Raw genomic sequence first — 53,079 nt, forward strand, 5'->3', positions numbered from 1 at the left:
GCCGTCGCGCGGTTCGTCTGGCCCCGCTGGCTCATCCCCGCTGAGGAGAGCTCGTGCCCGAGGAAGACGTTCTCCGCGACGGAGAGGCCGGGGACCAGGTCGAGCTCCTGGTAGATCGTGGAGATACCGAGGTCCATCGCCGCCTGCGGAGTGGCCAGGGCGACCGGCTCTCCCTGCCAGAGGATCTCGCCCTCATCAGGCTGGTAGCTCGCCGACAGCACCTTGATCAACGTCGACTTCCCCGCACCGTTCTGCCCCAGCAGGCAGTGCACCTCACCGGGACGCACATCGAGGTCGACCCCGCCGAGCGCCAGCACGCCGGGGAACCTCTTCACGACGCCGGTCATCCGCAACAGCGGTTCGGGGGTGCTCATACGACGGCTCCTGCGACAGCGGCCCGACGAGGGACTTGGGTGGGATCGGCGAAGACGGACTCGAGGGAGGCGGTGGCACCGCCGCGGACGGCGGCGCTGAAGCCCAGGGTCGACAGCTCGACCCGGGTGCCGCCCGAGTCGGGGGCAAGGACGCCGGCGCGGAGCTCGCGCTCGACGGCGGAGCGCATGTGGTGCCCGACGGCGGCGTAGTAGCCGGTCAGCACGATGGCCGCCGGATTGAGGGCGTTGGCGAGGATGGCTGCGCCGATCCCGACCCACACGCCGACGTCCTCGAGCGCCTGCAGCGTGCGTGCGTCGCTCAGGTGCGCGCGGCGGTTGATCTCGGCCAGGCGGTCGTCGAGCGCCATCGCCGGGTTGCGGATCGGGTCGTCGGGGTCGGCGGCCATCTCGAGCAGGGCGCGCAGGCCGCTCACGGTCTCCCAGCATCCCTGGCGTCCGCACCCGCACTGCCGCCCGCCGGGCTCGACGATCATGTGGCCGAACTCGCCGGCGTAGCCGTGACTCCCGCGCAGCAGCCGGCCACCACTCACGATGCCACCGCCGACGCCGATCTCGCCGTGCAGCACCAGGATGTCCTGGCGGCCGGGGTCACCGGGGCTCACCTCGGCGGCCGCCGCGAGGTTGCCCTCGTTGTCGACGACGACGGGGAAGGTCCCGCCGAGGTCGCTGCGCAGGATTGTCCCGACCGGTACGTCGTACCACCCGAGGTTGGGCCCGTGGGTCAGCACGTCCCTCGTCTGGTCGTAGAGCCCCGCGACACCGACGGTGAGGCCGACGGTCGAGGCACCGCGCTCGTCGAGGCAGGCCACGGTCTCGCGGACCAGGTCGGCCAGGTGGCCGAGGACCAGCGCGGCGTCGAGGGAGCGGGCGTCGAGAGCGAGCTTGCGCTCCTCCACGACGTCCCCCCGAAGGTCGAGCGCCATCGTCGACACGTGGTTGACGTTGATCTCGGCCCCGATGCCGCACACGCTGCGGCCGTCGAGCTCGACGGCGGTGCTGGGGCGGCCGACAGCGTTCTGCACGAGCGGGCCGTCGGTGAGGAGGCGGCGCTCGATCAGCTCGGAGACGAGCGTCGAGACCGTCGAGCGGGTCATGCCCAGGTCGGCGGCGAGGGTCGCCCGCGACCGAGGTCCGTGGTCGCGCAGGTGGCGGAGGGCGAGGCCGAGGTTCGACCGACGCACGTCGGGGTGGGTGACGCCCTGGTCCGACAGTGTCTGCGTCAGGTTCGTCATGCTCGCTCCTCTCCGCGCTCGGTGCTGCCGGGGGTGGTGGGCGGGCGGGGGGAGGACCGGACCGTTGGCGGCAGGGGCCGACGAATCAGATCAGATCGTAAAAGCCCCGTGGCGCGGTGTGATCGGCGTCACTCTTTGTTGGGGCAACGCCCAAACTAAGGCAGCGCAACCGGAGTCACAAGACGTGATCCGGCATTTCCGATTGGAAATCGTCAGTTGTGACCGTTCAACGCGGACTTCTGACCATCGCCATCGGAAGTTCTCCGCCTGAGGTGGAGAAATCCTGTCCGATCCATGCCGTCATGGCCGCCGAGGCGCTGCCGATGAGGTCGGCGCGGCCGTCCGGGTCGCTCAGGGTGATCTCGAGCCCCTCGGCCAGCGCGTGCGGCGCGACGCGGTAGACGGTGGCCCGCAGGTCGCCCAGGAAGAGCGAGCCCATCGCCGCCACCGGGCCTCCGACGACGACACGTCGGGGGTTGGACTGGGCGACCATGCCTGCGACCACCCGTCCCAGTCGCTGGCCCAGGTCGCGGCCCACCTGGCCGACGACGGGGTCGCCGGCGCGGCCCGCGGTGACCAGGTCACGGAGGTCGAGGGCACCGGCGTGGTCCAGCACCGCTGCGAGCGCGGGCGAGCGCCCCCGTCCCACGAGGCTGGTGGCCTGCGTGACGAGTGCGCTCGCGCTGATGAAGGAGTCCAGGCAACCGGTGAGTCCGCAGCCGCACGCAGGCCCGAACTCCTCCACCCGCAGGTGACCGATCTCCCCGGACCGGCCGTTGGCTCCGAGCCCGAGGTGTCCCCCCACGACGGCGGCCGTGGTGACACTGCCGCCCAGCCGGACGGCCACGAAGTCATCGACACCGGTGGTGCCGCCTGACCGCATCTCCCCCAGCGCCATGGCACGCACGGACGGGAGCACCGCGACAGGCGCGCCGGGACAGGCCTCCGCCAGTCGCTCGGCGAGGGTCACCTCCAGGTCGGTCCCACGGTCGGCGACAGCGATCCCGACAGCGGACGGCGCCTCCGGCCCGAGGAGCCGACGGGCCGCGCGGCGCACCGTGTCCGCGAGCCACTCGGCGTCCGGGTCGCGGTCCTGGAGGTCGATGCTCACCCCGGCCGAGATGGTCAGGTGACCGTCGAGGACGGCAACGCGTGCCGTGTCCTCGCCCAGGGAGACGACGAGGAGACGCCGTCCGCCGGCGATGCGGACGGTGACCGACCGACGGCCTCCTGAGCTCGCCGCGACGGGTCCGTCCTCGACGTGACCGGCAGCAGCCATGCAGCGCAGCGACGCCGTGAGCGTCGTGCGCGGCACGCCCAACGCGGTGGCGAGCTGGTTCTTGGTCTGTGGCCCTCCGTCACGCAGGACCCTCAGCAGCTCACCCTCCAGTCCACTCCTCATCGCCGGTCCGGCTAGCGGCCGACCTCGGACAGGGTCAGTCCGGTGTCGGCGTCGAAGAGGTGGGCGCGGTCCAGGTCCACGGCGACCGACATCCGCTCCCCCGGCGTACCGGTGACGGCGGGACGTGCCTTGACCTTCAGCATCTCCGTGCCGACCTTGACGTCGACGACGGTGCGGTCACCGAGCGGCTCGAGCCCGTAGAGCTCTCCCGACAGCGACGCGTCGCTGCGCTTCTCGACCGACAGGTCCTCGGCACGCAGGCCGAGGAGGAGGGGACGACCGTCCTGCGCGTTGGTCCAGCGCGGGCGCGGGAGCGTCCAGCCCTGCTCCCCCACCAGCTGGTCTCCCTCGGCGTGGCAGGCGAGCAGGCTGATCCGGGGGCTCCCGACGAACCCGGCGACCCACTGGTTGGCGGGTCGCTCGTAGACCTCGGTCGGCGTGCCGACCTGCTGGACCTTGCCCTCCCTCAGCACCGCGACCTGGTCGGCCATGGACAGCGCCTCGACCTGGTCGTTGGTCACGTAGACGAAGGTGCCACCGAGGGTCCGGTGGATGCGGGTGAGCTCCGTGCGCATCTCGACGCGCAGCTTGAGGTCGAGGTTGGTGAGCGGTTCGTCCATCAGGAAGGCGCGCGGACGGCGTACCAACGCTCGAGCCAGGGCGACACGCTGCTGCTCGCCACCCGACATCTGGGCCGGGCGCCGCTGGAGCAGCCGCTCGATGTGGAGCAGCGCCGACACCTGGTCGACGGCCTCCTTGATCTCGCCCGAGGAGGCGCGACGCGCACGCAGGGGCGACGCGATGTTCTCGTACGCAGTGCGCCGCGGATAGAGGGCGTAGCTCTGGAACACCATGGCCAGGTCACGTGCCGCCGGGGTGTCGCGCGTCGCGTCACGGCCGTCGAGGTGGACCGTTCCACCGTCGAGCTTCTCGAGTCCGGCGAGCGCCCGGAGGGTGGTGGTCTTGCCGGCACCGGAGGGCCCCAGGACCACGAAGAACGAGCCGTCCGGGACGTCCAGCGTGACCCCGTCCAGGGCCTGCACCTCACCGAAGGACTTGCGCAGCTCGTGCGCTGCCACGGTTCCCATCAGGCCACCAGCTCTTCCGTGTTCACGTCGTAGACCGGCGGGGTCCCGCCGGCATGGCGGAGCCCGACCGGGGCGTCCGCGGCGAAGCGGACGGTCGGTGGCATCCGGACCCGTACGTCGCGCTCACCGCCGTTGTCGAGGACGTAGATGATCTCGTCGCCGAGCACCTCCGCCGAGATCACGCGGGCCGGGACCGAGCCCTCGGCGCCGGGCACGGTGACCTCGAGCGCCTCGGGCCGTACACCGGCGACCAGCGTGCGGTCGCGCGGCAGGCCTGCCGGTGGGGTGAGCCGGAGGCCGCCGGGGCCGCGCAGCGACCCGTCGTCCACCTCCACCTCGATGAGGTTCATCGGCGGCGAGCCGATGAAGGCGGCGCAGAAGAGGCTCGCGGGCCGGTCGTAGACCTCCAGCGGCGTGCCGACCTGCTCCACACGGCCCTTGTTGAGGATCGCGATCCGGTGGCCGAGCGACATCGCCTCGACCTGGTCGTGCGTGACGTAGACCATCGTCGTGCCCAGCTGGGCCTGCAGGTGCTTGATCTCGGTCCGCATGTCGGCGCGCAGCTCTGCGTCGAGGTTGGTGAGCGGCTCGTCCATGAGGAACGCCCGCGGACGTCGTACGAGTGCGCGGGCCAGAGCGACGCGTTGCTGCTCGCCCCCGGACAACCGCTGGGGTCGCCTGTCCAGCAGGGCGTCGAGCCGCATCATGCGGGACGCCTCGGCGACCCGCTCGCGGACCTCGGACTCGGGCAGCCCCTCGGCCCGCAACGGGAAGGCGAGGTTGTCGCGCGTCTTCAGGTGGGGGTACAGGGCGTAGAACTGGAACACCATGGCGATGTCGCGCTCGGCCGGCGGCAGGTCGTTGACCAGCGTGCTGCCGATGCGGATGTCGCCGGACGTCTGTCGCTCCAGGCCGGCCATCGCTCGCAGGGTGGTGGTCTTGCCACAGCCGGACGGACCGAGCATCACGAAGAGCTCGCCGTCGCCGATCGACAGGTCGACGTGCTCCACCGCGACCGTCCCGTCGGGGTAGCGCTTGTGCAGGGAGGTGACCTCGATGCCCGCCATCAGCGACGCACCGCCCCGAGGGTGACTCCGGCGACGAGGTGCTTGCGCACCAGGAAGGCGAACACGAGCACGGGGATCGCGAACACGACCGCGGACGCGGCCACGAGGCCCCAGTCCACCGTCGTGCCGCCGATGAGGCCGGCGATGGCAGGAGGTGCCGTACGGACCTCCTGGCTGGAGGTGAGGAAGATGGCGAACACGAACTCGTTCCAGGAGAAGATGAGGGCGAAGACCGCCGTTGCGGCGATACCGGGCACGAGCAGCGGCAGGGTGAACTTCCAGAACGCCTGCAGGCGGGTGTAGCCGTCGAGCATGGCGGCGTCCTCGTACTCCGACGGCACCTCGTCGACGAAGCCCTTCATCATCCAGATGGTGAAGGGGACGTTGAAGGCGGCGTAGATGAGGATCAGACCGAGCTTGCTGTCGATGAGCCCGAGCTCGCGGTACATCAGGAAGATCGGGATGACGACCACCACGGGCGGCATGAAGCGCGTGGACAGGATGAAGAACAGCTGGTCCTTCTTGGCCTTGAGGGTGAAGCGCGAGTACGCCCACGCCGCCGGGACCCCCAGCACGGTGGCCAGCACGGTCGACGCGCCGGCCACGATGACGGAGTTGAGGAACGAGACGGACAGGTCGGACCGGCCGCCGTCGGGACTGACGAACACGTCCTTGAAGTGGTCGAGGGTGAAGTCGAAGTTGAAGAACTTCGCCGGCACGGCGTAGACGTCGCGGTTCTCCTTGATGGACGTCTCCAGCATCCACAGCACCGGGAAGAGCATCGCCGCGGCCAGGGCCACGAGCAGCACGACCTCGACCACCCTCCGCGCCCTGCCGCCACGGCGGCGCGCCCGCGGCGCCGCGTGCGGGGCCGGGCCGGGCACGGCCTCGTCGATGGTGATGGCCATCAGCCCTCCTTGAGCTTGTTGAGGTAGCGCAGGTAGAACTGCGCCAGGACGATGACCACCAGGACCATGAGGATCCCGTACGCGGACGCGGTGCCGGTGTTGAACCCGAGGAACGCGACCTTGTAGACGTGGAAGGACAAGGTCTCCGTGGAGACGCCTGGCCCGCCGCTGGTCAGGATGTAGACGAGGTCGAAGAGCCGGAAGGCCTCGATGGCGCGGAACATGACCGCGATGAGCAGGAGCGGCCAGACCATGGGCAGGGTGATGTGCCGGAACCGGAACCACTCCGAGGCGCGGTCGATGGACGCGGCCTCGTAGAGGTAGGACGGGACGGCCGTGAGCCCGGCGAGTGCGATGAGCATGATGAACGGCGTCCACTGCCAGGTGTCGACCACGATGAGGGAGAACAGCGCGGTCCGCTGCCGGGTGAGCCATTCCACCTGCCCGAAGCCGAGCGACCCGAGCATCGAGTTGATCACGCCGAACTGCGCGTCGAGCATGAACTTCCAGAACAGGCCGACCACCACGGGCGAGAGCATCATCGGCACCAGGAACAGGGTCGTCAGCGCACCCCGACCGCGCGTGCGCCGCGAGATCAGGTAGGCGATCGAGAAGCCGAGCACGGTCTGGAGCAGCACCGCCCCGACCACGTAGACCAACGTCGTCAACGCACGCGTGTGCACCTCGGACGAGGTCAGGATGGTGATGTAGTTGTCGAAGCCGACGAAGTTGGCTCCGGTCGCGCGTGTGGCCGAGTAGTCGGTGAAGGAGAGGTAGAGCGCCCACAGCAGTGGGAACACCGACATCCCGAGCAGCAGCAACAACGCCGGGGAGATGAACGCCACGGCCAGGCCGCGGTCGCTGAGACGGGGGGAACCCCCCGGTGCAGGAGGCGTCGGGGACGCCTCCTGCACCGGGCGGTCGGTCGTGGTCGTCATCGGTCAGGTCACAGCCCGCCGCCGCCGCCGTCGAGCACGCCCTGCTGCTGCTCGGCGATGTCGTTCAGCGCGTCCTCAGGACTCTTGGCCCCGTTGAGCGCGGCGTTGACGTTGGTGTTCTCGATGTCGATGAGCTGGGCGTACTCCGGGACGTTCCACATGTCACGCATCCGGGAGACCGAGTCGGCGTAGACCTGGTTGAACGGCCCCGCCTCGAGGAACTCCGGCGACTGGATGGCGTCGGTGCGTGCCGGCACGCCACCGGCGGCGGCCCACTTCTTCTGGATGTCCTCCTGCTCGAACCACTTCATGAAGTTGAGTGCCTCGGCCTGACGATCGTCGGGAGCGTACGCGGAGATGTGCATGCCCATGCCACCGAGCGGTACGAAGTCCGTGTCCTGCGACGGGAGGGTGGCGAAGCCCAGCTTGTCGAGGATCTCGTCCTCGGTCGTGCCGAGCGTCGACTGCGCCGGGTCGACCAGGCCGCCGGCGGCAGCGATCCACTGGAACGCGATGCAGGCCTTGCCCTGGGCGACGGCGGCGTTGACCTCGTCGATGAACCAGTTGCCCGAGCCCTTGGCGGTGAGCGGCTTCATCTCGTTGACCAGGACGTCCATGGCCTTCTGGCCGGCCTCGTCGTTGATGACGCCCTCGATCTTCTTGTCAGCCGACTCCCACAGGTTCCCGCCGTAGACGCCGTTGACCGTGTTGTAGGTGACGGCCGCGGCGTCGGAGCCGTTGGCCTGGTGGAAGGCCAGGCCGCTGACGCCCGGGTTCTCGTCCTGGCACTTCTGGGCGGCGGCGATCATCTCGTCCCAGGTCTCCGGCGGCTCGTCGCCGATGAGGTCCTTGCGGTAGATCATCGTCCAGGTGTCGCCGAGCAGCGGGAGGCCGTAGAGGCTGGCGTCCTCGTCGCGCTGGCCGGTCTCGGCCTGCGGGTACTGGCCGTAGGCGGCCAGCAGGTAGGGGTCGTAGGCGTCGACGTCGATGTTCTCCTCGACGAAGTCGGTGAGGTCGAGGATGTTGCCGTTGGTGACGGCCTCGCCGATGTGCTGGGAGTCCAGGATCGCGATGTCGAAGTCGGTCTGCTGGGCAGCGAACTGGGTGAACATCGCGTCGTGCCAGTTGGCGTTCGGCACGGTGTTGACCTCGATGGTGACGTTCGGCCGCTCCTTGGTGTACTCCGCGTTCGCGAAGTCCTCCAGGGCCTGGGCCGGGGGCCACTCGAACCAGACGAAGCTGAGCGTCTGCGGTTCGTCGCTGAGCTCGGGGATGGTCGCCGGTGCCTTGGTGCCGCCAGCCTCACTGCCGCCGTCACCGTCGTCGCCCCCGCCGCCACAGGCCGCGAGGACCGTGGCCATCACGATGGCCGCTGTGGCCAGCCGGACCGGCCGGCCGGGGAGGGACCTTCGTCCCGCTCGCTGTGCGTACCGCATCTGTCTTCCTGCTTCCTGCATCGGGGCTGTTGCCTGGGGGTGGTGGTCCGAGAAGCTGTCCGAGCTGTGGTTCCGAGCTGTCGTTCCGAGCTGTGGGGTCGCCGCCGTCACCAGGACGTCGCGACGTACTGGGCTTCGAGGAACTCGAGGAGTCCCTCCGTGCTGCCTTCGCGGCCGAGGCCGCTCTGCTTGGTGCCACCGAACGGGGCGGCGGGGTCCGAGACCAGTCCGCGGTTGAGGCCGACCATTCCGCTCTCGATGCCCTCCGCCAGACGCAGACCGCGCGCGAGGTCAGCGGTGTAGAGGTAGCTGACGAGACCGAACTCCGTGTCGTTCACCAGCGCGAGCAGGTCCTCCTCGCGCTCGAAGCCGACCACGGGGGCCACCGGTCCGAAGACCTCCTCGTGCAGGATCCGCGCGTCCAGGGGGACGTCGACCAGCACGGTCGGCGGGTAGAAGTGGCCGGGCCCGTCGGCCGGACTGCCACCGACGACGGCCCGGGCGCCGCGCTCGATCGCGTCCCGCACCAGTCCGTCCACCTTGCGGACCGCTTCGGCGTTGATGAGGGGGCCGCACTGCGAGTCCTCGTCGGGACCGGGACCGACCTTCACCGCGGCCATGCGCGCCACGAGCCCGTCGACGAACGCGTCGTGCACGTCGGCGTGCACGAAGAACCGGTTGGCGGCGGTGCACGCCTGCCCCCCGTTGCGCATCTTGGCGATCATCGCACCCTCGAGCGCTGCCTCGAGGTCGGCATCGGCGAGGACGACGAACGGGGCGTTGCCACCGAGCTCCATGGCGCACTTGAGGACGTTGTCCGCAGCGGTGCGCAGGAGCAGGCGGCCGACCTCGGTGGAACCGGTGAACGAGAGCATGCGCGTACGACGGTCGGCGAGCATCGTGCCCACGACCGGACCGGGGGTGGAGGTGGTGACCACGTTGAGCACGCCCGCAGGCAGGCCGGCCTCCTCGAGGATCGCCGCCACTGCCAGCGCCGTGAGCGGCGTCTCGGCTGCCGGCTTGAGGACCGTCGTGCACCCCGCGGCGAGGGCTGGGGCGATCTTGCGGGTGGCCATCGCGGCCGGGAAGTTCCAGGGCGTGATGAGCACGCTGACCCCCACGGGCTGGTAGCTGACCAGCAGGCGGTTGGCACCGCTCGGCGACATGCCCACCTGACCCCGCAGCCGGACGCCCTCCTCCGCGTACCAGCGGAAGAACTCGGCGGCGTAGGTCACCTCCGAGCGCGCGTCTGCCAGCGACTTGCCGTTCTCCAGGCTGATGAGGAGGGCGAGCTCCTCGCGCCTGTCGTGCATGAGCGCGAACGCCCTCATCAGCAGGTCGGCGCGGATGCGCGGGGCGGTCGCCGCCCAGTCCGGGGCTGCGGCGGCCGCCGCATCGACGGCCGCCGCTGCATCGCTGGAGTCGGCATCTGCGACCGTGGCGAGCACCGTGCCAGTGGCCGGGTCGGAGACCTCCAGTCGACGTCCGGTGCCCGCGGGGCGCCAGGCGCCTCCCACGAGCAGCTCGGTGGGCACCGACATCGCCTCGACGATCGGGTGCAGGGCTGCGTCCAGGACGGTCATCGGGCATCTCCGGTCACGGCCAGGGCGGGGGTGGACCCGGTCCCGACGTCGCGCAGGGCGGCGCGGTCACCGGAGTGGGCGGCACGGACGATGTGCTCGAGGGCGTCCACGTCGAGCGGTCGCGGGTTGTTGGCGACCAGACGCTCGGCCCCCATCGCCTGCTCGGCCGTCCACCGCAGGCGGTCCTGCGGGAGGCCCAGCTCGGCGAGAGTGGACGGGACACCGACCGACGCCAGCAGCGTGGCGACACGGTCGATCGCCTGGTCGGCGAGGTCCTCGGGAGAGGCGTCCGCGGACGCGCCCATCGCCAACGCGATCACTGCCAGCTCCGGGATCCGGGCGGGGCGGTTGAACTCCATGACGTAGGGCAGGAGAGCCCCGACCCCGATGCCGTGCGGGGTGTGGGTGAGGGCTCCGACGGGGTACTGGATCGCGTGCGCCGCAGCGGTCCCGGCAGTTCCGAGGGCGAATCCCCCCGCGGTGGCGCCCAGCATCATCGCCTCCCGGGCTCCCACGTCGTCCGGGGACGACCACGCGCGGTGCAGGCTGCCCGCGATCAACCGGACCCCGAGGAGGGCGAAGGTGTCGGTCAGCTCGTTCTTGCCGACGAACACGCGCTCGGTGGCGAGCTCGGCCGACACCGGTCGGCGCACTGCGGTGAAGGCCTCGATGACGTGCGACAGCGCGTCCGCCCCGGCGCTCGCCGTGAGCCCGGGCGGGCAGCCGAGGGTGAGCTCCGGGTCGCAGATCGCGGCGTGCGGGATGAGGTAGGGGCTCGAGATGCCGACCTTGCTCACCCGCGAGGGATCCGTCAGCACGGCCACGGGGGTGACCTCGGACCCGGTGCCCGCGGTGGTCGGGAGCGCGACGACCGGCAGCACCGGTCCCGGCACCCGGAACTCGCCGTAGTAGTCCGAGGGCTGGCCACCGTGGGTGAGCAGCACGGCGACCGCCTTGGCGAGGTCGAGGCAGCTGCCACCGCCCATGCCGATGACGACCTCGGGAGCCATGCGGGCCGCGAGCTCGGCGCACTCGCTCACCTGGTGCACGGGGACATCGGGCAGCACCTCGGCGTAGGTCGTGACGTGGACCCCCGCCTCCTCGAGCAGGCGGACCAGGCCGGCGAACTCGGCCGTCGCCCCGAAACGGGCATCGGTGCAGATCAGTGCCCGCGAGCCGAGGGCGGCCGTGACGGCCCCGAGCGCGTGCCGCTGTCCGGCCCCGAACAGGACCTGTTGCGGTCCGCGTAGGACGCCGAGCATGCTCATGGGAGCTCCGGGGGTAGACGGGGGTGACAGGATCTGCCCGACGGTGCTCTCACTGACGGATCATTTCCTATACGATCGGAATGGCGAGAGCATGGGGCAGCGGACCAGCTGCTGTCAACAGGTGTGCAGCATGTCGGAGAAAGGACCTCCCCACGTGGACGGCGAAGTGACGATCGAGCAGCACCATCGCGGACCGCGCGGAGAGGACGGCGCCCCGCTCGTCCACCGACCCAGCGGGAGGCTGGCCGACGAGGTGTACGACACCCTCCTCGGGCAGCTGATGTCGCTGCGCATCGTCCCGGACTCACGCGTGACCATCGATGCACTGTCCCGCGAGCTCGGGGTGTCGCAGACACCGATCCGCGACGCGCTCAACCGGATGGAGGCCGACGGGCTCGTCGTACGGGTGCCCAATGCCGGCTACCGGATCCCCCCTCAGATCACCCGCCACCGCTTCGAGGACATGGTGGAGCTCCGCCTGCTCCTGGAGCCCGCCGCAGCACGGCACGCCGCGGAGCGTGCCACGTCCGAGCAGGTCGACGGCCTGCGCCGGATGCTGGAGGACATGGCCGACCTCGCAGAGGGCGACGGCCACCTGGCCTACGGCGCCTTCGGGCTGCGCGACGCAGCGTTCCACGACCTCGTGGCCGCGAGCGCGGGCAACCCGATCGTGCGCGAGGCACTGGCCCGCCTGCACACGCACGTGCACCTGTTCCGCCTCGTCTACGACACCGAGGTGACGTTCCTGGCGATGGGCGAGCACGACGAGGTGCTGGCCGGGATCGCCGCGCGCGACGCCGACGCCGCCGCCTATGCCATGCGCCGGCACATCCTGCTGTCCCGCGACCGGTTCCGCCGCCTGTTCGACGCGGCCGAGCGGGAGCAGGTCTCTCCCTGAGGTCTTGACGCGTGACCCGCGTCACGCCATTCTTGGGCCGATCCCGTGAAATCCGATCGGATCGGATCCGATCTCTCCATCCCATCCCCCGCAAGTGCAAGGAGACCGCAGGTGCCCAGAGCGCTGCTCCTGACCGGCGACGCCGCCGAGGAGCTCGACACCATGTATCCCTACTACCGCGTCCAGGAGGGTGGGTGGGACGTCGACGTGTCGTCGCGCACCATGCGCGACGTGCAGCTGGTGATCCACGAGTTCGACCCCAACTCCGACGCCTACGTCGAGAAGAACGGTCGCAAGCTGCCGGTCGACGTGCCGTGGGCCGATGTCGACGTCGAGCTCTACGACGCGCTCATCATCCCCGGCGGCCGCGCCCCGGAATGGATCCGGGTCGACGCCGACGTCCGACGGATCACCGAGCACTTCTTCGCCCGCGACCTCCCGATCGCCCTGGTCTGCCACGGGGCGCAGGTGCCGGCGGTCTACGGACTGCTGAAGGGACGCAAGACAGCATGCTTCCCGCCCATCACGGGCGACATGGAGAACGCCGGGGCGACCGTCATCGACGCGCCCGACGTGGTCGACGGCAACCTCGTCTCCTGCCGGGGATGGCCTGACATGCCGCAGTTCGGCCGCGCGATGATGAAGCTCTTCTCGGAGTCTGTCGGTTCCGACCCGGCATGAGCACTCCGGTCGTGCTGTTCCTCCACGGCTCCGGCCCCGGCACGACCGGGGCCGGGGCGTGGGGAGCGACGATCGAGGGCCTCGGCCCGGACTGGCACGCGGTCGCCCCCGACCAGGCGGGCTTCGGCCACTCGCCGCTCCCGCCCGGCTCGCGGGGCGGGCTGCAGCTGTGGGTCGACGAGGCTGCCGCGCTGATGGACTCGCTCGGGGTCTCGTCGTACGCCGTCGTGGGTCACTCGATGGGCGGCGCCGTCGCCCTGGCGCTGGCTGCCGCCCGTCCCCAGCAGGTCGCCCGCGTGGTCGCGGTGGGGACCATGGGCGCACCGGGTGCACCGCTCTCCCCGGACCTCGACGCGCTCTGGGCCGCTCCGCCCGGCCCCGACGGAGCGCGCGACATGCTGGGCCGGCTGTTCCACGACCAGTCGCTCGTGACCGAGGCGGCGGTGCAGGCACGAGCAGCGGCGATGGAGGCCGGCGCGGCCTCGTTCGCCGACATGTTTCCCGCGCCCCGGCAACGGTGGTCCGACGACCTCACCCTGTCGGCGCAGACCCTGGCCGCCGTACGGGCACCGGTGCTCCTCGTCCACGGCGCGCAGGACCGGGTGACCCCGGTCCAGACCTCTTCGCTGCCCCTGATGGACCACCTCGGCGACGTCGACCTCCACGTGCTGGGCCGCTGCGGTCACGCCCCCGCTGTCGAGCGTCCGCGCGCGTTCCAGCACCTCCTGTCCGGCTTCCTGAGGGACCAGCCGGGCATCTGACCGAGCCGGATGTCCTGACGGGCGTCGTCAGCTTCGTGATCATGGTGAGGACGGCACCGGGTCGTCCCAGCCACGAGGAGCCGACATGTCCCTGTACGCCGCGATCACCTACACCCACGACGTCGACTGGACCGCCCCGGAGCAGGCGGAGGAGATGGGCGAGTACGCCGCCTTCGGGCAGGCGGCAGCCGCGATCATGCGCGGTGGTGCCGCGCTGTTCCCGACCGCGACGGCCACCACCGTGCGTGCCGAGGGCAAGGGTGGCGAGGTGGTCGTCTCGGACGGCCCCTACGCCGAGACCAAGGAGGTGCTGACCGGCTTCTTCCTGCTCGAGTGCACCGACCTCGACCACGCCATCCAGGTCGCCGCGACCATCCCCGCCGCGTGGAACGGGGCTGTCGAGGTGCGCCCCGTCATCCCGATGGGCTGACGCAGCGGTGCCCGGGTCCGACGCCGAGCTGGCGGAGCTGGTGCGTGAGTCGGGACGCGACGTGCTGGCCACCCTGGTGCGACAGGTGGGAGACCTCGAGCTGGCCCAGGACGCCGTGCAGGACGCCGTGGTCCGCGCCCTCGAGACGTGGGCGCGCGACGGTGTACCTCCCAGTCCCGTCGCCTGGTTGCGCGTCACGGCGCGACGCCGGGCCATCGACCTGCTGCGCCAGGCGCGCAGCCGCGGAGCCAGGGAGGAGCGAGCCGTGGCCGAGGACCCCGAGCTGCGCGGCGGCTGGACCGACGACCTCGACCCGGGTGCCCTGCAGGACGACCTGCTCCGGCTGCTCTTCACCTGCTGCCACCCCAGCCTGGCGCCGGCCGGTCAGGTGGCGCTGGCCCTGCGCACCCTCTGCGGGCTCACCGAGGCGGAGATCGCGCGTGCGCTGCTCAGCACCCCGGACGCCGTCGCGAAGCGGCTGGTCCGGACGCGCCGGAAGATCAAGGTCGCCGGCATCCCCTACGTCGTGCCGCCCGACCACGAGCTGCCCGACCGGTGGGAGGGGGTGCTGACCACGGTGCACCTGGTCTTCAACGAGGGGTACGCCGCGACCTCGGGGAGCGACCTCACCCGGCCGGCCCTGGTGGCGGAGGCAGTGCGACTGGCCCGGTTGCTCGTGGCCCTGCAGCCCGACGACGCCGCTGCGCTCGGCCTGCTGGCCCTGATGCTGCTCCAGGACTCGCGTCACGCCGCCCGGCTCGACGACGACGGACGAGCGGTGCTCCTGGCCGACCAGGACCGGTCGCTCTGGGACACCGCGCTGATCCATGAAGGGGTGGACCTCGTGGGGGCTGCCCTGCGCCGCTCGGGCGACCGGCCGCACCGCTTCGTGGTCCAGGCCGCGCTCGCCGCGTGCCACGCCCTCGCCCCGCGCTGGGAGGACACCGACTGGGCCGCGATCGTGTCGTGGTACGACCTGCTCCTGGTGGTCGACCCGTCGCCCGTGGTGGCCCTCAATCGAGCCGTGGCCATCGGTGAGCTGGCCGGACCAGCACCCGCGCTGGCACTGCTCGACCAGGTGGCGGGACTGGACGGATACGCCTACTGGCACGCGTCCCGCGCGGTCGTGCTGCGGCGCCTGGGACGCGAGGTCGAGGCAGCCGCAGCGGATCGTCGGGCCGCAGCACTTCCGGTCAGCGAACCGGTGCGCCGGATCCTCGACCCCGACTGAGCGGGCGCGACACCGCGAAATGCAAGGAGCCGGCCCCCCGGGGGCCGGCTCGTCGCATGTCTGCTTGTGCCTACTTGGTGAAGAGACTGACTCCACCGGGGCCGACCAGGAGACCGACGATGATGAGGACGACGCCCCACAACATCTGGCCCCGGACCAGCGAGATGATGCCGGACACCACGAGGATGACGGCAAGGATCCACAGCAACAGCGCCATGACATGCTCCCTTCGGTTGAGCCCTCAACGTAGCCACCACCTCGACCGGCGGGAAATCGGCCACACCCTTTCGGAGGGCGGGGCTCACCCCTCGGTGCGGCCCTCTTCGCGCAGCACCGGAGGCGTGAAGTTCTCCGGCCTGATGCCGGTCTTGTCGGCGTAGAACGCTCGGACGACGTCCATGTCGGCGACGACGTCCCCCGTGGGATGGAACGTCGGGCCCCAGCCGACCGTGCGCGACGGGGCGTCGATGAAGGCCAGGGTGATCGAGAGCCCCGTCTGCTGGGCGATCCGGTAGAACCCGGACTTCCAGTGCGTCCCGCGGGACCGGGTGCCCTCGGCGGCGAGGCCGATCAGCCACGGGTCGTCGCTCTCCGACTCGGCCAGCAGCTCCTTGATCGTGCGGCCGGGGTTCTTGCGGTCCAGCTCGACCGCTCCGGTGCGGCGCAGCAGCCAGCCCAGCGGGCCGACGAAGAGCTCCTCCTTGACCAGCAGCCGGATCGTGATGCCGTAGGACCAGGCCAGCAGCATGGTCAGCACCCAGTCCCAGTTGGACGTGTGCGGCGCACCGACGAGGACCCCGCGCTCGGGCACCTCACCGACCACCTTCCAGCGGACGGCACGCAGGACCAGGCGGGCGAATCTACGACGAAGCACGGGCTCGTCCCTTCTTGCGCTCGCGCTCGAGGTCCCACAGGTAGTGGTCGAAGTCGACCTCCATGGTGTGCCGGGGCGAGGCGTAGAACTGCTGGGTGTCGCGCTCGTGCTCGGCCGCCATCTGGCGCCGGACCACGGAGTCGGACGGGGGGACATAGGTGCCGGTGAGGATCTCGGCGATCCACGTCGCCTGCGCCTCGGCCAGCGGCATCACGGCGCCGAGGGGTTGCAGGAGGCCGAGGAAGAACAGGCCCGGCAGCCCGGGGTGCACGGCCCGCTTCCACAACGGCAGGTCGTTGTCGCGGGCCGCGAGGAGCTCGGGAGACAGGAAGGGGAAGCTCACGTGGTAGCCGGTGGCCCACACGACGAGGTCGGCCGGCGCCCTCGTGCCGTCGACGAAGACGATCCCGTCGCCGTCGAGGCGCTCGATGCCTGGCCGCGCGCTCACCGCGCCTGCGGCGAGCCGCTCGCGGATCTTCTCCGACTGCACCGGGTGCGACTGGCCGGGCTTGTGGCTCGGTGTCGGCAGGCCGTACTCGGCCATGCTCCCGCCGGCGGTGACGGCGCCGATCCGCAGGCGCAGCGCAGTGACCCACCACGGCACCCAGCCGGGCGGCAGCAGCCCCTGGTCGCTGGGCTTGCCCAGGAAGAACTTGCCGAGCACCCACTCGGTCCGACGCACCGACCAGGTCGTCGTACGCGCGTGGAAGGACGCCTCGACCGCGATGTCCATGGCGGAGTTGCCCGCCCCGACCACGACCACGTCGCGGCCCTCGAGCTGCGCGCGGGAGCGGTAGTCGTGGGCGTGGATCTGCTCACCGGCGAAGTCGCCGGGATAGGCCGGCTCGGGCCAGCGCGGGTCCCAGTGGTGGCCGTTGGCGACCAGCACGGCGTCGTACGTCCGGGTCTCGGTGCCGTCCGGCCCGGAGATCCGGACGTCCCAGCGGCCGTCGGCGGTGCGGGAGACGTCCTCGACGGTCGTGTCGAACGTGATCGTGTGCCGGAAGCCGAAGTGGTCGACGTAGTGCTGGAAGTAGGCGTGGACCTGGTCGTGCCGGGCGTAGGCCGGGTAGTCCTCGGGCATCGGGAAGTCGGAGTAGGCCATGCGGGGGCACGAGGTGTTGATCTCGAGGGTGTCGTAGCAGGCGGACTGCCCGTTGGAGTTGTCGAGGACCCACGTGCCGCCGATGTCACTCCCCATCTCGAAGCAGTCGAAGCCGATGCCGGCGAGGTAGAGCTGCTTGGCCGCGGCGATGCCCGACGAGCCGGCCCCGATGACGCAGGCGCGGGGCAGCGAGTCGTCGACCGGCACGGGCTCGGTGACGGCCGGGGCGCGGTGGGACTGCTTGACGAGGTAGGCCATCAGAGGCCCCTCACAGGTACAGCCCGGTGGACCCGGCCTCGAGGCGTTCGGCCGCGACGGCGTGGACGTCGCGCTCGCGCATGACGACGTAGACCTCGCCCTGGAGCTCGACCTCGGCCTTGTCCTCGGGATCGAAGAGCACCCGGTCGCCGATCTCGACGGCCCGCGCGTGCGGACCGACGGCGATCACCCGCGACCACGCCAGCCGGCGTGCGCCCATGGCCGCGGTCGCGGGGATCACGATGCCGCCGCTGGAGCGACGCTCACCCGCCTCCTGGTCCACCTCGACGAGGACGCGGTCGTGCAGCATCTTGATCGGGGCGCTCAGCGGGCGACCCTTCGGGCGAGGGCGAAGAAGGCGATGACCCCGACGACGGCGCCCGCGACCTTGAGGATGTTGTCGGTGCGCGGGGCACCGGACTCGAGGTCGACGAAGTGCGACTTCACCGTCGTCACCTGGCGTCCGACGATGGTCTTGGGGTGGGCGCGGTGCGCGAGCTGGTCGATGGTCGATGCGAGGCGCTGGCGCGTCTCCTCGATCTCGCGCTCGAGCGCGCTCATGTCCTGGGTCACGCGGGCAGGCTATCAATGCGGCGGGGGTCGAAGCCCCAGGGCAGCTCCAGCCGGTGGGCCGCCATCAGCGCCTCGTCGGTGAGCACGTCGAAGGTGGGCCGGTCGGCCACCACGACGCCCTCGCTGAGGACGATGCTGCGGGGGCACAGCTCGAGCGCGTAGGGCAGGTCGTGGGTGACCATCAGGACCGTCACGTCGAGGCTGCGCAGGATGTCCGCCAGCTCGCGACGCGACGCCGGGTCGAGGTTGGAGGACGGCTCGTCGAGGACCAGGATCTCCGGCTCCATCGCCAGGACCGTGGCGACCGCGACGCGGCGCCGCTGGCCGTACGACAGGTGGTGGGGCGGACGGTCGACGAAGTCGGCCATGCCCACCCTGTCCAGCGAGTCCATCACCCGGCGGTCGAGCTCGGGGCCCTTGAGCCCGAGGTTGGCCGGGCCGAAGGCGACGTCCTGGCGGACGGTGCCGAGGAACAGCTGGTCGTCGGGGTCCTGGAAGACGATGCCGACGCGGCGCCGGATCTCCTTGAGGTGCTCCTTGACGACGGGCAGGCCGCTCACCGAGACGGCCCCGCGGCCGCCGGTGAGGATGCCGTTGAGGTGCAGCACGAGGGTGGTCTTGCCAGCCCCGTTGGGCCCGAGCAGGGCGACCCGCTCCCCCTCGTGGACGTGGAGGTCGACGCCGAAGAGGGCCTGGTGGCCGTCGGGGTAGGCGAAGGCCAGGCCGCGGACGTCCAGGACGGGGGTGCTCACGCGTTCTCCACGGACGGCAACCTACCGTCGTAGCCACGGCTCAGCATGGCCAGGTGCACGCGCTCGCCGCGCTCGTAGGACCGGATGAACAACGCCCCCAGCGAGCGCGCGAGCACCGGCCAGTGGCGCGGTGACCGCGGGTCGCAGCCACGGGACTTCAGCGCCGTCATCATCCGGGTCAGCTCGGCCGTGACGACATCGAGGTAGCGGATCATGAAGCCCATGATCTGCACGATCAGGTCCGGCATCCGCAGCCGTTGCAGGCCGCGGAGCAGGTCCTGCGGCTCGGTCGTCGCGGCCAGGGTCAGCGACGCCAGCACGCCGATCGTCCCCTTGATCAGCAGGGCGATGGCGGCGTACAGCCCGGGCTCGGAGACGGTGACGCCGAGGACCTCGATGCGCGGCCCGTGGGAGATGAAGGGCACCAGGACGGCAAACAGCGCGAACGGCAGCTCGATCACCATCCGCGGCGCCAGGTAGCCCACCGGGACGCCGGACAGCGCGATCACCGCGAGCAGGACGATCGCCTCGACGGCGTACGCCGCATACCAGTCCCGAGGCGTGGCGACGACGACCAGCATGAAGCCGACCAGCGCGAGCAGCTTGAGGTGGGCCGGCGCGCGGTGGACCGCGCTGTGCCCGTGGAAGAAGAGCCGGTGGCCGTGCCCGGCGCCCATCAGGCCCTGCTGTCGGCGTGCGCCTGCTCGTCGGAGGCCGCGGGCTCCTCGGTGGCGGCGCCCCTGCGGCGCAGCGACCAGAACAGGGCGGTGCTGAGGCCGAGCATCACCACGACACCGACGACACCGGCCAGACCGCCGCTGAGCCGGTCGTCGTCGACGCCCTCGGTCGCGTAGCCCGCGAACGGGCTGTCGGAGGTCTGGTGCGGGGTCTCGGCGTCGATGAAGCCGGTCTTCTGGGCGACGTAGTTGAGCCCGTCGGGGTGGGCGCTGGCGTAGTAGCTCGCCACGCCCGCCACGAGGAGCGAGACCAGGAGGAAGGAGACGAAGAACGCGCGGTTGCTGGGACGAGTGCTCACGGGGCCACCACCTGGGGGACGCGGATCTCGAGGTCACGTGCGGCGACGAACGGACGAGCACCGTGGACGAGGTCGGGTCGGGTCGCCACCACGCTGCCGACGACGAGGCCGGTGACCGCAGCCTCCCCGAGGCCGATCAGCGTGTGCCAGCCGAGCATCGCGATGAGGACGGCCTGCAGGTCGACCGGCGCCGTGCCGCCGACCGCGAAGAGCCCGGTGAAGACGAGCGCGGCGATCGGGACACTGACGAACGCCGCGAAGGCAGCACTCGGCGCGACCATCGAGATCCGCGACGGGAGCACACGACGCAGGACCACGAAGACACCCCAGCCGACACCGACCGTGATCAGGCCCATCAGCGTGATGTTGGTGCCGAGGGCGGTGATCCCCCCGTCGGCCATCAGCAGGCCCTGCACCAGCAGCACGACCGCCATGCAGAGGATCGCGGTCCATGGACCGACGAGCACCGCAGCCAGCGCGCCGCCCATCAGGTGGCCGCTGGTGCCGGCGCCGACCGGGAAGTTGATCATCTGGGCGGCGAAGACGAAGGTCGCGACCAGGCCCGCCATCGGGGCCGTGCGGTCATCGAGCTCACGGCGGGCACCGCGGAGCGCGAGCGCGACGCCGCCCACCGCCACGACGCCCGTCGCCAGCGACGTCGGTGCATCGAGGAAGCCGTCGGGTACGTGCATGTCTGCTCCAGATCTCAGATGACTGCTTGGATGTCTGGTGGCCGACCCGGATCCCCCGAACCGGGCCGGCACACCACGACCTTATTGCGATGAGTTCGCAACAGCCAATCATTCGGATTGGTACGACTTCTCACTTCGACCGAACAGGACCGAGATGACCGACCGCCTCGCCACCGGCGACACCGCCCCCGACTTCACCCTCACCAGCGACACCGAGGACCAGGTGACGCTCTCCGACCTGCGCGGCAAGAAGGTGATCCTCTACTTCTACCCGGCCGCGATGACCCCTGGCTGCACCAAGCAGGCGTGCGACTTCTCCGAGTCTCTCGACTCGCTGCGCGGCGCCGGCTACGAGGTGCTCGGCGTCTCCAAGGACAAGCCGGCCAAGCTCGCGAAGTTCCGTGAGCGCGACGCGCTGACGCTCACCCTGCTGTCGGACGAGGACCTCGCGGTGCACCGGGCGTACGGCGCCTTCGGCAGGAAGTTGCTCTACGGCAAGGAGGTCGAGGGGGTCATCCGCTCGACCTTCGTGATCGACGAGGCCGGCAATGTCGAGCTCGCGCAGTACAACGTCAAGGCCACCGGGCACGTGGCGAAGCTGCGGCGAGACCTGGGCATCGACTGAGCATCGGCCTCCCTCCCCAACCCGCCAACTCGTGAGTTGGCCAGCCAACCGGTGAGTTGGCGGGTTGGGGCGGCCGAGCACCACCTCCGAGGCCCCCACGTCGCCAACTGGTGAGTTGGCGGAGCAGTACGCGCGGCGGCGGGCACCGGGGACGAGGGGCCACGCCAGGCAGCGAGCAGCCCGAGAACTAGTCTGGTCCGGCCAGCCGAAGTGGTGGAACGGTAGACACGCGGCGCTTAGGACGCCGTGCCCCAGGGCGTGCGGGTTCGACTCCCGCCTTCGGCACCCATGCTTCGTGCGCGTTCGACCCCGTGTGACCCCCGTCACCACTAGGGTCCGCGCATGGACTCAGCGCTGACCACCGTCGGACTGCCCGTCGCCCTCGCGATCATCATGTTCGGCCTCGGACTCGACCTGACGATCAACGACTTCAGGCGCGTGGGTCGCGCACCGAAGGCGGTGGGCATCGCGCTCGCCTGCCAGATCGTGCTCCTGCCGGCGATCTGCTTCGGGCTGGTCGTGCTGTTCGACCTGCCTGCCCTGCTGGGCATCGGGATGATGCTGCTCGCGGCGTCGCCGGGCGGCACCACGGCCAACCTCTTCAGCCACCTGTTCCACGGCGACGTGGCGCTCAACATCACGCTAACCGCGATCAACACCGTCATCGCCGTAGTGACGCTGCCACTGATCACGGGCCTGGCGATCGCCTACTACGACCGCCAGGACGACGTCACGATGCCGTTGGTCGAGATCGTCAAGGTGTTCGCGCTGATCCTGCTGCCCGTCGGGATCGGGATGCTGGTCAACAACCGGGCACCTGACTTCGCGCGCCGCATGGACAAGCCCGTACGCATCGGCTCGGCGGTCATCCTCGCGATCCTGGTCATCGGCATCCTGCTGGACCAGATCGAGAGCGTCGGCGACTACCTCGCCGACGTCGGCCTCATCGCCGCGCTCTTCTGCGCGATCAGCCTGCTCGTCGGCTACTTCGTGCCGAAGGCCTTCGGCGTCACCGGCCCGCAGGCGATCGCCTCGTCGATGGAGGTCGGGGTGCACAACGCCACCCTCGCGATCTTCGTCGCGGTGGAGGTGCTGGACGAGGTCGAGATCTCCGTGCCGGCAGCGGTCTACTCGCTGATCATGTTCCTGTTCGCCGCGCTCTGGGGCACCTGGGTCTCGCGCCGGGTCACGGACCGGGAGACCGCGTCAGCCTGAGGCCCGTCCGGTGACCAGGTCGGCGGCGACGTGGGGCGCCAGCTCGCGCAGCGCGCGCCCGCGGTGCGAGATGCGGTCCTTCTCGCCGGGCTCGAGCTCGGCGGAGGTGAGGCCCGCGTCGGCGTGCTCCACGGCCACGAAGACCACGTCGTAGCCGAAGCCGCCGCTCCCCCGCTCCTCGCGGATGATCCGGCCGTCCATCCGGCCCTCGACCACCCGCTCGCGCCCGTCGGGGAGCACCCACGCCACGGCACAGGCGAAGTGTGCACCGCGGCGCTCGTCCGGCACGTCGTGGAGCTGGGCCAGCAGCAGCGCGTTGTTGCGGCTGTCGGCCCCCCTCTTGTCGTGGAGCGGTGGTCCCGACCACCGCGCCGACAGCACGCCCGGCATGCCGTTGAGCGCGTCGACGCAGAGGCCGCTGTCGTCGGCGATCGAGGGCAGGCCCGTAGCCGCAACCCCGGCCCGCGCCTTCAGCAGCGCGTTGCCCTCGAAGGTCGGCTGGTCCTCGACCGGCTCGACGTAGCCGTCGATGTCGCTGATGCCGAGGACCTCGACGTCCGGCACGTGCTCGGCGAGGATCCGCTGCATCTCGAGGATCTTCTTGGCGTTGGCCGAGGCCAGGAAGATCCGGGTCACCGGGCGAGCGCCTCGTGCTGGAGCAGCGTCAGGTCCGCGCAGCCCTTGCCGGCCAGGTCGAGCAGCGCGTCAAGCTCGGCGCGGTCGAAGGCCGCACCCTCCGCGGTGCCCTGCACCTCGACGAACGCGCCGTCGCCGGTCATCACGACGTTCATGTCGGTCTCGGCGCGCACGTCCTCGACGTAGGGCAGGTCGAGGCGCGGCACGCCGTCGATGATCCCGACGCTGACGGCAGCGACCGACCCGGTGAGCGGCTCGCCGGTGAGCGCGCCGGTCGCCCGCAGGTGCGCGACTGCGTCGGCCAGGGCGACGTACGCCCCGGTGATCGCGGCGGTGCGGGTGCCGCCGTCGGCCTGGAGCACGTCGCAGTCGAGCACGATCGTGTTCTCGCCGAGGGCCTCGTAGTCGATGACGGCACGCAGCGAGCGGCCGATCAGGCGGGAGATCTCGTGGGTGCGGCCTCCGATCCGGCCCTTGACCGACTCGCGGTCCGAGCGGGTGTTGGTCGCGGCGGGGAGCATCGCGTACTCGGCGGTGACCCATCCCAGGCCCGATCCCTTGCGCCAGCGCGGCACGCCCTGCGACGCGGACGCGGCGCACAGCACCTTGGTGCCGCCGAACTCCACCAGCACGGAGCCGGCGGCGTGGTCGAGCCAGTGGCGGGTGAGGGTGATGGGGCGGAGCTCGTCGTCGGCGCGGCCGTCTTCTCGGGCTTCTCGGGACGTGGCGCGGGGTGCGGAAGTCATGGCACGACCCTAGAGGCAGCAGACGACAGCCCGGAGACGACCCAGCCGGGTCCGGTCACCCCCGTGAGAGACCGGACCCGGCTGCAAGGTCCCTACCCCGTGGGGACGCTTGATGCGCGACGCCCCACGCCGCGCGGCTCCCTCCACGCAGTGGCATCTCCACCTTCGCGCCCCGGCGTCGGCCCGCGCATCCGTCCGGAGGAGGGGTCGACTGCGACCAAAGTAGGAAATGCGCTGGTTACCCTGATGCGCGTGGAGCCCCGTCCGACCGTCGCCGAGACCCAGCCCGAGCTGACCTGGGTCTCCCACGCATGGCGCTACGCGCTGTGCCTGGTCATCTCGGCGGCGGTGTGGCAGTCGATCGCCGGCATCGAGTGGCGCGAGCACCGGATGCTCTTCGTCGCCGAGGTGTCCTTGGGTGCGGCCGCCTACGTCCTGGTCTTCTTCCGTCGTCGCGCGCCGGTGCGCATCGCCCTGGCGATCGCGGTCATGAGCGCCCTGTCGGGCATCGCGGCCGGCCCCGCCACCCTGGCGGCCGTCTCGGTGGCCACCCGTCGCGTCAGCTGGCAGGTCCTGATGGTCGGCGTGGCCAACTTCGCCGCCGCGCAGACCTACACGAGCATCGCGCCGTACGTGGACAACGACCTGGTCATCACGACCGCGGTCAACGTCGCGGTCAACGCCGGGATGATGGGCTGGGGCCTCTACCTCGGCTCCCGCCGCGAGATCATCTGGAACCTGCGCACCCGCGCCGAGCGCGCCGAGCGCGAGCAGGAGCTGCGGGTCGCGCAGGCGCGATCGACCGAGCGGGCCCGGATCGCGCGCGAGATGCACGACGTGCTGGCCCACCGGATCACCCAGGTCTCCATGCAGGCCGGCGCCCTGGCGTTCCGCGACGACCTCGACCGCGACCGCCTGCGCGAGGGACTCGGCCAGATCCAGGGCCAGGCCAACGACGCCCTCCACGAGCTGCGTGACGTGCTCGGCGTCCTGCGCGCGGACGACCCCGGCCCGGCCACGGCGCGCCCGCAACCGACGTACGACGACATCGCCGCGCTCGTCGAGGAGGCTCGCACGCTCGGCCTCGACATCGACTGGACCGACGACGTGGACGAGGCGACGCCAGTGCCGCCGGCGACCGGCCGCACCGTCTACCGGATCGTCCAGGAAGGCATCACCAACGTGCGCAAGCACGCGCCCGGAGCGGTCGTCGCGATCCGGTCCACCGGTGACCCGCACTCGGGGATCCGCGTCGTGCTGGCCAACCCGCTGGGCGCCGCACGGGCTGGCGCCCCCGGTGCCGGACTGGGCCTGATCGGGCTGCGCGAGCGCACGGAGCTGCGCGGTGGCCGCCTCGACCAGCGCACCGAGGACTCGACCTTCGTGCTGGATGCGTGGCTGCCGTGGACGGCGTGATCCGGGTCCTGGTCGTCGACGACGACCCTCTCGTCCGGTCGGCGCTGTCGCTGATGCTCGGCGGCCAGGGCGACATCGAGGTGGTCGGGGAGGCGGACAACGGCGCGTCCGGACTGTCGCTCGTGACCGAGCTCGACCCGCACGTGGTGCTGATGGACATCCGGATGCCGGTGATGGACGGCCTCGAGGCCACGCACGCGCTCCACCAGCGCCCCACTCCCCCCGCCGTGGTCGTCCTGACGACCTTCGACGCGGACGACCACGTCCTGCGGGCCATCGCCGCCGGCGCCGACGGCTTCCTGCTCAAGGACACCCCGCCCGGCGACATCGTCCAGGCGATCCGCACGGTCGCCGCGGGCGACGCGATGCTGTCGCCGTCCGCCACCCGCAGCCTCGTCTCGCGGCTGCGCAGCGCGACGCCGACCGACCGCTCGACCACGGCCGCGGAGCGGTTGACCGCGCTCACCGAGCGCGAGCTCGAGGTCGCGGTGTGCGTGGGGCGCGGGCTCAGCAACTCCGAGATCGCCTCGGAGCTCTACCTCTCGATCCCGACGGTGAAGTCGCACGTGTCGCGGCTGCTGACCAAGCTCCACTGCACCAACCGGGTGCAGGTCGCCATGGTCGTCCACGACGCCGGGCTCGTCTAGACGTCGTACGTCGCTCCCGCGCGGGCCAGGTCGAGCGGACCTGCCCACTCGGCGCGCGCCTCGGCCTCGGCCCGCGCGGCGTCGTGCCACGGCGGGATGTGGGTGAGCACCAGCCGCTCGACTCCCGCCTTCGACGCCGTACGTCCGCAGTCGGCGCCGGTCAGGTGCAGGTCGGGAGGGTTGTCGTCGCCGGTCTGGAAGGACGCCTCGGCCAGCAGCAGGTGGGCGTCGCTCGCGACCTCGTCGAGGGCCGGGCACGGCCCGGTGTCGCCCGAGTAGACGACCGTGCGACCGCCCGCGGTGACCTTGAGGGCGTAGGCCGTGACGGGGTGGACGACCTCGTGCGCCTCGATGACGAACGGGCCGAGCTCGACCGGGCCGTCGTAGTGCTGGAAGGCGAACTCCTCCGTCATGCCGGGGTCCTCGGGCAGGTCGTAGGCCCGGGCCATCCGCTCGGCCGTGCCCGCGGGACCCCAGACCGGGATCCGCGGCTGGGGGCCGGTGGGGTGGTACTTGCGCATCACGTAGTAGCCGCAGAGGTCGAGGCAGTGGTCGGCGTGCAGGTGGCTGACGAGGACCGCGTCGATCGACAGCGGGTCGGCGTAGCGGTGCAGCTGGCCGAGCGCCCCGTTGCCGAGGTCGAGCAGGATCCGCCAGGTCCGGCCCTCGTGCTCGGCCTCGAGGAGGTAGCAGCTCGCCGCGGACTCGGGGCCGGGGTAGGAGCCCGAGCAGCCGACGATGGTGAGCCTCATCGGCGACCTCCGGCGAACTGGGTGGCGCTCAGCAGCTCGGTGCCGAGGAAGCGACGACCGATGGTCGCGAAGTCCTCCGGGCTGCCGGTCGTCGAGAACGAGTAGTCGGGTTCGCCGCCCGCGCGCATCAGGCCGGTGCTCGCAAGCATCTTGTAGACGTCCTTGGCGCACTCCTCCGCCGAGCTCACCAGGGTCACCTCGTCGCCCATGACGTAGGAGATGACACCCGTCAGCAGGGGGTAGTGGGTGCAACCGAGGATGAGGGTGTCGACGCCCGCAGCGGCCAGCGGGTCGAGGTAGGCGTGCGCGGCGGCGAGCAGCTCGTCACCACCGGTGACCCCCTGCTCCACGTAGTCCACGAAGCTCGGGCAGGCCTGGATGTGCAGGTCGAGGTGGGGCGCCGCCGCGAACGCGTCGTCGTAGGCCATCGAGCTCGCCGTGGCACGCGTGCAGATGACCCCGACCCTCCGGTTGCGGGTGGCGGCCGCGGCGCGACGGGCAGCGGGGAGGATCACCTCGACGACCGGTACGTCGTAGCGCTCGCGGGCGTCGCGCAGCATGGCCGCGCTGGCCGAGTTGCACGCGATGACCAGCGCCTTCACGCCCTGCTCGTAGAGGTGGTCGAGGCACTCGAGGGCGTATTCGCGCACCTCGCCGATCGGCTTCTGGCCGTAGGGCTGACGGGCCGTGTCGCCGAGGTAGACGACCGACTCGTGCGGCAGCTGGTCGATCACCGAGCGGGCGACCGTCAGACCACCGAACCCGGAGTCGAAGATGCCGATCGGGGCGTCGGGGGTCATCCGCGGCGTGGGGGTCGGCACAGGGCTCAGGCTAGGCGGTCGGGTGGTCGCGGGTCACGCCATCGAGAGCGTCGGCCCCATCACACCGCCCGTGCCGGGTTACTGTCGTCCGGTGCGCCGCCGCCCCTCCCTCGCCGTCCTCCTCGCCGCCCTGCTCGCCGGCTCGAGCCTCGTCATGGGCTGCGCCCAGGCCCAGGAGCCCGCCGGCACCCCGTCCACGCCCCAGCGGGTCTCGGCCGACGACGCGGTGACCTCCGTGCTCGCGATCTCGATCGACGGGCTCAACCCGACGGCCCTCGAGCGGCTGGGGGTCAGCGGCACGCCGAACCTGCACGAGCTGGCTGCCGACGGTGCCTCCACCCTCAACGCGCGCACCGAGCGCGAGCTCACCATCACCCTCCCCAACCACACCGGCATGGTCACCGGGCGACGCATCGAGCGCAGCCTCGGCGGCCACGGCGTGACCTGGAACGACGACCGGCGCAGGCCGACGACCGTGCAGCAGGCCGCCGGGCACGGGGTCGAGTCGCTCTTCTCCGTCGTCAACGCCTCCGGCGGGTCCGCCGCCGTCTTCGCCAGCAAGACCAAGTTCTCGCTGTGGAAGCGCTCGTGGCCCGACGGCATCGACCGCATGGTGATCAAGCTGGACAACCCCTCGCTGGTCGACGCGATCGACCGCGACCTCCTGAGCACCGACCGCGAGCTGCGGTTCCTCCACCTCTCGCTCCCCGACAACGTCGGGCACGATCGGGGATTCATGTCGCGCGCCTACCTGCAGGCGGTCCGCCAGGCCGACACCCTGGTCGGCTCGGTCCTGGACACCGTCGCGTCCGCCCCGGCCCTCGCCGCCGGCACGGCGGTCATCCTGACCAGCGACCACGGCGGCCTCGGCGCCGACCACAGCGACGCGAGGTCGCTGGCCAACTACCGCGTCCCCTTCATGGTCCGCGGCCCGGGCATCACGCCCGGCTCCGACCTCTACGACCTGAACCCCGACTACGCGGACCCAGGCGCCCGACGGACGTCGTACGCCGCTCCGCGCCAGCCGGTCCGCAACGGCGACCTCGCCAACCTCGCCCTCGACCTGCTCGACCTGCCGGCAGTGCCCGGCAGCGAGCACAACGCGGGCCTGGACCTCGACGTGACGCTGGACCCAGCGGCTGGCTGACGCGCCCGTGATCCGCCTCACCGCTGGACTCGCCACCGCGCTGGCCCTGCTCCTGGCGAGCCTCCCTCCCGCCGGGGCCGCGAAGGTCGACACGACGCTGCCCGAGCTCGTCGCCACGGAGCCGCCGGCCGTGGACGGCACCGCGCGCCAGGGGCGGACCCTGAAGGCCTTCCCCGGTCGCTGGACGCCCGAGCGGGAGGAGACCCGCTACCGCTGGCTCCGCGACGGCGTGCCGATCCGCGGGGCGAAGGAGCGGCGACACCGGCTCACCGCCCTCGACGTCGGAGCGCGGATCAGCCTCCGGGTGCAGGTCCGGGCCGCAGGGCACGCCTGGACCACGGCTGACTCCCCGCGCACCCGGCGCGTCGACCACGCCACCCCCGTCCGCCGCCGGGTGACGTACTCCGTCACGTCGCGGGGTCGGATCGCCACCCGCGTGCGCGCGTTCGCCCGCCTGGCCCAGGAGACGTACGACGACGCGCGCGGCTGGCGAGCCGGTGGGGTCCAGTTCCGCCGGGTGCCGCGCGGCGGCGACTTCACGCTGGTGCTCGCCGAGGCGCGGCTCGTGCCGTCGTTCTCCCCGACGTGCTCGGCCACCTGGTCGTGCCGCGTCGGGCGCTTCGTGATCATCAACCAGGAGCGCTGGAAGCACGCCTCGCCCGCCTGGAACGCCGCGGGACGCAGCCTGCGCGACTACCGCCACCTCGTGGTCAACCACGAGACCGGCCACTGGCTCGGCCGCGGGCACGTCGGCTGCTCGGGGTCCGGCCCGGCGCCGGTGATGATGCAGCAGTCCAAGGGAACGGGTGGGTGCTCCTTCAACCCCTGGCCCCTCCCCTGGGAACGCTGAGGCCCCGGAGCGCCGACGTCAGCGGGGCGGGTCGATCTTGACCCGCACCACGTGGGGCGACCCGAGGACGACGTCGCCCTGTGGCGTCTGCAGCTCGAGCAGGAGGGTCTCGGTGCCCTCGACGAGCGCGTCACCGAGGATCTGCACCGGGATGTAGCGGACCCGGTCGCCCGGCCCGAACTGGACGCGGCCGCTGCCGGGGTAGAAGTCCGTGCCCGTCGTCGCCGTGCCCGTCAGCACCCGGTAGTCGACGGAGAAGGCCGTGGCAGCGGGCACCTGCAGCTGCACCGGCACCCAGACGGTGCGGTCACGCTCGCGCGTGCGCATCTGGTGCGCGCCGAACCTGACCTCGTTGCGACTCAACCACCGGGACCGGGCCGTGAGCCACGAGCGGACGAACTCGACCTCACCGGCGTGGTCGCTCGCGTGGGCGCTCCACGGCAGGTCGCTCCCGTCGGCGTGCCACAGCTGCCAGTCGGCCTGCGCCGAGGCCGCCAGCGTGGTGCCCGCGCCGGGGATCTCGCTCAGCACCTGGTCGACCACGGGCCGCAGGCGTGCCCAGCGGCTCTTCACGCGGGCCGAGAAGGTCGGGTCCTCGAGCATCCGGCTGATCCAGTGCCGTCCGAGCCGCGTGTGCCAGCCCTGCGTGCCGTCCTGGGAGCGGAAGCGCGTGCCCGCGCTCAGGTCGAAGTCCCAGACCGGCCCGAAGCGGAACCGACCGCCCGGCTTCCAGCTCACGTGGACGCTGGACTGAAAGTTGGAGTCCTGGTTGCGGAACAGCTCCTGGACGAGGTACCAGTCGATGGCGCTCTTCACGTCGACGTGCGCCGCATAGCCGGTCCTGCGGTCAGCGAAGCCCGGGCGGTAGAGCACGTCCTCGAGCTCGCGCACCGCGCGCCGGACCGTACGTCGCTGCTTGCGGGTCACCTCGTCGGGGTCCTTGAACGCCACCGGCGTACCGCGCCGCGTGCGGAACCCCGGCTCGTCGTCGCGGAGGTAGCGCTGGTTGATCTCCAGCAGGAACCCGTCGTCGGGGAGGTCGACCCGGCCGTCGCCCTCCTCGACCTGCTCGGTGAGCATGTAGAGGCCGCGGGGCCGGCCGTTGACCACCACGTCCACGAACCGGAACTCCGGTGTCCACCTCAGGGTGGTGCGGGACGCGATCGCGAAGGCGGCTGCGGTGCGGAGCGCGCTGCGATCGGCGTAGCCGGCGAGCAGCACCCACTCGTCGAACGCCTGGTCACCGACGAGGGCCGCGTCCTCCTCGAGCTTGAGCTTGTAGGGCTTCTTGGCCCAGCCCCACGTGGAGTTGCCGCGTCCCTTGATCTCGGTGACGTGGGTGATGCCGTCGAGGGTGACGGTGGCGTCGATGTAGTCGTCCTTGCTGACCACCTCGGCCCCGCCCTCGGTCGTGATGACGAGCTGCGTGGGAGGTGCCGGCGGCCACCCCTGGACCGGGACCGGGTCCTGCGCGGCAGCCGCCGGGGCGGCCGAGGTGGGCGAGGCCTGGGTCAACGGCAGCGCCAGCGCCACCACCAGTCCGATCACGGACGTCGTACGGATCATGGATGCCCCCCGCGGCTCGATGTGTGAGCCGGAACCGTACACGTCCGCGATGAGGAAGGAGTAAGAGACTTCCTAGGCCCAGAGCTGGCCGTCGAGCCGGTCCTCGGCCTCGTCGACGGTGCCCTCGTAGGCGCCGGTGGAGAGGTACTTCCAGCCGCCGTCGCACACGACGAACGCGATGTCGGCCGACTCGCCGGCCTTGACCGCCTTGGCCGCCTGCCCCAGCGCGGCGTGCAGGATCGCGCCGGTGGAGATGCCGGCGAAGATCCCCTCGAGCTCGAGCAGCTCGCGCACGCGGCGTACGGCGTCGCGCGGGCCGACCGAGAAGCGCGAGTCGATCAGCGAGGCGTCGTAGAGCTCGGGCACGAAGCCCTCGTCGAGGTTGCGCAGGCCGTAGACCAGCTCGCCGTAGCGGGGCTCGGCGGCGACGATGCGAACGTCGGGCTTGGCGCCGCGGAAGAACCGCGAGACGCCCATGAGGGTGCCGGTCGTGCCGAGACCGGCGACGAAGTGGGTGATGGTGGGCAGGTCGGCGAGCAGCTCGGGACCCGTGCCCTCCTCGTGCGCGAGGGCGTTGGCCTCGTTGCCGTACTGGTAGAGCATCACCCAGTCGGGGTGCTCCCCCGCGACCTGCTTGGCGACCCGCACGGCCTCGTTGGAACCCCCGGCGGCGGGCGAGGAGATGATCTCGGCACCCCACATCCGCAGCAGCTGGCGCCGCTCCTCGGACGTGTTCTCGGGCATCACGCAGACGATCCGATAGCCCTTGAGCTTGGCCGCCATCGCCAGGGAGATGCCGGTGTTGCCGCTCGTCGGCTCGAGGATCGTGCATCCCGGCCGCAGGGTGCCGTCGGCCTCGGCCTGCTCGATCATCCTCAGCGCCGGGCGGTCCTTGATGGACCCGGTGGGGTTGCGATCCTCCATCTTGGCCCAGAGGCGGACGTGCGTGCCGTCCGGCTGGACGCCCGGTGACATCCGGGGCAGTCCGATCAGCGGCGTGCCGCCGACGGAGGCCAGCAGGCTGTCGTAGCGGGTCATCCGCCAGCGACGGCCGGGAGCACGACGACCTGGTCGCCGTCGGTCAGCGTCGCCTCGAGGCCGCCGATGAACCGGACGTCCTCGTCGTTGATGTAGACGTTGACGAAGCGGCGCAGGTCACCGTTCTCGATGAGGCGCCCCTTGATGCCGGGGTGGTTGACCTCCAGGTCGTCGATCAGCGCGGTGAGCGTCTCTCCGGAGGCGTCGACGGCCTTGGCGCCGTCGGTGTAGGTGCGCAGGATGGTGGGGATCCGGACCTCGATGGCCATCAGGGGGTGCTCACTTTCTGTGACTACACAGTCTGGGTCTGCTGGGGCGGTGTGATCGCGACGTCCTCTTCGGTCACGACACCGTCGATGATTCTGTAGGACCTGAACTCCACGGGGCCGTCACTATTCCCCCCGGCCTCGTCGAAGCAGTGCCGTGTGCTGATGAGCACATAGTGCGCGTTGGGCTCGCTGGCCAGGCCGATGTCGGTGCGACTGGGGTAGGCCTCGGTCGCCGTGTGGGAGTGATAGACGACCACCGGCTCCTCGTCGCGGGCGTCCATGTCCTTGTAGAGGGCCAGCAGCTCGGTGGAGTCGAACTCGTAGAACGTCGGGCTGCCGGCGGCGTTGACCATCGGGACGAAGCGCTCGGCGCGGTCACTCCCCTCGGGGCCTGCGACCACACCGCACGCCTCGTCGGGGTGGTCGCGCTTGGCGTGCGCCACGATGGCGTCGTACGTCTCCTGGGCGATGGTCAGCACGCGGCAAGGGTAGGCAGGAAACCGGTGTGACCCCACCTCGTCTCACCACATAGTCTTGACGTCGAGACATTCACGGGGGAAGGGAATCCATGTCGTTGCGCGAGGTACCCCCGCCCCTCACCCGGCGGGGCATCCCCCTCGAGCGCGACCTGCAGGTGCTGGCACTGGGGTCGTTCGCCAACCGCTTCGGCGCCGGCGCGGTGATGACGACCAGCGCGCTCTACTTCACCCGGCAGGTCGGGTTCTCCGCCGCCGAGGTCGCCCTAGCGATCTCCATCGGGGCGATCGTGGGGATCCTCGTCCAGGTCCCTGCCGGCCAGCTCGGTGACACCCACGGACCGCGCCGGGTGCTGACCATCGCCATGACCGGAGCCGCCCTCACCAGTGCGCTGCCGGTCCTGGCGCGCACGCCGTGGCAGCTGGCGTTGCTGCTCGCCCTCCTCGCCTTCTTCGAGCGCTCGGCGGGGTCGGTGCAGCAGGGCGTCATCGCCCAGCTCGCGACGGGCGGGCGCGGCGTGCTCTTCAAGGCCTACCTGCGCGCGGTCACCAACACCGCGATCGGGCTGGGGTCGGTGTTCGGCGGCGCCGCGCTGGTGATCGACGAGTCGTGGGCCTACGTCTCGGTCTTCGTTCTCAACGCGGTCTTCACCGGCTTCGCCGCCTGGAACTCCACCCGGCTGCCCGACCTGCCGCCCTACGTCCGCGTCGAGGGCGAGCCGCGCCTCGCCGTGCTGCGCGACTGGCCCTACGTCGTGGTGGTGGCGATCACCGGCCTGTTCTCGATGCACTTCTTCGTCATGGAGCTCGGCCTGGCGCTCTACATCTCCGAGCGGACCGCCGCCCCGCCGGTGATGGTGGCGATCCTGCTGGTGGTCAACACCGCCTGCGTGGCGCTCTTCCAGGTGCGGCTGTCCCGACGGGCCGACTCCGTCGAGGCCGGTGCGCGGGCCCTGGTGCGGGGAGCGGTCTGGATCGCCGCCGGCTTCGCCATCGTGGCACTCGCCGACCGCGGCGACGCGACCTTCGCCATCGTGGTGCTGGTGGTCGGCTCGCTGGTCCACGTCGTGGGCGAGATGATCGGCTCGGGCGGCCAGTGGGGCCTGCAGATGGGGCTCGCGCCCCACGAGAAGCAGGGCCAGTACCAGGGCTTCGCAGGTCTCGGCTTCAGCGTCGTCGCCGTCATCGGCCCGCCGATCGTCACCCTGCTGTGCGTGGAGATGGGCGAGACGGGGTGGCTGGTCCTGGCGGGCCTGATGCTGTCCGTCGCGCTCGTCTCGGTCCCGGTCTCGCGCTGGGCGCTGGCCTCACGCGAACGCTACGGCGTGCTCACCCACTCCGGCTGACCGCTGCCGGAGGTCCACGACCTCAGACCCAGATCGCGGCCGGGATCCCGTCGGAGAACACCTCGGGCTGCGCCGGGAAGGACTCAGCGACGCCCAGCGAGTGGCGTACGGCGCTCCACGCGGCCGCACACGCGTCGAGCAGGTCGTCCTCCCCGAACCCCGCGCCGCGGAACCAGGCGGGCGCGGTGATGCCGTGCGCGGCGAGCGCCTCGCGGCGCGCGGCGACTCCCTCGGGGTCCTTCTTGCGCGCCAGCACGGGCGCGCCGGCCATCCGCGTGAAGCTCAGCTCGGGGTGCACCTCGACGACGCGCACGCCGGGCTGTGCCCCGGACCTGACCCACGCGTCGACCTGCAGGACCTTCTCGCGCAGGGCGTAGGCCTGGGCGCTGACGCTCGTCGTGCCGTCGGTGGCGGCGAGGTTGGCCGCCCTGCCCTCGGCGTAGGTGTCGGCCTCGAGCGCTGCCCGGGTGGGGGTGGAGAAGATCGAGGACGACTTGCCGACGAGCACGCGCCGGGCCTCGGCGTCGGCGGCACGGCCGCTGGTGTCGGGGAGCCCGATGGGGATGTCGATCGCCACCACGGCGACGCGGCTCGTCTCGTCCACCAGGTCGACCAGCTCGGTGATGGTGCGCGCGACGAAGACCTGGGCCCGCAGGTCGCGGTCGAGCAGGACCCCGACCCAGCCGGTCGGGCAGGCGTCGACGCCGAGGACAGGAGCGGGCGGGACCAGGGGTTCGAGCCGTGGCTCCGCGGCATCGGCCTGTCCGGCGGGAGGGACGAAGCGCGCCGCGAGGTCCCCGCTCAGGGCCGCACCGATGCGGGCCAGCATCACCTCGCTCATCTCGGGAAGGGCGGAGAGGGGCCACCAGCGCACGTCGCTGGACTCGTCGTCCGCGACGTGGGCCTCGCCCTCCAGCCAGGTGCAGGCGAAGGTCAGGTCGAGGTAGGAGGCACGGTCGCCGTTGACGTGCACGATCGGGCCGTGTGCAGCCGCCGACACCAGTCGGTCGACCCGGACCCGGACGCCGGTCTCCTCCATCGCCTCGCGTGCGGCCGCGACCGCGGGCTCCTCCCCCGGCTCGGGGATGCCGGTCACCGGGGTCCAGCGTCCATTGTCGGCGCGCCTGACGAGGAGCACCTCCTCGCCGCGCGTGATGACCGCGGTGACGCCCGGCAGCCAGAGCGGGTCGTGGCCGATCTTCTTCCGGATCGCCACGACGAAGTCGGGGATCGGGGTCACCGCGCGCTCACGACGTGAGCGCCTCGATGACCGTCTCCTGCAGGAAGCCCACCCACTCGTAGATGTCGTGGGCCTGGGCGCGCGGGTCGTCGTCGGGCAGCGAGTGCCAGTAGTCCTCGTCGTCGGCCTCGACACCCAGCCGGGTCGCGAGGGCCAGTCGGATGTCGGTGAAGGCCCGCATCCACGTCTCGGCCTCGGAGCGACTCAGCTCGACGTCGATCACCAGCCCCTCCTCGTCGAGCTCGGGCGGCAGCCCGGCCTCCTCGAGGGTGTCGATGATCAGCCCCGATGCAGCCGCCTTGCCGTCGCGCAGGCCACCCTCGGTGAAGCGGCGGAAGTCGGCGGCGGACTCGTCGTCGTCGACGTACGCCGTCGGGAAGAGCCGCGCCAGCACCGGGTCCTCGGGGATCGTCGTGGCCCCGGAGAACTCCGCCGTCAGCGCCTCGAACGGGTCCGCCGTCGGCGGCGCCGGCTCGGCCCGCTCGTTGCGCAGCAGCTCGACGATCTGGGAGGCCAGCGACCGCAGGAGGTCGGCCTCGAAGCCCGAGAACGTGGCGATGATCCGGTCGGACTTGCGGTGGTGCTCGAAGCCGCTCACGTCAGGTGGCCTTCTCCATCGTCGCCCAGAGCCCGTACTCGTGCATCGCCTGCACGTCGCGCTCCATCTCCTCGCGCGTGCCGGTCGAGACGACCGATCGGCCCTCCTTGTGCACCTCGAGCATGAGCTTCTCGGACTTCGCCTTGTCGTAGCCGAAGTACTTCTGGAAGACGTAGGCGACATAGGACATGAGGTTGACCGGGTCGTCCCACACCAGCGTCACCCACGGCTTGGCCAGGAAGGTGATCTCATCGGGAGTGAGGGTCGGCTCGACCTCTACGGGACTGGCGGCTGACACGGTCCCATCGTGGCACAGTGTCGGTCGTGACGAGCTCACCCCGTGCGGCAACCGCGCTCCTGACCGACCACTACGAACTCACCATGGTCCAGGCCGCGCGGCAGGCCGGCACCGCCGAGCGGCGCGCGGTCTTCGAGCTGTTCCCGCGACGCCTGCCGGAGGGCAGGCGCTACGGCGTGGTCGCCGGCGTCGGCCGGGCGCTGGACGCGATCGAGGCGTTCGGCTTCGACGCAGCGGCCCTCACCTCGCTGGAGGGGGTCGTCGACGCGGACACCCTCGAGTGGCTCGCGTCCTACCGCTTCTCCGGGGACATCTGGGGCTACGCCGAGGGTGAGGCCTACTTCCCCCACTCCCCCCTCCTCGTGGTCGAGGGGACCTTCGCCGAGGCCGTCCTCCTCGAGACGGTGCTGCTCTCCATCTACAACCACGACTCGGCGATCGCGTCCGCCGCGTCGCGGATGACGCTCGCCGCCGGCGAGCGCCCCTGCATCGAGATGGGCTCGCGCCGCACCCACGAGCTGGCGGCCGTCGCCGCCGCACGGGCGGCGTACGTCGCGGGGTTCGACGCGACGAGCAACCTGGCGGCGCGGGCGACCTACGGCGTGCCGTCCGCGGGCACCGCGGCCCACTCCTTCACGCTGCTCCACGACGACGAGGCCGACGCCTTCCGCGCCCAGGTCGCGACCCTGGGCGTCGGCACGACCCTGCTGGTCGACACCTACGACGTCACCGAGGCGGTGCGGCTCGCGGTCGAGGTCGCCGGCACCGGCCTGGGCGCCGTACGCCTCGACTCCGGCGACCTCGGCGAGATCGCCCGCGACGTGCGCGAGCAGCTGGACGGCCTCGGCGCCACGTCCACGCGGATCGTGGTCACTAGTGACCTCGACGAGCACGCCATCGCCGCTCTCGCCGCGGCCCCGGTCGACGCCTACGGCGTCGGCACCCAGCTCGTCACCGGGTCGGGGCACCCGACGTGCGGCTTCGTCTACAAGCTCGTCGCCCGCGAGGGGGCCGACGGCGCGATGGTGTCGGTGGCGAAGAAGTCCCTGGACAAGGTGTCGGTCGGCGGCCGCAAGTACGCCCTGCGCCGCCGCTCCCCCGCCGGCACGGCGCGGGCCGAGGTCATCGGCATCGGGGAGGCACCGGCGTCCGACGGTGACGACCGCTCGCTCCTGGTGCCGCTCGTCCGCGGCGGCGAGGTCGTCGGCCGGACGACGCTCGACGAGGCCCGCACCCGTCACCGGGCCTCGATCGCCGAGCTGCCGCGCGCGGTCACGATGATGTCGGCCGGGGAGCCGGTGATCCCGACGGTGTTCGAGCGGTAGGTCTGGGTCGGGTTGCGGTGGGGGTGTGGGTGCGGCTCCCCAAGTTGCCAACTCACCAGTTGGCCCGCCAACTCGCGAGTTGGCGGGTTGGGAGTCCGATCCGGCACGTGGACCCCACCCAAGTCGCCAACCCACTAGTACGAAAACCGCGGCCGCCAGGGCTCTGTCCACAGATCGTCACCACGGGGATGTGGGGGCGTCCGTACGCCGTCAGGCTCAGGTCGCATGGATGCCTTCAGCAGCGGCCGCAGCGCTCGCGCCCCCGACGGCGCCACCCGGGTGACGCGCGGCGCCTACCGGCTGTCCGACTCCCCGGACGTACGGATCTCCGCGCTGCACGCCTGGCAGATGGTGCTGCCGCCCGAGGCGGCCTTCACCCACCTCACCGGCGCGGGTGTCCACGACATCTGGCTGCCCCCGACCGACGGCCTGCCCGTGTGGATCTCACTTCCCTACGGCATCCCTCGCCCCGACCGTCCCGGACTCCGTGTCGTACGACGCCACATCAGCCCGGCCCCCGTCATCGTCAACGGGCTGCGGTGTGACACCGCCCCGCAGTCTCTGCTCATCAGCGCCCGTGACCTCCACGAGCTCGACCTCACCTGCCTGATCGAGGGCGCCCGCCACCGCGGCCTGCTCCCGGACGAGGAGGAGGACCGTCTCCTGAGCGAGGCCTACCCGGGCTCGCCCCGCCTGTCGTTCGTTCGACTGGGCCACTGGGGGCGCGGAGAGCATCTGGGAGGTGCTGCTTCGCGTGCTCCACCGGTCCTGCGGGGTGGCCGTCGAGGCTCAGCACGAGATCTTCGATGACCACGGGAACTTCGTCGCACGCGCTGATCTTCGGGTGGTGGGGACGCCGCGGTTGCCCGAGTTCGACGGCGCGGTCCACCGGGACGCGAAGCAGCACCGCAAGGACCTGAAGCGCGAGCGGCGGCTCGCCTCTGCGGGTTGGGACCGCCGCGGATACACGTCGTACGACGTCCTTCACCAAGCCGTCTCGATCCTGCGCGACGCCGACGAGGCGCTGGGGCGCCCCCACGACCCGGCTCGGATCCGTGGCTGGCACGCCATCGTGAAGAAGTCGTTGTTCTCCCCCGCCGGACAGAACCTGCTCCGCGACAGGATCCGAGCCTCGTTGTGACTCCTGAGTTGGCGAGTGGGGTGGCACCGGGGCCCCCATCTCGACCCCCAAGTCGCCAACTCACCAGTTGGCCCGCCAGCTCGCGAGTTGGCAAGAACGACCCCCGCCCACGCCCCAACCCGCCCCCGGACTCGCTAGCCTCAGCAGATGACACGCGCGCTGATCGTGGTCGACGTCCAGAACGACTTCTGCGAGGGCGGCTCGTTGCCGGTGGCCGGGGGTGCGCGGGTCGCCGCCGACATCGGCGACCTCCTGCACCGCTGGTCGGCGCACGAGGAGGGCCGGCCGGCGTACGACGTCGTGGTCGCAACCAAGGACCACCACATCGACCCGGGTTCGCACTGGTCGCTCAAGCCGGACTACGCGCAGACGTGGCCGCCGCACTGCAAGGTCGGCACCGAGGGAGCGGGCTTCCACCCCAACCTCGATCCGCAGCCCTTCGACCAGGTGTTCTACAAGGGCGAGCACGAGGCGGCCTACTCCGGCTTCGAGGGCCGTACGGCGTCGGGCGCGGCACTGGCCGACTGGCTGCGCGAGCACCAGGTGTCGGAGGTGGACGTGTGCGGGATCGCGACGGACCACTGCGTGCGCGCCACGGCGCTCGACAGCGCCGGCCTGGGGTTCGACACGCGGGTGCTCACCGCGCTGTGCGCCGGGGTCGACGAGGACACCACCGCAGCGGCCATCACCGAGATGTCCGGCGCCGGCGTCGAGATCGCCTGAGCACGCCTGCTCAGCACCACTTCCCGGTGACCGTACGCAGCACCTTGACGGTCCGCGCGGTCCCCCGGCCGAGCGCGTTGAACTCCTTCGACGAGAGCAGCTTCGAGGTGTGGATGTCGCCGTCGAGCAGGACGTACGCCGCCCTCCCGTCGACCACCACCGTCTCGCCGGCGTGGGCGAGCGCATGGACCGCCTCCACGGCCGCGGCACCGGGCGGGGCGGCGTACAACGTCACGTAGTGCTGGCCGGACGGCTCGTGCTCGGCGTGCAGCTCCTCGGCGCGCGCGGTGAGCGCCGCCAGGTCGACGGCGGTGAAGACGATCGTCGGCACCTCGAAGCCGGCCTCGGCGGCGTAGGCCTCCTCGAGCAGCTGCTGGACCTTGCCCACCGACCGCGCTGAGTGCGTCAGCCGGACGTTGCCGGTGTTGATGTAGGTCTCGACGTCGCGGCCACCGGCCGCCTCCGTCGCGACCCTGATCGCGTCCTTGGAGAACTTGCGGGTCGCGCCCAGGTTGATGGCACGCAGGAAGGCGACGTAGGTCGGCATGGGGCCAGTGTTCCAGTGGAGGGGTCTACGGTGGGGAGCATGAAGTCTCGGAGCCTCGTCACCGCGCTCAGCGCCGCCGCCCTCGCCGTCTCCTTCGCCGGGTGTGCCAAGGAGGACACCTCCACCACCACCGAGTCGGGGATCTCGCTGGTCACCGACGGCACCCTGACCATCTGCACCCACCTCCCCTACGAGCCCTTCGAGTTCACCGAGGACGGCGAGGTCGTCGGCTTCGACCCCTCCGTGCTCGAGATCGCGGCAGAGGCCGAGGGGCTCGACACCGAGGTCCTCGACGTCGCCTGGGAGACGATCACCACCGGCGAGGCGCTCAACAGCGGCCAGTGCGACGTCGGTGCGGGAGCGATGACGATCAACGACGAGCGCGAGGCCGTCATGGACTTCACCGACCCCTACTTCACGGCCACCCAGGCCCTGATGACCAAGACGGGTGCGGGCATCACGTCGCTCGAGGACCTCGCCGGCAAGAAGGTCGCCGTTCAGGACGGCACGACCGGCTCCGACTACGTGCGCGAGAACGCACCCGACGACACCGAGATCATCTCCTTCGAGGACTCCTCGCTGATGCAGCAGGCGGTCCTGACCGGGCAGGTCGACGCCGGCGTCAACGACAACGGCCTGCTCAACTACTTCGTCACCCAGAACCCCGAGGTCGAGGTCGTCACCGAGTTCGAGACCAACGAGGACTACGGCTTCTCGGTGAAGAAGGACGGCAACGACGACCTGCTCACCGCGATCAACGACGCGATCGCGAGTGACGAGTACGACGCCGTCTACGAGGAGTGGTTCGGCACCGCCCCGGCCGAGTGATGGCGAGTCCGCGCCAGCGCGCCGCCCGGTGGCGCTACGTCCAGTACGCCGTGCTGGTCGCCGTCGTGCTCACGGTCGCCCTGGTGGCCGACTGGGGCCAGCTCCAGCGCGCGTTCTGGAACTGGGAGCTGGTCAAGGAGCAGTTTCCGCGCGTCCTGACGATCGCCCTCAAGAACACGCTGATCTACACCGCGTGCGGCTTCGCCTTCGGGCTGGTCCTCGGCCTCGTGCTGGCACTCATGCGCCTCTCGAGCGTCGGTCCCTACCGGTGGATCGCGACGGGCGTCATCGAGCTGTTCCGCGGCCTGCCCGCCCTGGTCGTGTTCATCGCGCTCAGCGTGGGCTTCCGGCTGGCCTTCCCCGCCTACGAGATCCCGTTCGGCAACCTCGGCATCGTCACCCTCGCCCTCGGCCTGGTCGGCGGTGCCTACATGGCCGAGACCATCCGGGCCGGCATCCAGGCCGTGCCGAAGGGACAGATGGAGGCGGCCCGCTCGCTCGGGATGTCGCACGGCCGGGCCATGATCAGCGTGGTCGTCCCGCAGGCGTTCCGGATCATCCTGCCGCCGCTGACCAACGAGCTGATCCTGCTCACGAAGGACTCCTCGCTGGTCTACATCCTCGGGCTGTCGCTGTCGGGCTACGAGCTCACCAAGTTCGGCCGCGAGGGCATGAACTCTGCCTCCAACCTGACCCCGATCATCGTGATCGCCCTGTGCTACCTGCTGATCACGGTGCCGCTGTCGATCGTCGTACGCCGCATGGAGAGCCGCTCGGAGAGGGCCCGCTGATGACCACCGACCGCATCACCGACCGCACGACCGCCGCGATCGACGTGCAGGACCTCCACAAGTACTTCGGCGCGAACGAGGTGCTCAAGGGCATCGACTTCCACGTCGGCACGGGTCAGGTCGTCTGCGTCATCGGCCCGTCCGGGTCCGGCAAGTCCACTCTGCTGCGCTGCGTCAACATGCTCGAGGTCCCGACGAGCGGCAAGATCTTCGTCGCGGGCGAGGAGATCACCGACCGCGACGCCGACGTGGACCAGCTGCGCGCCCGGATCGGAATGGTCTTCCAGCAGTTCAACCTGTTCCCGCACATGACCGTCCTGCGCAACCTGACGATCGCACAGGAGAAGGTGAAGGGCCGCAAGAAGGACGAGGCGGTCGAGATCGCGCGTACGACGCTGGCGAAGGTGGGGCTGTCCGAGAAGGAGTCCGCCTACCCGGCGCACCTGTCGGGCGGGCAGTCCCAGCGGGTCGCGATCGCCCGCGCGCTCGCGATGAGCCCCGACATGATGCTCTTCGACGAGCCCACGTCGGCCCTCGACCCGGAGCTGGTCGGCGACGTGCTCGCCGTCATGAAGGACCTGGCCGCCGAGGGGATGACCATGATGGTCGTGACCCACGAGATGGGCTTCGCCCGCGAGGTCGGCGACAACCTGGTCTTCATGGATGACGGGGTGATCGTCGAGGAGGGCGACCCGCGCGAGGTCCTGGCGAACCCGCGTCACGAGAGGACGCAGCTGTTCCTCTCGAAGGTGCTCTAGGCGACGGCAGCGAGTGGGCTCAGGCCCGCTTGCACTGGCTGGGCGGCGTCACGGCGGGGTCGAACACGTGCTGCGGGGGCACGATGTTGTCCCCGTTCTGCGACTCCTTCATCGTCATGGCCCACCAGCCGGTGCGACGGGTGTCGAAGGCGGCGCGCTGGTCCTTGGGGATCTGGTTCCACATGCCCAGGACGTCGACGCCGACCTCGATGAGGTGACCGTGGGGGGCGACGAAGGCACTGGCCTCGGTGTCGTAGGGCACCGACGGCGGCGTGGCGAAGAGCCCGCGCGGGAGCCCGGCGAGGACCGTCTTGAAGTCGAGTCCCACCGAGACGTCGTCACCGTCGAGCCCGAGGACCCGGCCCTGGGTGAGGGCCCAGCTCGGGTCGAGCTCGGTCGGGAGGGCCCAGCTGCGGGCCGCGTCGCCGGTGATGTCGACCCAGCAGTTGTCGGAGCCCGGGCCCCAGTCCTCGCTGTTGAAGTAGGTGCGGTCGTTGACCACGAGGTAGTCGATCTGCTGCGCCTGGCCGTCGAGCGTCGAGTCCAGGGAGACCTCGCTGTAGCCCGTCGACGGGCTGAAGCGGCCGTCGAGGTCGAGGAGTCGCTTGCCGCCCTTGTCAGGGTTCTTGGTGAGCAGCTGGCCGTGCCACTCCACGATGCCCATCTTGTTGACCTGGGCGACCAGGCCGCTGACCTTCTCGCCCAGCTTCTCCGCGTCCTGGGTCTTCGTGGCCGCAGCCGAGCCCGAGCCGCCGCAGCCGCTGAGCGTGAGGAGCAGACCGGCGGCGAGCGCCGCGGTCCACGAGGCGTTGAGGCGACGTGTCACTGGGGGTCCCCATTCCGATCCGGTCCGCGACGTGCACCGTGCTCGACGCGTTTCGGAGCCTAGGACTCCCGCAGATACCTGTCAGGAGAACCGAAGATCTTCCTCAGGTCGCCATCCACCGCCGGGCGGCGTACACCACGGCCTCGGTCAGCTCCCCGACGAGCGCCGAACCCAGGCGCCAGTGCTGCCAGTAGAGCGCCACCTCGGACCGGCGCCCGGGAACGAGCTCGACCAGATCGCCGCTCGCCAGCTCGCCGGTCACGTCCGACTCGGGGAGCAGGCCCCACCCCATCCCCACCCGGATCGCGCGGTCGAACTCGCGGACCGACGGCAGGTAGGTGACCGGTGGCGCAAGGTGGCGACGAGTGACCCGACGGACGAAGTCGTGCTGGAGGGAGTCGGTCCGGTCGAAGGCCACGATCGGCGCCTCCGCCAGGGTGGCCGAGCCGACGCCGTCGGCGAAGTGGGCGGCATGGAACTCGCGCGTCGCGACCGCGGCGTAGCGCAACCGCCCGAGCCGCACGACCCGGCAGCCGGGCACCGGCCTGGGCTCGCCCGTGATGGCGGCCATCACCTCACCGCGCCGCAACCGCTCCGCCGTGCGGGTGTGGTCCTCGCGCACCACCTCGAACACCACCCGGTGCCGGGACTGCACGTCCGCGAGGGCGTCGACGAACCACCCGTAGAGGGCGTCGGCGTTCACCGCGATCGGGACGGAGGTGCAGGAGGTCCCGCCGGCGTCGGACTCCTCCACCAGCTCGGCCACCGCCTCCCGCTCCAGCAGCTCGGTCTGGGTGGCCAGCCGGACCAGCACCAACCCGGCCTCCGTGGGCTCCAGGGGCTTCACCCGGTGGAGCAGGACCCGGCCCATCCGGGTCTCCAGCGCCTTGATCCGCTGGCTCACCGCGGAGGGGGTGACGTGGAGCTCGCGTGCGGCCGCCTCGAAGGTGCCGAGCCGCACCGCGACGGCCAGTGTGCGCAGGGCCACAGGGTCGAGCTGAGTGATGTCTTTCATACTTAGACATCCTAATGATTCCTGCAAATACTTCGCTGGAGTGAAGCACTCGCGCGTCCTACCGTTGGTCACATGTTCCAGGTTGCTCTCACCGGTCTTCTCACCGGACTCGCTCTCATCATCGCCGTCGGCGCGCAGAACGCCTTCCTGCTCCGTCAGGGGATCCGTGGCCAGCAGGTGCTGCCCATCGTGCTGACGTGCCTCGTCTCGGACGTGGTGGCGATCACCGCCGGCGTGGCCGGGCTCGGCGTCGTGCTCGAGCGCTGGCCGTCGGTGCTGCCGGTGGCCCAGATCCTCGGCGGGCTCTACCTGATCGCCTTCGGCGTGCACGCGGCGATGCGCGCATGGCGCCCCGCGGCGCTCGACGCCGGCGAGGGCGCGGCCCTCACCACGGGCAAGGCGATCCTGCTGACGCTCGCGCTGACCTGGCTCAACCCGCACTTCTACCTCGACGCCGTCCTGATGCTCGGCACGGTGGCCAACAGCTTCGGCGACGACCGCTGGTGGTTCGTGTCCGGCACCCTCGTCGCGAGCGTGCTGTGGTTCTTCGGCCTCGGCTACGGCGCGCGGCTGCTTCGCGGCCTGTTCGCCCGGCCGACCGCCTGGCGCGTGCTCGACTCCGGCATCGCGGTCGTCATGGGCGCCCTGGGCATCGGGCTGCTCGCCCACTGAGGCAGGCGCCACGCCTCCGGCGCGCTACTCCCCGGCGTACGCCAGGCCGCGCTCGGCCATCGCCTCGCGCAGCCGGGTGATCGCGATCGGGCCGACCCCGTGGATCGCGGCCAGCTCGGCAGCGGAGTGTGCGGCGACCTGCTCGAGGGTGGTGACCCCCACCTCGCGCAGAGCCCGGGTCGCCGGTGCGCCGATGTTCCTCGGCACGGGCGTCCCGTCGGCCTTCTGCGCGCGCTGACGCGGGGCGGGCAGAGAGGCGTCGACGACCGCCTCGCCGCGCGGCGACAGCAGGTAGCCGATGGCCAGCGACTCGGTCAGCCCCAGCTCCTTGAGCTTGCGGACGTCCTTCTTGAAGTCGGCCGTCTCGCGCCCCACCTGCGCCGCCAGGTCCGGGGCACGGACGGTCGGGTGGAGGTCGATCAGGTCGAGCGTCTGTCGCGTCCAGGCGCCGTACGACGACGACGCGTCGAGACGGTCGAGGCGCGCGTTGATCGTCGCGAGCTCCTCGGCGGTCGGCACGGCGGCCCGCAGCGCCTCGCGCGGGTCGGACCCGGCGTACGCCAGACCGATCCGCCAGGCGGGATCCTCCTGGCGGGCCGCGAGTGCCTGCTTGAGGGCCGCCAGCGACGGTGCGCCCGCCCGGCGGGCGTCCTCGGCGCGCAGGCTCGAGACGCTCACCTGCTCCACCGAGGTCACCTCGAGCAGCCCGACCCCCGTGCGCATCCGGGTGCCCACCACCACGCGCGGCTTCGCCCAGCGGCGGAACGCCAGGTCGACCGTGCCGGCCTTGATCGCGGCCAGCTCGGCCGGGCGGATCATCATGGGAGAAGACTACAAATTCCCGCGCGCGTCCTGCTCGCGCTCGATCGCCTCGAAGAGCGCCTTGAAGTTGCCCTTGCCGAAGCCGAGCGAGCCGTGCCGCTCGATGAGCTCGAAGAAGACCGTCGGCCGGTCGCCGAGCGGCTTGGTGAAGATCTGGAGGAGGTAGCCGTCCTCGTCGCGGTCCACCAGGATGCCGCGCTTCTGCAGCTCCTCGATCGGCACCCGCACCTCGCCGATGCGCGCGCGGAGCTCGTCGTCCTCGTAGTAGGAGTCGGGAGTGTTGAGGAACTCGACGCCGTTGGCGCGCAGCGCGTCGACGCTGGCGAGGATGTCGCCGGTGGCGACCGCGAGGTGCTGGGCGCCGGGACCGTTGTAGAACTCGAGGTACTCGTCGATCTGCGACTTCTTCTTCGCGATGGCCGGCTCGTTGAGCGGGAACTTCACCCGGTGGTTGCCGTTGGCGACGACCTTCGACATCAGCGCGGAGTAGTCGGTGGCGATGTCATCACCGATGAACTCGGCCATGTTCACGAAGCCCATCACCTGGTTGTAGAAGGTGACCCACTCGTCCATCCTGCCGAGCTCGACGTTGCCGACGATGTGGTCGAGCGCCTGGAACAGGCGCTTGGGCTCACCGTCGCGCTTGTCCCAGCGCGGCTCGACGGCCACGTAGCCCGGGAGGTAGGGGCCGGCGTACGTCACGCCGTCGACGCTCCGCTGCACCAGCGTGTGTCGGGTCTCGCCGTAGGTCGCGATCGCCGCGACCCGCACCGTGCCGTGCTCGTCGCTGACGTCCTCCGGCTCGCGCAGGACCGTGGCGCCGGCCTTGCGGGCCTGCGCGATGCACTGGTCGACGTCGGGGACCTCGAGCGCGATGTCGACGACGCCGTCGCCGTGGCGCGCGTGGTGGCCGACCAGGTCGCTGTCGGGCGAGACAGCACCGCTCAGCACGAACTTGATCGAGCCGGACTTCAGCACGTAGGACTTGTGGTCGCGGTTGCCGTTCTCGGGACCCGAGTAGGCGATGAGCTCCATGCCCCACGCCGAGGCGTAGTAGTGGGCGGCCTGCGTCGCGTTGCCGACCACGAAGCAGATCGCGTCCCAGCCGGTCACCGGGAACGGGTCGGCGTCGGCGTCGTACTCCACGAGGCCGACGAGCTGCCGCAGCTGCTCGAGGGACAGGTCGGCCTTCATCTCGTCCACGGTCAGGGCGCCACCGGTCGAGGCGATGTCAGTCGTCATGGACCTCACCCTGCCCAACGACCGGCAAGGTGTGCAACAGTACGTCGAAATGCTGTACAGGTTGTCCAACAGAGGGGCCCATCATGGATGAGATCGACGGCAAGGTGATCGACCTCTTCGCCCGCGAGCCCCGGCTGGGCGTGCTCGAGGCGAGCCGTCGCCTGGGCATCGCGCGCGGCACCGTCCAGGCCCGCCTCGACAAGCTGGTCGCCTCCGGGGTGATCACCGGCTGGGGCCCCGACCTCTCCCCCGAGGCCCTCGGCTACCCCGTGACGGCCTTCCTGACCCTCGAGATCCGCCAGGGGGCCGGTCACGACACGGTCGCCCTCCACCTGGCAGCGATCCCCGAGGTGCTCGAGGCCTTCACGATCACCGGGGCCGGCGACATGTGGGCGCGCGTGGTCGCGCGGTCGAACGCCGACCTCCAGCGCGTCATCGACCTGGTGCTCACCGAGCCCGGTATCGACCGCTCGACGACGGTCATCGCGCTGGCCACGCAGATCGGCTACCGCGTGGCCCCGTTGGCGCGAGCTGCGGTCAGTCCCCCGCCCGCATGATCAGGCAGGTCGAGGTCGCGTGGGCGACCAGCTTGCCGGCGCCGTCGGTGAGCTGCGCCTGCGCGAGGGCCGTACGTCGTCCACGCTGGATGACGGTGCCCTCGCAGGTGAGCAGCCCCGAGTCGATCGTGACGGGGCGCAGGAACTTCACGGTGAGGTCGACCGAGGTGTAGAACTCGCCGGCCGCCAGCGTGGTGTGGACCGCACAGGCGGCCGCGGTGTCGAGCAGGGTCGAGATCACCCCACCGTGCACGCTGCCGAGCGGGTTGTAGTGGAACCCGGCCGCCGGCATCTCCACGACCACACGTCCGGCCTCGGGACGCAGGTCGGTGACGCCGAGGGTGTCCATGATCGGCGGGTGCGGCATCCCGCCCTCCCGCATCGACTGGAGCTGCTCGAGGCCGGTCATCTCCAGGAGCGCGCCCAGGTCGACCTGCCCCGGGGTCGTCCAGGTGAAGGTGCGCGTCTCGGTCTCGTAGGGGGTGGTCTGCGACATGGAGCCAGCATGCGTTCCTTGCCTGAGTCTGTCAACTGGACCTAGCATGTGGGCATGGCCACACCTCCCGCCGCGCTCGCCTTCTCCACCGACAACTGCACCATCGGCCGGGCGATGGCGGTCCTCGGGGAGCGGTGGACCTTCGTGGTGGTGCGCGAGGTCGCCAACGGCATCCGCCGCTTCGACGACATGCGCCGCCACACCGGGATGCCGCGCCAGGTCCTCACCGACCGGCTGACCCTCCTCGTCGAGCACGACATCCTGCGCCGGGTGGCCTACCGCGAGGACGGCCAGCGCGAGCGCCACGAGTACCGCCTGACCGACAAGGGCTTCGAGCTCTTCCCGGTGATGCTCGCGGTCGCGGAGTGGGGCGACCGCTACTACGCCGACGACGACGGGCCGCCGGTCGAGTTCGCGCACCGCGACTGCGGCGCGTCCATCGCGGTGGCGATCCGCTGCGCCGAGGGGCACGAGCTCGCCGGACCGCGCGACCTCGTCAGCCGCCCGGGGCCGGGGGTCAAGCCGTTCGGGGACTGACCCTCACCGGAGCCGCTCGGCGACCTCGTGCGCCGCCGCGATCACCTGCGGCGCCACCTCGGCCTCGTCGATGGCCTCGGCCAACGTCACGATCCCCACGCTCGCCCGCAGCCCTTCGACACCGCGCACCGGCGCGGCCAGGCCGCGGGCGCCGCTCTGCAGCTCCCCGCTGGTGACGGCGTACGACGGCTCCGCGACGTCGAGCAGCGCGATCGCCTTCCCTGCGGCGCCCTGCGACAGCTGGTGCCGCGCCCCCACGCGGTAGGACACGTGGAAGTCGGTCCACGTCGGCTCGACGACCGCCAGCGCCAGCGCCTCGTCGCCGTCGGCCACCGTGAGGTGGGCCGTCGAGCCGATCGACTCGGCGAGCGAGCGCAGGACCGGCATGGCGAGGTCGCGCAGGATCGGCTGGACGGCACTGGCCAGGTGGAGCACCCCGAGCCCGACGAAGAGCCGCGATCGCGCGTCGCGCCGCACCAGTCCGTGCTGCTCGAGCGTGCTGATCAGGCGGTAGACCACCGTGCGGTTGACCTGCAGGCGTCCCGACAGCTCGGTGATGGTGAGCCCCTCGGGGCTCTCCGCGAGCACCCGCAGCACCCGGAGTCCGCGGTCGAGCGTCTGCGAGGTCTCCGAGGGCATTGCGTCAGTCTGGCAGGAACCGGTCGGTCAGGACGACTGACGCATCGCCCACTCGCGGATCCGGTTGATCCGCTCGTGGAGCTGGTCGGCGTTGGCCACCGCGGCGGGCGGTCCGCCGCACTCCTTGCGCAGCGTCGAGTGGGTGATGCCGTGCGCTTGCCCGGTGCGGTGGTGCCACGCGGCGACGAGCCCGTTGAGCTCGCGGCGCAGCACCCCGAGCTGCTGGTGGGTGCTGAGCTGCTCGACCGAGTCCACGACCCGGTCCTCCAGGCCGTCGGCCTTCTGCTTGCGGGCACGCTCGCTCTGCCGCGAGTGCAGCAGCTCGCGCACCTGGTCGGGCTCGAGGAGCCCGGGGATGCCGAGGAAGTCCATCTCCTCCTCCGAGCCGGACAGCACCTCGCCGGAGTGGCCGAACTGGGCCCCGTCGTAGAGCACGTGGTCGAAGGACGCCGTCGAGCCCAGCGCCTCCCACGACATCTCCAGCTCGTCGGAGGCACCCTCCCCCGCGTTGGCCTCGGCCAGCAGGTCGTTCTCCGCGGCGAAGATGTCGTCCTCGTCGGTGACCCGGCGACCGAGCACGTGGTCGCGCTGGGCCTCCATGTCGGAGGCGAACTCGAGCAGCGTCGGCACCGACGGCAAGAACACCGATGCGGTCTCGCCGCGGGAGCGCGCGCGGACGAAGCGGCCCACGGCCTGGGCGAAGAAGAGCGGCGTCGAGGTGGTGGTCGCCCACACCCCGACCGCGAGGCGCGGCACGTCGACGCCCTCGGAGACCATCCGCACCGCGACCATCCAGCGCTTCTCCGACTCGGTGAAGGTCGCGATCTTCTTCGAGGCGCCCTTCTCGTCGGAGAGCACGACGGTCGGTGACTCGCCGCTGATCTTCTTGAGCAGGCCGGCGTAGGCGCGCGCGGTCTCCTGGTCGCTGGCGATGACCATGCCGCCGGCGTCGGGGACGTGACGGCGTACCTCCGAGAGTCGCCTGTCGGCCGCCTGCAGCACGGCGGGCATCCAGGACCCCTGCGGGTCAAGGGCCGTACGGAGTGCGTGGGCGTGCATGTCCTTGGTGAGCGGCTCACCGAGTCGGGCCACGATCTCGTCGCCGGCACGGGTGCGCCACTGCATCTCGCCGGAGTAGGCCATGAAGAGGACCGGGCGCACGACGTGGTCGGCCAGCGCGTGGGCGTAGCCGTAGGTGAAGTCCGGCAGCGACGTGGGGATGCCGTCCTCGCCGGGCGCGTAGGTGACGAACGGGATCGGGTTGATGTCGGAGCGGAACGGCGTGCCGGTCAGGGAGAGCCGGCGGGTGGCGGGATCGAAGGACTCCCGCACACCTTCACCCCACGACAGCGCGTCGCCGGCGTGGTGGATCTCGTCGAGGATGACCAGTGTCTTGAAGCGCTCCGTGCGGATGCGCATCGCGAGCGGGTTGACCGCCACCCCGGCGTAGGTCACCGCGATGCCGACGTAGTCGTCGGAGGTGCGGCCCTTGCCGGCGGAGTAGGTCGGGTCGATCGGGATGCCGGCCTTGGCCGCGGCCTCGGCCCACTGCGTCTTGAGGTGCTCGGTCGGAGCGACGACCGTGATCCGGTCGACGATGCGTCGGCTCAGCAGGTCGGCCGCGACGGTCAGCGCGAAGGTCGTCTTGCCGGCACCGGGGGTGGCGACGGCGAGGAAGTCGCGGGGCTGGCGCGACTGGTAGGAGTCCATCGCCGCCTGCTGCCAGGCGCGGAGGGAGGGCGCGGTGCCCCAGGCGGCCCGGTCGGGCCACGCGGGGGGCAGCGGCAGCTCGGGCCGCCCCGTCACGCCTCGGGACCCGAGCCGTCGCCGCCAGAGCCGCCGGGCTTGTCGCCCGGCTTCATCGACTCCCAGATCTCCTTGCAGTCCGGGCACACGGGGAACTTCTCCGGGGCCCGCGAGGGGACCCAGACCTTGCCGCACAGCGCGATCACAGGGGTGCCCAGGACCATGGCCTCGGTGAGCTTGTCCTTGGGGACGTAGTGGGAGAACCGCTCGTGGTCGCCCTCGTCGGTGGGCACCGTCTGACGCTCTTCGATCGTCTGACTGCCGGGGGAGAATCCGATGGTGCTCATGATGGGGCAGCCTAGTTCACGGGTCAGTTGAGGTCGGGATCGACGGGGCGGGTCACGTGCCAGGCGAGCATGCCCGGCTGGCGTCGCATCACGTCGCGGCGCAGTCCGCTCGTGTCGACCCGGAAGGCGTCGTCCGCCTCCCCCGTCACGACGTACCAGCTGCCCTCCTCTACCTCGCCCTCGAGCTGCTCGGCGCCCCAGCCGGCATAGCCGGCGAAGACCCGCAGCGCGGTGAGCGAGCCGTCGACGAGCTCGGTCGGGGTGTCGAGGTCGACCATGCCGAGCAGCCCGGCGACGGGCCGCCACCCGACCGGCACGTCCTGCGGGTCACGCAGTGCCGCGACCGCCAGGGCACCGTCGGTGCCGACCGGTCCCCCGCGGAAGAGGACCTCCGGCTCGGCCACCGCGTCACCCCAGGGCTCGAGCACCTCGGCGACCGGGACCTGTGACGGTCGGTTGAGCACGACGCCGAGCGCCCCCTCCGAGTTGACGTCGAGCAGCAGCACGACGGTGTCGACGAAGTTGGGGTCCTGCAGGGCCGGTGTCGCCACCAGCAGCATCCCCGATGCCAGCTGCATGCGGTCCATCATGACAGGCGCTCAGGCGGCCAGCACCGCTTTCAGCCGCTGGACCAGCGACGGCGCGCCGGTCTCGGTCCGCCGGCGCGCGCCCGGGACGTACGACGTCCGCGCTCCGGCCTCGATGGACCGCCCGACCCGGGCGGCGGCCTCCCCCGGCCCACTGGCGCGACCCGCCATCAGGGCGAGCATCTCGTGCTCCTTGGTGGTCGCGACCGCCAGGGTGCGGGCCATCTCGGGGCTGGTGGGGTGGGCGACGTGGTGGTCGATGACGGCCCGGATGCCGGGCATGTCCTCGGCGGCCGCGAGCCACGCGAGGGCGACGGCGTTCTCGAGGTCGAGGGGCTGGTCGGACAGCTCGCGCTCGACGTGGCCGGCCAGGCGGGTGTGCCAGCGCAGGGTCAGCGCCCCCAGCAGGGTCAGCTCGTCGCCGAAGGTGTCGGCGACGCCCTCCACGTCGAGGGGCAGGCGGCCGTCGAGGCGGTGGTCGGCGGCGGCGATCACGGCGCGGAGCACGTCCGCGCGGCGGTGGTGGGACGTCCAGGTCATGGCGGTCTCCTTGGTGACATACCGGAAGTACGTACTTCGAGTATGCCAAGCCCTTCCCGGGAGCGCCAACCACTCCGCCGTGAGTCGGGTCACCACCTGGACAGGTCACCTAGGCTGCGCCCATGACTCGGCGTGCGCGCTTCTCGGCCTCCACCAAGCGTGCCCTCGTCGACGTCGCGGAGCGGCTCTTCACCGAGAACGGCTACACCGCGACCTCGCTCGACGCGATCGTCGGGGGCGCCGACGTCACCAAGGGCGCGCTCTACCACCACTTCAGCGGCAAGCAGGCGATCTTCGAGGCCGCCTTCGAGCGGGTGGAGTCGCGCGCGACCAGCGGGATCTCCCGGGCCACCGACGGGCACAAGGACCCGTGGGACAAGGCCCAGGCCGGGCTGCGCGCGTTCCTCACCGCGGTGCAGGAGCCGGCCTACCGGCAGATCGTCATCTCCGACGGCCCCTCGGTGCTGGGGCACGAGCGGTTCCGCGAGCAGGAGGAGCGCTCGACGTACGCCATCGTCGACGAGATCGTCCGCTCCGCGCTGGACACCGACGCGTGGGAACTCGACGACGCCATGCTCGACACGTTCACCCGCATCTTCTTCGGGGCGATGTCCGCCGCCGGCGGGTCCGTGGCGGCGAGCGACGA

The 53,079-nt window shown here is 71.2% G+C and carries 64 protein-coding genes and 1 tRNA gene (1 of these 65 only partly in view); 24 read left to right on the forward strand and 41 right to left on the reverse strand.

The window, feature by feature from the left end; all coding sequences use genetic code 11:
• The 10 genes from BM127_RS00005 to BM127_RS00050 all read right to left on the reverse strand — a co-directional run.
• Positions 1 to 374, reverse strand: a 374-nt coding sequence (locus BM127_RS00005) for an ATP-binding cassette domain-containing protein (protein WP_139227518.1), incomplete at its 3' end; no start/stop codon positions are given.
• Complete coding sequence (locus BM127_RS00010) at positions 371 to 1,627, reverse strand: ROK family transcriptional regulator (RefSeq protein ID WP_091192807.1); 1,257 nt, start codon at positions 1,625 to 1,627, stop codon at positions 371 to 373. The genes BM127_RS00005 and BM127_RS00010, both read right to left, overlap by 4 nt.
• 226 nt (positions 1,628 to 1,853) lie before the next feature.
• The gene (locus tag BM127_RS00015; RefSeq protein ID WP_091192809.1) at positions 1,854 to 3,029 is read right to left on the reverse strand and encodes an ROK family transcriptional regulator; all 1,176 of its coding nucleotides are present in this window, start codon (positions 3,027 to 3,029) and stop codon (positions 1,854 to 1,856) included.
• Between the two features lie 11 nt (positions 3,030 to 3,040).
• Complete coding sequence (locus BM127_RS00020; RefSeq protein ID WP_091192810.1) at positions 3,041 to 4,117, reverse strand: ABC transporter ATP-binding protein; 1,077 nt, start codon at positions 4,115 to 4,117, stop codon at positions 3,041 to 3,043.
• Positions 4,117 to 5,184, reverse strand: coding sequence for an ABC transporter ATP-binding protein (locus BM127_RS00025; protein ID WP_091192813.1), 1,068 nt, complete (start codon positions 5,182 to 5,184; stop codon positions 4,117 to 4,119). Before BM127_RS00025 ends, BM127_RS00020 begins: the two co-directional genes overlap by 1 nt.
• Positions 5,184 to 6,092, reverse strand: coding sequence for a carbohydrate ABC transporter permease (locus tag BM127_RS00030; protein WP_091192815.1), 909 nt, complete (start codon positions 6,090 to 6,092; stop codon positions 5,184 to 5,186). Before BM127_RS00030 ends, BM127_RS00025 begins: the two co-directional genes overlap by 1 nt.
• A complete protein-coding gene (locus BM127_RS00035; RefSeq protein ID WP_091192816.1) occupies positions 6,092 to 7,030 on the reverse strand; it encodes a carbohydrate ABC transporter permease in 939 nt (312 codons plus the stop codon). The genes BM127_RS00030 and BM127_RS00035 overlap by 1 nt, the downstream gene beginning before the upstream one ends.
• A gap of 8 nt (positions 7,031 to 7,038) precedes the next feature.
• On the reverse strand, positions 7,039 to 8,466 hold the full coding sequence (locus BM127_RS00040; protein ID WP_091192818.1) for an extracellular solute-binding protein: 1,428 nt from the start codon (positions 8,464 to 8,466) through the stop codon (positions 7,039 to 7,041).
• A gap of 107 nt (positions 8,467 to 8,573) precedes the next feature.
• Positions 8,574 to 10,049, reverse strand: coding sequence for an NAD-dependent succinate-semialdehyde dehydrogenase (locus BM127_RS00045; protein WP_091192820.1), 1,476 nt, complete (start codon positions 10,047 to 10,049; stop codon positions 8,574 to 8,576).
• On the reverse strand, positions 10,046 to 11,317 hold the full coding sequence (locus BM127_RS00050) for an iron-containing alcohol dehydrogenase (protein ID WP_091192823.1): 1,272 nt from the start codon (positions 11,315 to 11,317) through the stop codon (positions 10,046 to 10,048). The genes BM127_RS00045 and BM127_RS00050 overlap by 4 nt, the downstream gene beginning before the upstream one ends.
• 154 nt (positions 11,318 to 11,471) lie before the next feature.
• Here BM127_RS00050 and BM127_RS00055 point away from each other — a divergent pair, with 154 nt between their 5' ends.
• The 5 genes from BM127_RS00055 to BM127_RS00075 all read left to right on the forward strand — a co-directional run bounded on the left by BM127_RS00055 (position 11,472) and on the right by BM127_RS00075 (position 15,318).
• Positions 11,472 to 12,215 (forward strand): GntR family transcriptional regulator, encoded by a 744-nt coding sequence (locus tag BM127_RS00055; protein ID WP_198554447.1) that lies wholly within the window; start codon positions 11,472 to 11,474, stop codon positions 12,213 to 12,215.
• A 111-nt stretch (positions 12,216 to 12,326) separates the two neighbouring features.
• Positions 12,327 to 12,896: a DJ-1/PfpI family protein gene (locus BM127_RS00060; RefSeq protein WP_091192829.1), complete on the forward strand. Its 570-nt coding sequence runs from the start codon at positions 12,327 to 12,329 to the stop codon at positions 12,894 to 12,896.
• Positions 12,893 to 13,657 carry an alpha/beta fold hydrolase gene (locus BM127_RS00065; protein ID WP_091192831.1) on the forward strand — a complete coding sequence of 255 codons (765 nt, stop codon included), beginning with the start codon at positions 12,893 to 12,895 and terminating at the stop codon, positions 13,655 to 13,657. The genes BM127_RS00060 and BM127_RS00065 overlap by 4 nt, the downstream gene beginning before the upstream one ends.
• Before the next feature lie 85 nt (positions 13,658 to 13,742).
• The gene (locus BM127_RS00070; protein ID WP_091192833.1) at positions 13,743 to 14,087 is read left to right on the forward strand and encodes a YciI family protein; all 345 of its coding nucleotides are present in this window, start codon (positions 13,743 to 13,745) and stop codon (positions 14,085 to 14,087) included.
• A 7-nt stretch (positions 14,088 to 14,094) separates the two neighbouring features.
• Positions 14,095 to 15,318 (forward strand): RNA polymerase sigma factor, encoded by a 1,224-nt coding sequence (locus BM127_RS00075; RefSeq protein WP_091192836.1) that lies wholly within the window; start codon positions 14,095 to 14,097, stop codon positions 15,316 to 15,318.
• Positions 15,319 to 15,388: 70 nt separating this feature from the next.
• Here BM127_RS00075 and BM127_RS22040 read toward each other — a convergent pair whose 3' ends face one another.
• The 9 genes from BM127_RS22040 to BM127_RS00110 form a co-directional block, all read right to left on the reverse strand.
• Positions 15,389 to 15,535, reverse strand: coding sequence for a GPGG-motif small membrane protein (locus BM127_RS22040; RefSeq protein ID WP_175507287.1), 147 nt, complete (start codon positions 15,533 to 15,535; stop codon positions 15,389 to 15,391).
• 84 nt (positions 15,536 to 15,619) lie between these two features.
• Positions 15,620 to 16,192, reverse strand: a complete 573-nt coding sequence (locus BM127_RS00080; protein WP_091192837.1) for a 1-acyl-sn-glycerol-3-phosphate acyltransferase — start codon at positions 16,190 to 16,192, stop codon at positions 15,620 to 15,622.
• On the reverse strand, positions 16,179 to 17,555 hold the full coding sequence (locus BM127_RS00085) for a flavin-containing monooxygenase (protein ID WP_091192839.1): 1,377 nt from the start codon (positions 17,553 to 17,555) through the stop codon (positions 16,179 to 16,181). The genes BM127_RS00080 and BM127_RS00085 overlap by 14 nt, the downstream gene beginning before the upstream one ends.
• 10 nt (positions 17,556 to 17,565) lie before the next feature.
• Positions 17,566 to 17,865, reverse strand: coding sequence for a GroES family chaperonin (locus tag BM127_RS00090; protein ID WP_091192840.1), 300 nt, complete (start codon positions 17,863 to 17,865; stop codon positions 17,566 to 17,568).
• 14 nt (positions 17,866 to 17,879) lie between these two features.
• Complete coding sequence (locus tag BM127_RS00095) at positions 17,880 to 18,128, reverse strand: DUF3618 domain-containing protein (protein ID WP_091192841.1); 249 nt, start codon at positions 18,126 to 18,128, stop codon at positions 17,880 to 17,882.
• A complete protein-coding gene (locus tag BM127_RS00100) occupies positions 18,125 to 18,880 on the reverse strand; it encodes an energy-coupling factor ABC transporter ATP-binding protein (RefSeq protein WP_091192843.1) in 756 nt (251 codons plus the stop codon). The genes BM127_RS00095 and BM127_RS00100 overlap by 4 nt, the downstream gene beginning before the upstream one ends.
• Entirely contained in the window at positions 18,877 to 19,557 is a 681-nt protein-coding gene (gene cbiQ / locus BM127_RS00105; protein ID WP_091192845.1) for a cobalt ECF transporter T component CbiQ, read from the reverse strand. Before cbiQ ends, BM127_RS00100 begins: the two co-directional genes overlap by 4 nt.
• Positions 19,557 to 19,916 carry a PDGLE domain-containing protein gene (locus tag BM127_RS22045; RefSeq protein WP_175507288.1) on the reverse strand — a complete coding sequence of 120 codons (360 nt, stop codon included), beginning with the start codon at positions 19,914 to 19,916 and terminating at the stop codon, positions 19,557 to 19,559. Before BM127_RS22045 ends, cbiQ begins: the two co-directional genes overlap by 1 nt.
• Complete coding sequence (locus tag BM127_RS00110; RefSeq protein ID WP_175507289.1) at positions 19,913 to 20,608, reverse strand: energy-coupling factor ABC transporter permease; 696 nt, start codon at positions 20,606 to 20,608, stop codon at positions 19,913 to 19,915. Before BM127_RS00110 ends, BM127_RS22045 begins: the two co-directional genes overlap by 4 nt.
• Positions 20,609 to 20,762: 154 nt before the next feature.
• Between BM127_RS00110 and bcp the strand changes: the two genes are divergently transcribed.
• The 3 genes from bcp to BM127_RS00125 all read left to right on the forward strand — a co-directional run bounded on the left by bcp (position 20,763) and on the right by BM127_RS00125 (position 22,448).
• Entirely contained in the window at positions 20,763 to 21,233 is a 471-nt protein-coding gene (bcp, locus tag BM127_RS00115; RefSeq protein ID WP_091192846.1) for a thioredoxin-dependent thiol peroxidase, read from the forward strand.
• Positions 21,234 to 21,437: 204 nt separating this feature from the next.
• Positions 21,438 to 21,518 (forward strand) — tRNA-Leu (locus BM127_RS00120).
• Positions 21,519 to 21,575: 57 nt separating this feature from the next.
• Positions 21,576 to 22,448: a bile acid:sodium symporter family protein gene (locus BM127_RS00125; RefSeq protein WP_091192848.1), complete on the forward strand. Its 873-nt coding sequence runs from the start codon at positions 21,576 to 21,578 to the stop codon at positions 22,446 to 22,448.
• Here the strand turns inward: BM127_RS00125 and rdgB are convergent.
• Positions 22,440 to 23,084: an RdgB/HAM1 family non-canonical purine NTP pyrophosphatase gene (gene rdgB / locus BM127_RS00130; protein ID WP_091192850.1), complete on the reverse strand. Its 645-nt coding sequence runs from the start codon at positions 23,082 to 23,084 to the stop codon at positions 22,440 to 22,442. The two genes, BM127_RS00125 and rdgB, sit on opposite strands and share 9 nt — an antisense overlap.
• Positions 23,081 to 23,830 carry a ribonuclease PH gene (gene rph, locus BM127_RS00135; RefSeq protein WP_091192852.1) on the reverse strand — a complete coding sequence of 250 codons (750 nt, stop codon included), beginning with the start codon at positions 23,828 to 23,830 and terminating at the stop codon, positions 23,081 to 23,083. Before rph ends, rdgB begins: the two co-directional genes overlap by 4 nt.
• 252 nt (positions 23,831 to 24,082) lie before the next feature.
• Between rph and BM127_RS00140 the strand changes: the two genes are divergently transcribed.
• Both BM127_RS00140 and BM127_RS00145 read left to right on the forward strand, forming a co-directional pair.
• The gene (locus BM127_RS00140; RefSeq protein ID WP_231263153.1) at positions 24,083 to 25,246 is read left to right on the forward strand and encodes a sensor histidine kinase; all 1,164 of its coding nucleotides are present in this window, start codon (positions 24,083 to 24,085) and stop codon (positions 25,244 to 25,246) included.
• A complete protein-coding gene (locus BM127_RS00145) occupies positions 25,225 to 25,893 on the forward strand; it encodes a response regulator (RefSeq protein ID WP_269800908.1) in 669 nt (222 codons plus the stop codon). Before BM127_RS00140 ends, BM127_RS00145 begins: the two co-directional genes overlap by 22 nt.
• On the opposite strand, the gene BM127_RS00150 is transcribed toward BM127_RS00145, so the two are convergent.
• Positions 25,890 to 26,645: an MBL fold metallo-hydrolase gene (locus BM127_RS00150; RefSeq protein ID WP_091192856.1), complete on the reverse strand. Its 756-nt coding sequence runs from the start codon at positions 26,643 to 26,645 to the stop codon at positions 25,890 to 25,892. The two genes, BM127_RS00145 and BM127_RS00150, sit on opposite strands and share 4 nt — an antisense overlap.
• Positions 26,642 to 27,445: a glutamate racemase gene (murI, locus tag BM127_RS00155; protein WP_091192859.1), complete on the reverse strand. Its 804-nt coding sequence runs from the start codon at positions 27,443 to 27,445 to the stop codon at positions 26,642 to 26,644. The genes BM127_RS00150 and murI overlap by 4 nt, the downstream gene beginning before the upstream one ends.
• 112 nt (positions 27,446 to 27,557) lie before the next feature.
• Here murI and BM127_RS00160 point away from each other — a divergent pair, with 112 nt between their 5' ends.
• Together BM127_RS00160 and BM127_RS00165 are read left to right on the forward strand one after the other, a co-directional pair.
• Positions 27,558 to 28,613 (forward strand): alkaline phosphatase family protein, encoded by a 1,056-nt coding sequence (locus BM127_RS00160; RefSeq protein WP_139227520.1) that lies wholly within the window; start codon positions 27,558 to 27,560, stop codon positions 28,611 to 28,613.
• 7 nt (positions 28,614 to 28,620) lie between these two features.
• Complete coding sequence (locus tag BM127_RS00165) at positions 28,621 to 29,463, forward strand: DUF3152 domain-containing protein (RefSeq protein ID WP_091192866.1); 843 nt, start codon at positions 28,621 to 28,623, stop codon at positions 29,461 to 29,463.
• A gap of 18 nt (positions 29,464 to 29,481) precedes the next feature.
• Here the strand turns inward: BM127_RS00165 and BM127_RS00170 are convergent, their stop codons facing one another.
• The 4 genes from BM127_RS00170 to BM127_RS00185 form a co-directional block, all read right to left on the reverse strand.
• Positions 29,482 to 31,029, reverse strand: a complete 1,548-nt coding sequence (locus BM127_RS00170) for a CotH kinase family protein (RefSeq protein ID WP_091192871.1) — start codon at positions 31,027 to 31,029, stop codon at positions 29,482 to 29,484.
• Between the two features lie 72 nt (positions 31,030 to 31,101).
• A complete protein-coding gene (locus tag BM127_RS00175; RefSeq protein WP_091192875.1) occupies positions 31,102 to 32,067 on the reverse strand; it encodes a PLP-dependent cysteine synthase family protein in 966 nt (321 codons plus the stop codon).
• On the reverse strand, positions 32,064 to 32,336 hold the full coding sequence (locus BM127_RS00180) for a MoaD/ThiS family protein (protein WP_091192877.1): 273 nt from the start codon (positions 32,334 to 32,336) through the stop codon (positions 32,064 to 32,066). The genes BM127_RS00175 and BM127_RS00180 overlap by 4 nt, the downstream gene beginning before the upstream one ends.
• A gap of 23 nt (positions 32,337 to 32,359) precedes the next feature.
• A complete protein-coding gene (locus tag BM127_RS00185) occupies positions 32,360 to 32,815 on the reverse strand; it encodes a M67 family metallopeptidase (RefSeq protein WP_091192880.1) in 456 nt (151 codons plus the stop codon).
• 89 nt (positions 32,816 to 32,904) lie between these two features.
• Here BM127_RS00185 and BM127_RS00190 point away from each other — a divergent pair, with 89 nt between their 5' ends.
• Positions 32,905 to 34,158 (forward strand): MFS transporter, encoded by a 1,254-nt coding sequence (locus tag BM127_RS00190; RefSeq protein WP_091192882.1) that lies wholly within the window; start codon positions 32,905 to 32,907, stop codon positions 34,156 to 34,158.
• A 22-nt stretch (positions 34,159 to 34,180) separates the two neighbouring features.
• Here the strand turns inward: BM127_RS00190 and BM127_RS00195 are convergent, their stop codons facing one another.
• Genes BM127_RS00195 through clpS form a run of 3 tightly spaced genes read right to left on the reverse strand, consistent with a single transcriptional unit; the run spans position 34,181 to position 36,294 of the window.
• A complete protein-coding gene (locus tag BM127_RS00195) occupies positions 34,181 to 35,398 on the reverse strand; it encodes a DUF429 domain-containing protein (protein WP_091192885.1) in 1,218 nt (405 codons plus the stop codon).
• Positions 35,399 to 35,405: 7 nt separating this feature from the next.
• Positions 35,406 to 35,996: a DUF2017 domain-containing protein gene (locus tag BM127_RS00200; protein ID WP_091192888.1), complete on the reverse strand. Its 591-nt coding sequence runs from the start codon at positions 35,994 to 35,996 to the stop codon at positions 35,406 to 35,408.
• A 1-nt stretch (position 35,997) separates the two neighbouring features.
• On the reverse strand, positions 35,998 to 36,294 hold the full coding sequence (clpS, locus tag BM127_RS00205; protein WP_091192890.1) for an ATP-dependent Clp protease adapter ClpS: 297 nt from the start codon (positions 36,292 to 36,294) through the stop codon (positions 35,998 to 36,000).
• A gap of 26 nt (positions 36,295 to 36,320) precedes the next feature.
• Here clpS and BM127_RS00210 point away from each other — a divergent pair, with 26 nt between their 5' ends.
• The 4 genes from BM127_RS00210 to BM127_RS00225 all read left to right on the forward strand — a co-directional run bounded on the left by BM127_RS00210 (position 36,321) and on the right by BM127_RS00225 (position 39,483).
• On the forward strand, positions 36,321 to 37,619 hold the full coding sequence (locus BM127_RS00210) for a nicotinate phosphoribosyltransferase (protein WP_091195225.1): 1,299 nt from the start codon (positions 36,321 to 36,323) through the stop codon (positions 37,617 to 37,619).
• A 225-nt stretch (positions 37,620 to 37,844) separates the two neighbouring features.
• Positions 37,845 to 38,429 (forward strand): hypothetical protein, encoded by a 585-nt coding sequence (locus BM127_RS00215; RefSeq protein ID WP_091192893.1) that lies wholly within the window; start codon positions 37,845 to 37,847, stop codon positions 38,427 to 38,429.
• Between the two features lie 52 nt (positions 38,430 to 38,481).
• The gene (locus BM127_RS00220) at positions 38,482 to 38,760 is read left to right on the forward strand and encodes a hypothetical protein (RefSeq protein WP_139227524.1); all 279 of its coding nucleotides are present in this window, start codon (positions 38,482 to 38,484) and stop codon (positions 38,758 to 38,760) included.
• Between the two features lie 147 nt (positions 38,761 to 38,907).
• Entirely contained in the window at positions 38,908 to 39,483 is a 576-nt protein-coding gene (locus BM127_RS00225; RefSeq protein ID WP_091192896.1) for an isochorismatase family protein, read from the forward strand.
• A gap of 10 nt (positions 39,484 to 39,493) precedes the next feature.
• Here BM127_RS00225 and BM127_RS00230 read toward each other — a convergent pair whose 3' ends face one another.
• Positions 39,494 to 40,030: a DUF1697 domain-containing protein gene (locus BM127_RS00230; protein ID WP_091192898.1), complete on the reverse strand. Its 537-nt coding sequence runs from the start codon at positions 40,028 to 40,030 to the stop codon at positions 39,494 to 39,496.
• A 39-nt stretch (positions 40,031 to 40,069) separates the two neighbouring features.
• Between BM127_RS00230 and BM127_RS00235 the strand changes: the two genes are divergently transcribed.
• The 3 genes from BM127_RS00235 to BM127_RS00245 are packed head-to-tail and all read left to right on the forward strand — an operon-like array spanning position 40,070 to position 42,407.
• Positions 40,070 to 40,858 (forward strand): transporter substrate-binding domain-containing protein, encoded by a 789-nt coding sequence (locus BM127_RS00235; protein WP_091192901.1) that lies wholly within the window; start codon positions 40,070 to 40,072, stop codon positions 40,856 to 40,858.
• Positions 40,858 to 41,649, forward strand: a complete 792-nt coding sequence (locus tag BM127_RS00240) for an amino acid ABC transporter permease (protein WP_091192903.1) — start codon at positions 40,858 to 40,860, stop codon at positions 41,647 to 41,649. Before BM127_RS00235 ends, BM127_RS00240 begins: the two co-directional genes overlap by 1 nt.
• Positions 41,649 to 42,407 carry an amino acid ABC transporter ATP-binding protein gene (locus BM127_RS00245; protein ID WP_091192905.1) on the forward strand — a complete coding sequence of 253 codons (759 nt, stop codon included), beginning with the start codon at positions 41,649 to 41,651 and terminating at the stop codon, positions 42,405 to 42,407. The genes BM127_RS00240 and BM127_RS00245 overlap by 1 nt, the downstream gene beginning before the upstream one ends.
• A gap of 19 nt (positions 42,408 to 42,426) precedes the next feature.
• Here BM127_RS00245 and BM127_RS00250 read toward each other — a convergent pair whose 3' ends face one another.
• Positions 42,427 to 43,233: a hypothetical protein gene (locus tag BM127_RS00250; RefSeq protein ID WP_091192906.1), complete on the reverse strand. Its 807-nt coding sequence runs from the start codon at positions 43,231 to 43,233 to the stop codon at positions 42,427 to 42,429.
• A 103-nt stretch (positions 43,234 to 43,336) separates the two neighbouring features.
• A complete protein-coding gene (locus tag BM127_RS00255) occupies positions 43,337 to 44,248 on the reverse strand; it encodes a LysR family transcriptional regulator ArgP (protein ID WP_091192909.1) in 912 nt (303 codons plus the stop codon).
• A 72-nt stretch (positions 44,249 to 44,320) separates the two neighbouring features.
• Between BM127_RS00255 and BM127_RS00260 the strand changes: the two genes are divergently transcribed.
• Entirely contained in the window at positions 44,321 to 44,920 is a 600-nt protein-coding gene (locus tag BM127_RS00260) for a LysE/ArgO family amino acid transporter (RefSeq protein ID WP_091192911.1), read from the forward strand.
• Positions 44,921 to 44,944: 24 nt separating this feature from the next.
• On the opposite strand, the gene BM127_RS00265 is transcribed toward BM127_RS00260, so the two are convergent.
• On the reverse strand, positions 44,945 to 45,742 hold the full coding sequence (locus BM127_RS00265) for a hypothetical protein (protein ID WP_175507290.1): 798 nt from the start codon (positions 45,740 to 45,742) through the stop codon (positions 44,945 to 44,947).
• A gap of 9 nt (positions 45,743 to 45,751) precedes the next feature.
• Positions 45,752 to 46,984 (reverse strand): 4-hydroxyphenylpyruvate dioxygenase, encoded by a 1,233-nt coding sequence (hppD, locus tag BM127_RS00270; protein ID WP_091192914.1) that lies wholly within the window; start codon positions 46,982 to 46,984, stop codon positions 45,752 to 45,754.
• Positions 46,985 to 47,067: 83 nt separating this feature from the next.
• Between hppD and BM127_RS00275 the strand changes: the two genes are divergently transcribed.
• Complete coding sequence (locus BM127_RS00275) at positions 47,068 to 47,541, forward strand: Lrp/AsnC family transcriptional regulator (RefSeq protein WP_091192917.1); 474 nt, start codon at positions 47,068 to 47,070, stop codon at positions 47,539 to 47,541.
• Here BM127_RS00275 and BM127_RS00280 read toward each other — a convergent pair.
• On the reverse strand, positions 47,522 to 48,037 hold the full coding sequence (locus tag BM127_RS00280; protein WP_091192919.1) for a PaaI family thioesterase: 516 nt from the start codon (positions 48,035 to 48,037) through the stop codon (positions 47,522 to 47,524). The two genes, BM127_RS00275 and BM127_RS00280, sit on opposite strands and share 20 nt — an antisense overlap.
• Positions 48,038 to 48,091: 54 nt before the next feature.
• Between BM127_RS00280 and BM127_RS00285 the strand changes: the two genes are divergently transcribed.
• Entirely contained in the window at positions 48,092 to 48,574 is a 483-nt protein-coding gene (locus tag BM127_RS00285; RefSeq protein WP_091195229.1) for a winged helix-turn-helix transcriptional regulator, read from the forward strand.
• Positions 48,575 to 48,577: 3 nt separating this feature from the next.
• Here BM127_RS00285 and BM127_RS00290 read toward each other — a convergent pair whose 3' ends face one another.
• Genes BM127_RS00290 through BM127_RS00310 form a run of 5 tightly spaced genes read right to left on the reverse strand, consistent with a single transcriptional unit; the run spans position 48,578 to position 52,433 of the window.
• Positions 48,578 to 49,213 (reverse strand): IclR family transcriptional regulator, encoded by a 636-nt coding sequence (locus BM127_RS00290; protein ID WP_091192924.1) that lies wholly within the window; start codon positions 49,211 to 49,213, stop codon positions 48,578 to 48,580.
• A gap of 27 nt (positions 49,214 to 49,240) precedes the next feature.
• Complete coding sequence (locus tag BM127_RS00295; RefSeq protein WP_091192927.1) at positions 49,241 to 51,019, reverse strand: DEAD/DEAH box helicase; 1,779 nt, start codon at positions 51,017 to 51,019, stop codon at positions 49,241 to 49,243.
• Complete coding sequence (locus BM127_RS00300) at positions 51,016 to 51,306, reverse strand: DUF3039 domain-containing protein (protein ID WP_091192930.1); 291 nt, start codon at positions 51,304 to 51,306, stop codon at positions 51,016 to 51,018. Before BM127_RS00300 ends, BM127_RS00295 begins: the two co-directional genes overlap by 4 nt.
• Before the next feature lie 23 nt (positions 51,307 to 51,329).
• Positions 51,330 to 51,884 carry a YqgE/AlgH family protein gene (locus BM127_RS00305; RefSeq protein ID WP_231263151.1) on the reverse strand — a complete coding sequence of 185 codons (555 nt, stop codon included), beginning with the start codon at positions 51,882 to 51,884 and terminating at the stop codon, positions 51,330 to 51,332.
• A gap of 21 nt (positions 51,885 to 51,905) precedes the next feature.
• Positions 51,906 to 52,433 (reverse strand): hypothetical protein, encoded by a 528-nt coding sequence (locus tag BM127_RS00310; protein WP_091192935.1) that lies wholly within the window; start codon positions 52,431 to 52,433, stop codon positions 51,906 to 51,908.
• 122 nt (positions 52,434 to 52,555) lie between these two features.
• Between BM127_RS00310 and BM127_RS00315 the strand changes: the two genes are divergently transcribed.
• Positions 52,556 to 53,079: the 5' portion of a TetR/AcrR family transcriptional regulator gene (locus BM127_RS00315; RefSeq protein ID WP_091192937.1), read on the forward strand. Its footprint extends 103 nt past the window's final position; only the first 524 of its 627 coding nucleotides appear in the window; the start codon lies at positions 52,556 to 52,558; its stop codon lies off the right edge, out of view.

Source organism: Nocardioides alpinus, from assembly GCF_900112035.1.
Taxonomy (GTDB): Bacteria; Actinomycetota; Actinomycetes; order Propionibacteriales; family Nocardioidaceae; genus Nocardioides; species Nocardioides alpinus.

What these genes read in the sequence shown, in the direction of transcription:
- rph (WP_091192852.1), bottom strand. Translation starts at nt 23,830, where the DNA reads ATGACTTCCGCACCCCGCGCCACGTCCCGAGAAGCCCGAGAAGACGGC.
- BM127_RS00170 (WP_091192871.1), bottom strand. Translation starts at nt 31,029, where the DNA reads ATGATCCGTACGACGTCCGTGATCGGACTGGTGGTGGCGCTGGCGCTG.
- BM127_RS00290 (WP_091192924.1), bottom strand. Translation starts at nt 49,213, where the DNA reads ATGCCCTCGGAGACCTCGCAGACGCTCGACCGCGGACTCCGGGTGCTG.
- BM127_RS00225 (WP_091192896.1), top strand. Translation starts at nt 38,908, where the DNA reads ATGACACGCGCGCTGATCGTGGTCGACGTCCAGAACGACTTCTGCGAG.
- BM127_RS00260 (WP_091192911.1), top strand. Translation starts at nt 44,321, where the DNA reads ATGTTCCAGGTTGCTCTCACCGGTCTTCTCACCGGACTCGCTCTCATC.
- BM127_RS00045 (WP_091192820.1), bottom strand. Translation starts at nt 10,049, where the DNA reads ATGACCGTCCTGGACGCAGCCCTGCACCCGATCGTCGAGGCGATGTCG.
- BM127_RS00175 (WP_091192875.1), bottom strand. Translation starts at nt 32,067, where the DNA reads ATGACCCGCTACGACAGCCTGCTGGCCTCCGTCGGCGGCACGCCGCTG.
- BM127_RS00265 (WP_175507290.1), bottom strand. Translation starts at nt 45,742, where the DNA reads ATGATGATCCGCCCGGCCGAGCTGGCCGCGATCAAGGCCGGCACGGTC.
- BM127_RS00070 (WP_091192833.1), top strand. Translation starts at nt 13,743, where the DNA reads ATGTCCCTGTACGCCGCGATCACCTACACCCACGACGTCGACTGGACC.
- BM127_RS00125 (WP_091192848.1), top strand. Translation starts at nt 21,576, where the DNA reads ATGGACTCAGCGCTGACCACCGTCGGACTGCCCGTCGCCCTCGCGATC.
- bcp (WP_091192846.1), top strand. Translation starts at nt 20,763, where the DNA reads ATGACCGACCGCCTCGCCACCGGCGACACCGCCCCCGACTTCACCCTC.
- BM127_RS22040 (WP_175507287.1), bottom strand. Translation starts at nt 15,535, where the DNA reads ATGGCGCTGTTGCTGTGGATCCTTGCCGTCATCCTCGTGGTGTCCGGC.
- murI (WP_091192859.1), bottom strand. Translation starts at nt 27,445, where the DNA reads ATGACCCCCGACGCCCCGATCGGCATCTTCGACTCCGGGTTCGGTGGT.
- BM127_RS00020 (WP_091192810.1), bottom strand. Translation starts at nt 4,117, where the DNA reads ATGGGAACCGTGGCAGCGCACGAGCTGCGCAAGTCCTTCGGTGAGGTG.
- BM127_RS00040 (WP_091192818.1), bottom strand. Translation starts at nt 8,466, where the DNA reads ATGCGGTACGCACAGCGAGCGGGACGAAGGTCCCTCCCCGGCCGGCCG.
- BM127_RS00085 (WP_091192839.1), bottom strand. Translation starts at nt 17,555, where the DNA reads ATGGCCTACCTCGTCAAGCAGTCCCACCGCGCCCCGGCCGTCACCGAG.
- BM127_RS00305 (WP_231263151.1), bottom strand. Translation starts at nt 51,884, where the DNA reads ATGCAGCTGGCATCGGGGATGCTGCTGGTGGCGACACCGGCCCTGCAG.
- BM127_RS00285 (WP_091195229.1), top strand. Translation starts at nt 48,092, where the DNA reads ATGGCCACACCTCCCGCCGCGCTCGCCTTCTCCACCGACAACTGCACC.
- BM127_RS00035 (WP_091192816.1), bottom strand. Translation starts at nt 7,030, where the DNA reads ATGACGACCACGACCGACCGCCCGGTGCAGGAGGCGTCCCCGACGCCT.
- BM127_RS00280 (WP_091192919.1), bottom strand. Translation starts at nt 48,037, where the DNA reads ATGTCGCAGACCACCCCCTACGAGACCGAGACGCGCACCTTCACCTGG.
- BM127_RS00030 (WP_091192815.1), bottom strand. Translation starts at nt 6,092, where the DNA reads ATGGCCATCACCATCGACGAGGCCGTGCCCGGCCCGGCCCCGCACGCG.
- cbiQ (WP_091192845.1), bottom strand. Translation starts at nt 19,557, where the DNA reads ATGGGCGCCGGGCACGGCCACCGGCTCTTCTTCCACGGGCACAGCGCG.
- BM127_RS00180 (WP_091192877.1), bottom strand. Translation starts at nt 32,336, where the DNA reads ATGGCCATCGAGGTCCGGATCCCCACCATCCTGCGCACCTACACCGAC.
- BM127_RS00110 (WP_175507289.1), bottom strand. Translation starts at nt 20,608, where the DNA reads ATGCACGTACCCGACGGCTTCCTCGATGCACCGACGTCGCTGGCGACG.
- BM127_RS00235 (WP_091192901.1), top strand. Translation starts at nt 40,070, where the DNA reads ATGAAGTCTCGGAGCCTCGTCACCGCGCTCAGCGCCGCCGCCCTCGCC.
- BM127_RS00230 (WP_091192898.1), bottom strand. Translation starts at nt 40,030, where the DNA reads ATGCCGACCTACGTCGCCTTCCTGCGTGCCATCAACCTGGGCGCGACC.
- BM127_RS00090 (WP_091192840.1), bottom strand. Translation starts at nt 17,865, where the DNA reads ATGCTGCACGACCGCGTCCTCGTCGAGGTGGACCAGGAGGCGGGTGAG.
- BM127_RS00300 (WP_091192930.1), bottom strand. Translation starts at nt 51,306, where the DNA reads ATGAGCACCATCGGATTCTCCCCCGGCAGTCAGACGATCGAAGAGCGT.
- BM127_RS00240 (WP_091192903.1), top strand. Translation starts at nt 40,858, where the DNA reads ATGGCGAGTCCGCGCCAGCGCGCCGCCCGGTGGCGCTACGTCCAGTAC.
- BM127_RS00215 (WP_091192893.1), top strand. Translation starts at nt 37,845, where the DNA reads ATGGATGCCTTCAGCAGCGGCCGCAGCGCTCGCGCCCCCGACGGCGCC.
- BM127_RS00275 (WP_091192917.1), top strand. Translation starts at nt 47,068, where the DNA reads ATGGATGAGATCGACGGCAAGGTGATCGACCTCTTCGCCCGCGAGCCC.
- BM127_RS00245 (WP_091192905.1), top strand. Translation starts at nt 41,649, where the DNA reads ATGACCACCGACCGCATCACCGACCGCACGACCGCCGCGATCGACGTG.
- BM127_RS00255 (WP_091192909.1), bottom strand. Translation starts at nt 44,248, where the DNA reads ATGAAAGACATCACTCAGCTCGACCCTGTGGCCCTGCGCACACTGGCC.
- hppD (WP_091192914.1), bottom strand. Translation starts at nt 46,984, where the DNA reads ATGACGACTGACATCGCCTCGACCGGTGGCGCCCTGACCGTGGACGAG.
- BM127_RS00310 (WP_091192935.1), bottom strand. Translation starts at nt 52,433, where the DNA reads ATGACCTGGACGTCCCACCACCGCCGCGCGGACGTGCTCCGCGCCGTG.
- BM127_RS00025 (WP_091192813.1), bottom strand. Translation starts at nt 5,184, where the DNA reads ATGGCGGGCATCGAGGTCACCTCCCTGCACAAGCGCTACCCCGACGGG.
- BM127_RS00050 (WP_091192823.1), bottom strand. Translation starts at nt 11,317, where the DNA reads ATGAGCATGCTCGGCGTCCTACGCGGACCGCAACAGGTCCTGTTCGGG.
- BM127_RS00065 (WP_091192831.1), top strand. Translation starts at nt 12,893, where the DNA reads ATGAGCACTCCGGTCGTGCTGTTCCTCCACGGCTCCGGCCCCGGCACG.
- BM127_RS00010 (WP_091192807.1), bottom strand. Translation starts at nt 1,627, where the DNA reads ATGACGAACCTGACGCAGACACTGTCGGACCAGGGCGTCACCCACCCC.
- BM127_RS00150 (WP_091192856.1), bottom strand. Translation starts at nt 26,645, where the DNA reads ATGAGGCTCACCATCGTCGGCTGCTCGGGCTCCTACCCCGGCCCCGAG.
- BM127_RS00015 (WP_091192809.1), bottom strand. Translation starts at nt 3,029, where the DNA reads ATGAGGAGTGGACTGGAGGGTGAGCTGCTGAGGGTCCTGCGTGACGGA.
- BM127_RS00190 (WP_091192882.1), top strand. Translation starts at nt 32,905, where the DNA reads ATGTCGTTGCGCGAGGTACCCCCGCCCCTCACCCGGCGGGGCATCCCC.